Raw genomic sequence first — 42,134 nt, 5'->3', positions numbered from 1 at the left:
TCACAGCCCATGCCTTGTCAGAAATTTCCTGCCTTGCTGCCATGAATCAAGCCTGACGGAAATCAACCTTCAAAGGGTTTAGCAACACACCCTAGCACCTTGCCGTGTGACGGTCTTGGTGACCATCTGGCGGACCTGACAATCAGATTCGCCAGATCACTGACGTCGGAGACGACGACGGAAGCCCCGGCACGAACCGCATCGGAGGCAGCCGTCGGGTTTGGAGCAAGCGCCCACGTCGTGCAGCCTGCCGCGACCGCCGACTGCACCCCGATGGACGTGTCTTCTACCGCGAGGGTGGGCGAGGTGACGTTCTCGAGCGCTGCCCGCGCGCGGGCATAGACTTCCGGATCCGGCTTGCCTTTTCCGCATTCGTCGCTGGTGATCGTCGCGTCAAAGGACGTGAAGAGATCATCCAGCATTTCCACTGCGACGTAGCGCGGGGCGCTCGTCGCCAGGGCTATCGGAACATTCCCCCGGAGTTGTTCGACGGTCCGACGCATTGCGGGAAACACCAGATCCTCTCCCCGGCAGCGCCGTAAGAAATCTCCATGGAGACTCGCCACAATGTCCTCGATCTGCCCGGGCGAAACCCGGTGCGCGATCAGTTCATCTAGAACGTCCCGGGAGCGTCTCCCGGCGGAGGTTGACTCGTAATTTCGAACCTCAGCCCAAGGGGCATTCGGTGCGAACTCGAGCCAGACCTCGCGGTGGATCCTCGGTGTATCAAGGAGGACACCGTCCATGTCGAATATGACTGCGCCGATTGAATTCATGTGGCGCTGTGTACTGGTGTGCAGTTGATGTCGGATGGGGTTTCTTTTCCTCCTCCCTGGGTCTGCACGATGTGGTGGTACACGCGGGTGTAGTCGGCGTTGCCGTCATTCTCTGCGGCTGCGGCAAAGAGCCCTGCCAGCGCCGCAGCGACAGGGGCGGAAACACCGGAACTACCCGCCAGTGCGTCCAGCAGGGAGACGTCCTTGGCGGCCAGACGCAGTGCAAAGCCCGTAGCAGGGGGTTCACTGAGCATGGTCTTGCCGATGTCAGCAAGTCCGACGCCTCGTCCTCCGGTGGCCGAGAGCGCGTCAAGGAACACGTCGTGGTCCACGTCGAGGGCCCGAAGCACCGCTAGAGCTTCCGCCATTGCCGCAACTTGGGAGGTGAACAGCTCATTTGCTGCGAGTTTCGCGGCGTGACCTCCGCCGACGCTGCCCAGATAGAAGACCTTCCGGCTTACGAGGGACAGCAGGGGCATCAGCGGTCCGGCATCTGCCTCCGTCGCTCCCAGAAGCAGAAGTAGCGATCCGGTGCGGGCAAGCGGCGGATTTCCCAGCATGCCGGCGTCCGCGTACAGGACGCCGGCACTGGAGAGCCGTTCCCCCACGTCCCGTGAAACGGTGGGGTCACTCGTAGTGCAGTCGATGATGCCCCTAAGACGCCGGGGGGCGGCTAATATCTCAGATCCGACAGCGGACACTTCCCGCGGTCCGGGGAGGAATAACAGCATCCAGTCGACTTCGTCAGCCATGGAAGCGCAGGATGTTGTGGCCGTCGCGCCCAGCTGGACCAACCCGTTGGTTTTGTGGGGGTCTTCGTCGAAGACTACGACGCTGGTGCCGATTTCGAGGAGATGCTCCACAACAGGGCCGCCCATCGCGCCGAGGCCGACAACGCCCACCCGGAAATTCTGGCTCACTGGAATTCTCCCTTCCGCGTCATGTCGGCGATTTCTTCCTCGATGGCGTCGAGCGCGCGGGCCCAATCCTCGTCAGAGATGACCAGTGGCGGCATGAGCAGCAATGTCGACGTGTATGAGGACGGCTCGGCGAAAATCCCTCGCCTGAGGAGCCGGCTGGTGAGGTTTTCCATGGGGGGCCGGGAGAAGGGTTTGCCGCTCTCATCCGTAAACTCGATGCCCATTTCCAGGCCCTTGCCCCGGATGGCAGCGACGCTCGGGTAGGCGGCCACGAGACTGGAGAGCCGGTCGAGGCCCCGCTGCCCCAATGTTGCGGCCCGCGCGACGAGGTCTTCGTCAGAGATGACATCCAGCGACGCGTGGGCGGCCGCGCAGGCGAGCGGGACCCAGCCGAAGGTGGAGGAGAACCCCGGTCCGGCGACCGCCGAGGACAGGTCCTCCTTCATCAGCGCTCCGGCCATGGGAACCGCGCCGGAGGTGAGGGCCTTGGCGACAACAACGATGTCGGGGTCCATCCCCCAGTGCTGGAAGCCGAAGGCGTGCCCGGTCCTGCCGAATCCTGTTCCGACTTCGTCCATGATGATGAGCGCGCCTACGTCCCGGGCCGCCTGTTGGACCGCTGCGTAGAACTGGGCATCGCCGTGGATGACGCCCGGATTGGTGAAAATGGGTTCGAGCAGGATGGCTGCCGGCGCCGGTCCGCTCGCCAGCACCTCCCGCAGGGCTGCCGCATAGTCCACCCCATTGGAACGCAATGCGTCCGGGATGGGGGCGTAGCGGTGAAATTCGGTGCTGGGGACATCCACGGCATGAAGTTGCGGAACGCCGCCCGCTTGCATCGATCCTAGGGTTCCCCCGTGGTAGGCCTCCGTGAAACCGACGATGGCCTGTCGCCCGGTGGCCCGGCGGGCCACCTTGAGTGCCGCCTCGACGGCCTCGCTGCCGGTCGCGCCGCAGAGCGCCTTGTATCCGCCCCCGAGCAGATCGCTCAGCCTCTCGGCGACGCTGGAGCGCCCGTCGTGAGTGCACCAGGGGGGCGAGAAGGACATCTGGCGAGCCTGCCGCACAACGGCTTCGACGACCCTGGGGTGATTCCAGCCGGTGTTGGCCACGTTCCAGCCGGAGGTGAGATCGAGAAGGCGCCTGCCGTCGGCGTCCACGAGATAGGCGCCGTCACCGCCTGTGACGGCGACGGGAATCCGCGTCGTCGGGCGGGCGACGAATTCGCGGTCCCGATCGGCGAGGGATTTCGCGGAGCCGGTCGTTCCATGGATGTTGTCCAGCACAGTTGACATGGGTACATCACCTTTCGATTGGGATTAATTCGTTGCGGGGAACTTTCGTTGAAGCCATGGGGCCCGAGAACCTGAAGATGGCCAACAAACAGAGGAGGGAAAGCAGGCAGAGTATGAGGATGAACCAGGCGGCGGCCATGGCGTTGTGGGCGCCCACAAGCCAGCCGGCACCCACACCGGCAAAGGTCGCGCTGAGACACTTGGCCATGGCTGACGCTGATGCCTGGGAGAAACCTGCCAGTCCAGCTTTGGAGTAATGCCTGACGACATTGACCTGCAAGGACGCCCACAGGGCGGCCGACACGGCATGGGTCGCGAGCGCAGCTGCCTGGAGCAGGATGTTGCCGTCTGCCGCCATTAGGGCAAGCCAGGAGAGTGCCAAACACGCCATGGCGAGTGCGTACAGGGGAAGGAGACCATGGCCGGGAATGATTTTTTGCACCAGCAGGAAGGCCGGCACTTCGAGCGCTGCCATCAGAAGCAGCGTGATGAACGGTGCGCCAGCGTTTGAGAGACCGAGGGACTGAAAGGCTGCCGCGGAAAAGACGAGGTAGACGTATGCCGAGATCGGGATGGGAAGGCCGATCAGGACGAACAACACCACGGGCCGCGGGAGGCGCCATTGTGTTTTTCCCCGCTCGGGCACCGTCATGTGGCCCGAAGAGCTGGCTATCAGGAGGTATCCGAAGAGAAGGCCGGCAAGAAGATAGACGGCCTCCAGAGTTCCCGTGATGACTGCCAGGGACGCTGCCGCTAGGCCCAGCACCCACCCGCCCGTTCCAAATAAGCGAAGGCTCGGGTACTTTCCTATGAGCTGTAGCCTTTGTATGTGCGCCGATATTAGCGGTTCGATGCCTCCGCTTGAGGCTCCGAATAGGGCGAGGCCGGCTATCACGGCGAATTCACCGGACGGCCCCCATTTTGCGCAGATCCACAGGAGCGCGCATGAAAACGCCGCGACACCAGAGGCAAGGCGCGTGCCTAGCCCGTTGGCCTTGTCGTCAAGGACTCCCCACATAGGGGCGAAGACCACCGCTGCGCCCGTCATGAGGCTGACGGCGGCACCGGTGACGGCGGGGCTCCAGCCCCATTGGGCGCAAAGGTAACTGGTGGTGGGTATGACCAGGGCAGTCGCGGCGAACAGTGTCAGGAGCCGTGAGCGTACCAGGGGTTTACTCATGCGCGCCCGTTCGGTTGCGGCCCGGCACCGCGGGCCATGCCGGCGTAGCCTTCCATCGGGGAGATCGGGGTCAGGGCGATGTCGGCCTCGTCTACGAGGTATTCGTATCCGGTCTCCTGAAATCTGCGGTCCGGATCCAAGCGCAGGTAGCGCCTCATCCGCTGCTCCCGGTCCGCGGCGTGCAGCATCTTGAGGTGGTAGAGGTTCAGGTCTGTCAGCAGGAAACGATCCGTCCCCAGGAACTGGGCGGGGTACCACTCCCCATGCCACTGTGCCGGGTCGAATTGGTGATCACGCCCCAGATTTCGGAAGATCGATACTTTCCGCTTCCGGCCCCAGACCCCGTCGCAGCGATAATGATCAGGCCGATCCCATATCTCCCGGAGTGGTTGGCTGATCCCGATTGCCCCTGATGCGTCCGCCTCATCGGTCAAAAGCTTCCACTGGCCCCAGAGTCTGCTGTCCGGGCGCTCGTCGGCGTCGTAGGCGACGAACCAGCTGGCTCCCAATGCCTGACCAGCAGTCACCAGCAGCTCGCGATTGCGCGGTTCGTTCCATCCCGACTTGTCTTCCGGATGGATCCTGATGACTTTTGTGATGCAGGCAGCGGACGTAAGGAGTTTCAGCGACTCGTCGGTGCTGCCGTCATCGAGTGCGACAACTCCATCGACATGCTGGCCCACGGAGTCAATCCATCCCGACAAATAGCGAGAGTCGTTGAATACGGGGAGCAGTGCGATGACCTTCCGCGAAGCCGCTCCACTCATGCGCCCGGGCCGGTCAGCGGCGTTCGGAGTGCCGACGAACCCTCGATCGCGACCAGGACCGTCTCTTCACCGGTGCTGACCCTGTGTGGCTCGTGGGCGGAAATACGGATCAGCTGGCCCGCGCCGGCCGTCAAGGCTCCCGCTCCCGTTTCGACAGTGCATCGGCCGCTCAGGACCAGCAGTACTTCGTCGCTGTCCTGCGAGTGCCAGGCTCCCTGGAGAACCCCTGCCCCGCTGTGAAGGACGACCTTTTCGTTGACCAGGGCGAGGTGGGCGTTGGTCCAGGACGGGGGAGCGGTCGGTTCTTTGCTGGCGAGACTTTCTTCGATGTCGTGCAGAACTGCCATTCTATTCTCCGGTTCTGTGCTGTGTTGGCTGGTGTGGTCGGGGGGAAGCAATTGGCGGCGTCGACCGACGATGAGTGGCACTATGGCGGCCGTCAGCGCGGCGACCGTCAGGAAAACACCCGCGGCCCCCGGGTGGGATGTGGCCGAGAGGAGCACGGCAGGTATGCAGGCACCGCCTGCCGCGCCGCAGGCCACCAGTAGGCCGACCGCTTTCTTGGCGTCCTCGACTTTCACCCGGGTCAGTCCAATTCCAAGAATGAGGGAGTACATCGGTCCCAGGCACACGATGGCCACTCCCGTTGAGACCAGCGCGGCCACAGGGTGGGCCTGCCTGAGGACACCTGCCACGGCGAAGCACGCCACGGCGATGGAGCAGGTGGAGATGAGGACCGCTGACTGCGTCACTGTGGTCTTGAGGATGAACCATGCTGCGTACCGGCCAGTGGCCATCAGGATCCAAAAAGCCGACGTTCCGGCCGCGGCCGCCGTGGCGTCCAGTGCCAGAGCTTCCGCGGGGATGACCGCGGACCATCCGGCGAAGATTGTTTCGACGCCGACGTACACGAATAGGGCTGCCGAGACCGGCGCCAGCAGAAGGAGCAGGGCTGTCGGGCGGATTCTGGCGGGATCGGCCAAAGCGCGGGCCGCCTGCGGGCCGCGCTTTGGAACGAAGAGGAAGAGGGCAACCGTTGTCAGGTGGACAAATGCGATCGCTGCCAGCAGTGGGACCGCGCTTACGCCAAAAATTCCCGCGACGATGAGCAGGGGCCCGAGCGCCGCGACGAGGGCGACGGTTCCGGTCAGTGCAGACAGCAGGCCGGTGGTCTTCTCGCCGGCTACGACGCGCGCCATGATGCTCCCGCTGGCTTCGCACAGGCCGAAGCCCATGCCCGCGGCCCCGGCCGCGATCGCGAAGGTAGCGCCGTCCGGTGCAACGGCAATTGCGATGAGGGCAGCAAATTGAAGCAGCGAACCGGCCGACAAAACGGCTTCCGGGTTAGCCTGCCGCAGCAGAATTGCCGAGAGCAGCACCCCTGCCATCAGACCGAAGAAGAGCGCGGGTACGGCGCCGAGGTATCCGGAGACGGGACTGTTTGAGTTGTGGGCAAACAGGGGAATAGTGGCCGGAATTATCGAGGCGGTGCCGCCCATTCCGGCAAAGGTGGTAAAAAGCCCAACTTTTTGTATCCGCTGCGTCAGGGCCGCGGTGTCCCGATCCGGTCCCGTCGTCTTCGAGGTCCGAGTCGGAGTTTTGAATTTGTCTCGATTGCCGAGAGCCATGCACGTACCGATCCTTCCCCCAGGGCCGCCGGCCACATGCGGCCGGCAGGTCATCTTTGACTGCTTCGGAACATATTTACCAAGTTTTGAGCTAATTGGTAAAAAAATTACCAGCAAGTTTGAGCATCGTCAATAGCTTCTTTCGGTCCAGAAAAACGCTTCGTTTGGAGGGTCTGAGGGCCGTCATTCCACGGCGGAACTCCCCGCGCGGTGGACTCCGTGGGAGGTGGAGCAGCCGGGCTCACGCCGAGCTCGGCGGCGGGATATTTCTTGGTGCAGGGATTCCGGTCAGGCGCCTGATTTGACGGCGGGGATTGCCGCGAGGAGTTCGCGGGTGTAGGCGGCTTGCGGGTCTTCAAAAATGTCGGTGGGAGTGCCGCTTTCGACGATACGTCCGCGCTGCATGACGTGTACCGCGTGGGAAATCATTCGGACGACAGCGAGGTCGTGGCTAATGAAGAGGTAGCTCAGGCCCAGTTCCTTCTGTAGCTCGGCGAGCAGGTCCAAGGTTTGCGCCTGCACCAGAACGTCGAGCGCTGATACGGCCTCGTCCAGCACGACGAGTTCGGGGGACAGAGCCAGCGCGCGGGCGATGGCCACACGCTGGCGCTGGCCGCCGGAGAGTTCGTGGGGCAGCCGGTCGGCCATGATTGCCGGGAGCGCGACCTGGTCCAGTAACTCGAGGCATTTACTGTGTCGTGAGGTCTTCGTGCCCATCTTGTGGACACGAAGGGGTTCGGTAATCGACTCGGCGATCGTGTATCTGGGGTCGAGCGAGGCGTACGGGTTCTGAAATACCGGCTGAACGCGCCGGCGGAAGGCAAATAGCTCACGTCTTCCCAGGGACGAAACGTCGGTACCATCAAACAGAATCTGGCCCGAGGTGATGTCTTCAAGGCCGAGCATCAGGTTGGCGGTTGTTGATTTTCCGGAGCCAGACTCCCCGACGATTGAAACAGTCTGGCCGCGCGGAATAGTGAAGCTGATGTCATCGACCGCGGTGAACGTTGTGCCGCCTCGGCCTCCGGGCCCGCGGATGGTGAAGATCTTGTTCAGGTTGCGTACTTCGACAATGCTCTCCGGAGTGGCTTCCGAAGGGCGCTGGCCACGTGCGACGCCGGGGGGCGTAGTCGTGACGATCGACCGGGATGTCAGGCTCGGCGCTGCCAGAAGCAGGCGTTGGGTGTAGTCATGCTGGGGATCGTTCAGGATTTGGGTCGCGGCGCCTGATTCGACGATTTCCCCCTGCCGCATCACCACGATGGAGTCCGCGCGCTCGGCGGCCAGCGCCAGGTCGTGCGTGATCAGCAGCACGGCCGTGTCCATCCGTTCGGTAAGCTCTTCGAGCTGGTCGAGAATGCGCCTCTGTACGGTCACATCCAGCGCCGAGGTGGGTTCGTCGGCGATCAGGAGGCCCGGGCGGCAGGCCAGCCCCATGGCAATAAGTGCCCGCTGACGCATTCCACCGGAGAATTCGTGGGGGTACTGGCTGAGCCGCCGCTCGGGCTCGGGGATCCCGACCATATCGAGCAATTCGATGACCTGCCCGCGGCCGCCCTTGCCCAGGGAGCGCCCGTGGACCTCCAAAGCTTCGGCGATCTGGTCGCCGATTCGCATCAGCGGATTCAGGTTGGACATTGGATCCTGCGGCACGAAGCCGATCCGGGCGCCGCGAATTGCCATCATTTCGCGTTCCGTGGCATCAGCGAGGTTGCGGCCATCGAAGAATATGTCACCGGCGGTGATCCGACCGTTCGCAGGAAGAAGCCGGTTGACGGCGGCGGCGGTCGTTGACTTTCCCGAGCCCGATTCACCGACGACGGCAACGGTCTGTCCGGGGAACACATCCAGGGAGACATCTCGAACCACAGTCAGTTGGCGTGCAGCGGTGCCGAATGCGACCGAAAGGTTTTGTATGGAAAGGAGCGGGAAGCGGGGAGTCATGGCGTATGCCTCTCTGTTGCAGGGTGGCGGAATGCGGGATGTCTGAAGCGACTAAGTGGCGCGCTCATTGGCTGCTGCGTCCGATCTCGTCACCGGCTAGTTCGAGAAGCTCCGTCCACAGGTCCTCGGTCGGGACCGGCGCCCCATCCACGAGCAGGCGGTTGCTAGCCAGCGCCAGGGCTATGCCCCGGCCCGGCACGAACCCGACAGCGCACCCGACGTGGCCAGGATGACCCAGGACCGTGAGCGCCTCACCGTCTACCACTAACCGGTAGCGGCGGAACCCGAGCGCCTGACCTGGGTCCGGTCCAGCCGAGAAGAACTCTTCGGCGGATTCTGAACGCCACAGGGAGTCGTGCTCCCGGTAGGCCGCGAGGGCTGCGGCGAACTGCAGGAGATCAGGAACCGTCGAGAAGAGGCCCGCATGCCCCGCGACACCGTCGAAGACATGGTGGGCATTTCCGTCCGCGACTTGGCCCTGTACCGGCTGACGGCGCCAACCCGAGAAGTCACTGCTGCTGAAGGGAACCGCATAGGGTATCTGGGAGTCGATCATCGCGGCTTCGATCCTGTCGTCGCGGGACCCCGTCGCCACGTTCGAGCCGGCTGGCCTCGCATACCGGGTCGAATAGAGACCGAGTGGTTTGGTGACCAGCTCCGATGTCGCTGAGGCAAGGTCCTGGCCGGCCGCGGCGGCGACTATTCTGCCCAGGAGAATAAAGCCGAGATCGGAATAGCGGCGCACAGTCCTGGGCGCCCAGACCAAGGGAAGGGTTTCGATGACGCGGTGTGCCTCGTCGGCACTTTTAGCCGCAGCGTAGAGGGGATACCACTCCTTCAGGCCTCCGCGGTGCAAAAGGAGGTCGCGCACTGTGATGGAGTCCCGGCCGGCACCGCGAAAGCCGGGTAAATATCGGCGGACTTCCGCGTCCAGGTCGACAAGCCCGTCGGATACGAGGCGCAGCAGGCAGGCGGTCGTGCCTAACACTTTGGTGACGGAGGCCATGTCGTGGTGCGTGTCTACCGTCATCGGGTCGATTCCCTGGCGCTGGCCCTCTCGCCAATGGACTGTACGGTGGCCTGCAGAGGCCGCAGCCGAAAAGCCAGGCCCGAGGATGCCAAGAGCGAGGCCGGCAGGAAACTGCCCGTCCTTTGATGCAGGGGAGGTCCGGGACACCAGTTGGCGCGCCGCGGATTCCAGTGATGTCATGGGCAGATGCCCGCCGCAAAGGCTGTTGCAGCCCCTGGCTGGTCCGCCGTGCGACTCCCCGGTTCGGATCCTGATGGCGGCGGGGTCGGGCGGGCGTCCGGGAAGGATTTCGACAGCCGATACACGGGTTCGCCGAATTCCCGGTCTCGGGCCGGAGGTTCACTGCCGGGAAGCCAGCCGTGGGTGGCGTAGAAGGCGATGGAAGCTGCGTTGTCGGCGAAAACCCACAGGCTGGCCGATTCGACGTCTTCCTCGGTCAAAGCCGATTCCGCCCCGCGGAGCAGGCGGGATCCGACGCCGCACCCCTGCGAGGCAGGGTCAACGTAGAGCGACGAGATGATTCCGTGGCCGGGGTCTTCTAGACCGTACCTGACGACGCCGGCTATCGCGCCTGTTCCGGCGTCAGTGGCCACGGTGACATCCTCAGCGCCGTACTGAGTGGACAACGCTCGTTCCCACAGTGCGCGTGCGCGCTCTTCCGTCATGGTCTGTACGACGTGTGATGGAAGAACGCTTGAATAGCTGTCCCGCCAGCAGGACAGGAACACCCCGATAATTCCTTCGCAGTCGGCCGGGGATGCTCTCCGCAGCGTGAGGTGCATGATCACGGCCTTTATCCCCCGGTGAGCGTCAGGGCCTTCGGCGCTGACGTGGCAGGTGCCGGAAGGGTGAGCGGTCCGCTTCCCGGGGTGAGGGTGCCGAGGATACGGCCCTCCCGTGCGCCTGTTCCCGCAGGGACCGTGCCGGGCAGTCCGTGAGCGGTGCACCACCCTATGAGCGCAAAGGCGATGGCCTCCTTGTCATCGGCCGGGGCGCCGTAGTCGTCCGATTGGGTAATGACGACTCCGGGTAGCGTGCGCCGCAGTCCGTCCATGAGGACGCTGTTCCTGCATCCGCCACCGGAAGCCACGACGAGGTCGATTCCATGCGCGCGAACGTCCCGGGCCACGGAACGGACGGTCAGTTCGGTGAGGGTGGCCACCAGGTCCGCGTCGCTGAGACCAGGGCAGGCTGTCTTCAGGGTGTCCTCAACATAGGGGAGGTGAAAGTGTTCCTTTCCAGTGGACTTGGGAGCCGGCAGTCGGAAATAGGCGTCATCGAGGAGGACGTCGAGCAGCCCATCATGGACGGTGCCGGTGGCGGCAATCCTGCCGTCTATGTCGTAGCCCATATTGTTCAGTTTCCGGCCGGCAACGACAGCGTCTATCAGGGCATTGGCCGGTCCAATGTCGTAAGCGAACAGCTCCGACTCTCCGGAGACCACGGTCATGTTGGCGATACCGCCGAGGTTGAGGGCAGCGGCCGTGCCGTCGTGGCCGGCCAACAGAAGGGCGTCCAGGTACGAAACCAAGGGTGCCCCGTGACCGCCGGCAGTGATGTCCCGGATGCGCACGTCGGAGAGCACCGGTGTCCCGGTCGCTTCGGCAATCCACGCCGGTTGTCCTATCTGCAGCGTTCCCCGCGCCTCCCCGCCCTCCACCCAGTGGAAGACCGTCTGCCCGTGGGAAACGACAAGGTCCACAGGGCCGGCGTCGTGGATGAGGTCCAGAGCCGCCTGTGCAAAGCATTGGCCGACAAGCGTGTCCAGTTCGCACATCTCCGCCAGGGTCGTAGCTGCGGGCGGAAGCGCTTGGACGAGCCGGGCCCGGAGGGCTAGGGGATACGGTGTGCTGGCGGACTGCAGAACTTTTCCGGTCAGGTGCCCGTCCTGTTCTTCGAACTCCACCACCGTGGCATCGATACCGTCGTGGGAGGTTCCCGAAATCATCCCAAGAATTCTCATGCTTGCTCCCCGAGGGCCGCGCGAAGCAGGCCGCTGTTCTTAGTGAGTTGTGCCGCCGCTTCGTCCGGATTGAGACCCAGCCGAAGCGCGACGATGGCTTGTTTGACGGAATAGCTGTTGACGGACAGGGCTTCCAGGGCGCTGACCCGGTCTGCGCCCGTGACGGACCGGACCAGCCGGACGGCGCGTTCCCGCAGCTTGGCGTTCGTGGGTTTCACATCGACCATGAGGTTGCCGTAGGTCTTGCCGAGCTGGACCATAACGATGGTTGAAAACATGTTCAGCACAAGCTTCTGGGCGGTCCCCGCTTTGAGCCGGGTGGACCCGCCGACGACTTCGGGGCCGACTATGACTTCGATTTGGTGTTCGGCGGCGGCCGCCGCGGGTGTCGCCGCGTTGCACGTGAGGGCGACGGTGAGAGCGCCCCTGGCTCGTGCGCGCTTCAGGGCAGCGACAACGAACGGTGTCCGGCCGCTGGACGCGATGCCGATCACCGTGTCCAGCTCCCCGATTTCGGCCGCGTCCACGGCTTGCGTGCCGGCGTCGACGTCGTCTTCGGCCCCTTCGCAGGGAGCGACGATGGCGCTGGCACCTCCGGCTATGACGGCAAAGATCTGCTCCGGCGAAGTTCCGAAGGTCGGCGGGCATTCCGAGGCGTCGAGCACGCCGATACGGCCGGGCGTTCCTGCGCCCACGTAGATCATCCGGCCGCCGGCCTTCATGCGCGTCGTTGTGGCCTCGATCGCGGATGTTATCTGTGGAAGGGCGCGTCTGACCGCGCCAGGGACATTGGAGTCGGCTGTGTTCATGGTCTCGGCCAGCTCACCGACCGACATCTTGTCGATAGCGGCAAAACGAGGGTCCGAGATTTCCGTGTCCAGGGTGGTGAGCTGGTCGATTTCAAATGGGTTAAGGGTCATCGCCGGCCCCGGTTCCGGGGGTCAAAGCTGTCGCGGAGGCCGTCGCCGAGGAGATTCAGGCCGACCACGAGAAGGATCATCACCGCGCCGGGCGCGATCATCGTCCACGGAGCGACGTAAACCAATGTGCGGGCTTCAAAGATCATCGATCCGAGCGATGGGGCTGGCGGGGGAGTGCCCAGCCCGAGGAAGCTGAGGGAGGCCTCGGTGAGGACCGCCCACGACAGGGAAAGGGCGACCTGGATGATGATGATGGAGGTGATGTTCGGCAGCACGTGCCGCAGCATGATCATAGCCCGGCCTTGTCCTGTGCTGGTTGCCGCCTTCACATATTCGATTTCGCGGAGTGAGAGAACGGGGCCTCTGGTCACACGGGCGAAAATCGGCACGTAGACGACGGCGATCGCTATGGCAATGGTGAACCAATTGCGATCAAAGACTGATGCCAGCGCGAGTGCGAGTAGCAGGGGCGGGAAGGCGAAGAGCACGTTAGTGATGCCGCCGATGACCCCGTCTGCCAGTCCGCGGTAGAATCCGGCGACAAGTCCGCCGAGCGTGCCGAAGACCGCGGCGAAGCCGACAGCGACCACAGCGATCAGGGCGGAGTTGGAGACACCGGCCGCAACCCGGGAGAACACGTCGCGCCCGAACTGGTCCGTTCCAAACCAGTGGTCAGCGGAGGGGGCGAGCAGGCTGGAGGTCGAGTTCTGCTCGATCGGGTCATAAGGCAGGGCGTGGATGAAGGACAGCGCCGAAAGCAGCGTCAGGAGTCCGATGATAGTGAGCCCGGCCAGGCCGGTGGGACTTTTCACCAGCGCGAGTGAGCGGTGTCGGGTCCTGGTGAGGCTGGTCTGTTTTTCTGTGATGAGCGGGGTATCGATCATGATGCCCGTACCCGTGGGTCGATGACCCTGTAGAGGACGTCGGTCAGGAGATTCACAATGACGAACGTCAGCGCGATGACAAGGACTGTACTCTGCACCAGTGCGTATTCTTTCTGTTGAATGCCCAGCAGCACCTGCCGGCCGATTCCCGGGATCGAGAAGATCTGCTCCACGACGACCGCGCCGCCGAGAAGGTAGCCGAACTGGAGGCCGGTCATTGTGACAATGGGTACGAGGGCGTTGCGCAGGACATGCCTGGATTGAAGCCGGCTTTCCGGAACGCCCTTGGCGCGTGCGGTGCGGATGAAATCATTCGAGCGGATCTCCAGCACGGCCGTGCGCGTGGTCCTGATGATGGGAGCCGCGATACCGAATCCGAGAACCAGCGACGGAAGCAGCATTTGTTGGAGGTTCAGCAGCGGGTTCTCCGTGAGGGCAGTGAATCCGCGCCCGTTCGGATTGAACCCAAGTGACGCGGCGAAGACTGATAGCAGGGTTGTAGCCAGTAGAAACGCCGGAACCGAGAGCCCGGCGAGGCTGACAGCCTGGGCCAGGCCGTCGCGTGGGGAGTCCGGCCGCGACGCTCCCAGCATCCCGAGCGGAACACCGATAATCAGGGCCAGGGCGATGGCGAATACTGCCAGTTCAAACGTCACCGGAAGGGACCGCAGGGTAAGTTCCAGAACGCTTTGCTGGGATCGGGCCGAAAATCCGAGGTTTCCGGTGAAGAGGTTGCCCAGCCAGGAGAAGAATTGGACGAAGAGGGGTTGATCCAGACCGTAGTAGCGCTCCAGTGCGTCCTGTTGGGCGGGCGTCAGGGCAGCGGCTTCGGTGCCGAGGCCGGCGGTGATCTGGTCGCCGGGGATTGCACGGAGCATGATGAAGACGAAGATCGCGACGCCCAGTAGGGTGCCCGCTGCGCCGGCAACGCGCCGCAGGATGGGATTGTGGGTAATGGTCTGAAGCATGTGCCTGGATTTCTCGCCTCGGCGTGGGGCCCGGCGAACCGGGCCCCACCGATGGGCGGTTAGTTGATGGTTGTGGTGCGCAGGTACTGGAGCGAGCCGTTGGCCATGGGGATGAACCCCTGGACGGAGGAGCCTGTTGTTGTGTAGGTGTAGCTGGTGAACAGCCAGACCCATGCAGCGTTGTTCTCGAGCTCTTTAGAGACCTTGGAATAAATGTCCTTGCGCTTCTTGGGATCCGAGATCGCCTTCCCTTCGGCGAAGAGTGAGTCGAGGGTGGGGGAGCTGTAACCCGCTACTTTGTTCAGATTGCCGGTGCTGGTGAAGTAGCGTCCATACATGCCGTCGGCATCCGGCCGCCCGCCGTTGAGGGCGACCGCGGCATCGAAGTCTCCGGCCTTCCACCGGGTGACGAAAGCGCCGGACTCCAAGGCTTCGATGTTGAGCGTGATTTTAGCTTCGGCCAGCTGGGCCTTGAGGTTCTGCGCCTCATCGACTGATGTGGCGTATTCGCCCTGGGAGACGATAGTCGAGAGCGTCACACCTTCGGGTTTGCCTGCCTTGTTGAGGTACTCGGCGGCCTTCGCGAGGTCGCGCTTCGGGCACGGCCGGTCATTCGGGTCCGACTTGAAGGCAGGGGATGTGATCGGGCCGGTGACCTCACCTTCGCCAAGGGCTGCCGTGTCGAGCACCTGCTGCCGGTCCACCGCGCACTGGACGGCCAGGCGCACGTTGAGGTCAGCCAGATCACCGCGCCCGGCGTTGAGCTGCAGGGCGTGATAGCTGAGTTGGGGGGTCTTCGCGACAGAAATGTTCGGTCCCGCGGCGGTTTTAGCGACGAGGGGACTATTGAACACGGCGAAATTCACGTTCCCGGCCTGCATGGCCGAGACGATGGAGGATTCATCGGGGATCACACGGAGTTCGACTGTGTCGAGTTTTGCTTTGTCGCCCCAGTACGCGTCGTTGCGTGCCAGTTTCAGGGATTGGCTGGCAACCCGCTCCTTCAGGGTGAACGGTCCGGTTCCGTTGGGGGTCTTCAGGAGCGACTGCTCCGCGTCGTCGGAGGAGAGGATCGCCATGTTAATGACAGCCAGGTTGGACGGCAGCGCGGCATCTGGCGCGGACAACCGCAGGACGATTGTGCCGGGGTCGGGAGCCTCTACCGCGGTCACGGCAGCGAGTGAGGTCCGGGACACGGCGCCCGTGGCTTCCTCCTTAATCTTGTCCAGGGAGAACTTGACGTCCTTGGAATCCATGGTGCTGCCGTCGCCGAAGGTGACACCCTCACGGAGTTTGAAGGTGAGCGTTTTGCCGTCCGGGGAGGTCTCCCATGACGTGGCTAGGCCGGGGACGACAGTGAGGTCCTTATCGAATTCCGTCAGGGTTCCATAAATGTTTTGGAGGACGGAAACGGCCTGGAACTGTGTGGCCTTCCAGGGAAAGAGGGTATCGGGGTCGGTAGTGACACCTACGACGAGGTTGCCGCCGGACTTTCCCGCGGATGCAGCCGGCTGGGGGGCCTGGGCCCCGCAGGCTGTGGATGTGACGGACACGGCTGCGGCTATTGCGATTGCCGAAAGCGTGCCACGGATGAAACGGGAACCGCTGTGCATGGGTTGGTCTCCTCAGTGACATGTGATGCCTCCTGCATGCCGCACCGGCTGTCGCAGGTCCCCCGGAGAGCATCGATGATCCGGATTGGTCATTAACGTACCTTCATGAAGCAATCCGTGTAAAGATATTCCCCAGATAGTTTTGGACGTGTCCTTCCGATCCCATCCGTTATCTTCGGCCAATGCCGGATAAACACCCTTGATGAGAGAGCTGAATGTGAACAACGCGGTAGAAGCACCGGACTCTGAGACGGTGCTGATTCGGATCCGGGCGGCCTTGCCCTCCTTGCGGCCGTCCGAGAAACGGATCGCCCAGGTCTTTATCGAAAGCCCGTCCGAGGGGGCAACCCTGTCCGTGGCCGAACTGGCCGATCGCTGTGACACGTCGACCACATCGGTAGTGCGTTTTTACAAGCGGATGGGCTACTCCCACTACAAGGACCTGTTGATGGACCTCACCCGGGAGGCCATGCGTCAGGAAATGACAACTTCCAGTCTTCCTCCGGTCTCGGGGGACATTGGACGCAACGACTCCCTCGACGACATCGTGGCGAAAGTGGCAATCAACGAGACACTGTCGATTGCAGACACAGCCCGGGCGCTGGACACACAAGCGCTGGGCAGGGCCGTGGGCCTGGTGTCCGGGGCCCGTCGGATAGACACTTTCGGTATGGGTGCCAGCTCTTTCGTTGGCCTAGACCTGCAGCAGAAGCTTTCCCGGATCAGCCGGACGGTGATCAATTGGTCTGACTCGCACTCGGCATGGACGGCTGCTGCGACCCTCAACGGCTCCTGTGTCGCCATCGCCATCTCCCACTCCGGGAAGACCAAGGATACGGTGGAGTTCCTTTCCGTCGCCAGGGAATCGGGCGCGGCCACGATCGCCATCACGAACTTCCAGGATTCCCCGGTCGCCGCGGCCGCCGACGTCGTTCTCACGACCGCTGCCAGGGAAACCAGGTTCAGGTCCGGAGCCCTTGGCAGCCGCATCGCCCAACTCATGGTCGTCGACTGTCTATTCACCGGCGTCGCACAGGCATCCTACGACGCCTCCATGGAGGCGCTGCGCAATACTTACCGGGTCGTAAAGGACCGCAGCCAGCACGGCGGTGCCTGATGAAGGCCGATCTCCTGGCACCGGTGCCTGCCAGTTCACGCTCCCTCGACCGCCTTGCCCTGGCCCACGACGCTTCGCACTACCTGCTGGTGCCGGAACTGACCGCGACTCCTCGGCATGCCGAAGATGTGGCCCAGCTGTTCCGGGTCAGCCGCGAACGGGGCATCCCGCTGACTCTCCGCTCCGGTGGAACCAGCCTCAGCGGGCAGGCACTCTCCAACGGAATCCTTGCAGACGTGCGCAGCAACTTCAGACGCATTGAGATCCTGGACGACGGCGAAAGAGTTAAAGCCCAGCCCGGGGCAACACTGCGCAGCGTCAACAACCGCCTGGCCCCCTACGGCCGAAAACTCGGTCCCGATCCCGCCAGCGAAATCGCCTGCACCATCGGCGGGGTCGTGGCCAACAACTCCAGCGGCATGTCTTGCGGCACCGAATACAACACCTACAACACCCTCGAATCGCTGGTAATCGTCCTGCCCAGCGGGACAATAATCGACACCGGCGCCCCCGACGCAGATGAGCATCTACGACACACCGAAGCAGACCTATGGGCCGGCCTGGCCCGCCTGCGCGACAGGGTCCGCGCGGACCCTCGTTCAATCGAAACCATCCGCCGGCAATTCGCCATGAAAAACACCATGGGCTACGGAGTGAACTCCTTCCTGGACTTCGACCGGCCCGTGGACATCCTTGCCCATCTGGTCATCGGCAGCGAAGGCACCCTGGCCTTCATCGCCGAGGCCACCTACCGGACAGTGACTCTGCACCCGCGCGCGGCCACAGGACTCGCGGTCTTCCCGTCACTGAGCAGCGCGACCGCGGCACTCCCAGCGCTGGTGCGCACAGGCCTGGCCACCGTCGAACTGATGGACGCCACATCGCTGCGGGTTGCCCAGACCCTCCCACAGGCCAGCCAGGAACTGACCGCGCTCAAGATAGACCACCACGCCGCCTACCTCATCGAATACACCGGCCCAACACCGCAGGACGTGGAGAGACAGCAAGCCCTCAGCGAAGGACTGTTCTCCTCCCTGGAGCTGGCCGCCCCGCTGACTTTGACACAGGACGCAGGCGCGCGGGTAGCCCTCTGGAGCATCCGCAAAGGTCTCTACACCGCCGTGGCCGGCGCCCGGCCCTCCGGAACCACCGCGCTCCTGGAGGACATTGCGGTCCCCGTGCCCGAGCTTCTCGGAACCTGCGAGGGCCTCCTGGGGCTCTTTGAGCGGTACTCGTACGAGGAGAGCGTGATTTTCGGACACGCGAAAGACGGCAACATCCACTTCATGATCAATGAACGCTTCGAGGAGTCCGCGAACCTCGAGCGGTACCGGGCGTTCACCGAAGACATGGTTGACCTTGTCCTCGACAGGGGCGGCTCCCTGAAGGCCGAACACGGCACCGGCCGCATCATGGCTCCCTTCATCCGCCGGCAGTACGGTGAAGAACTCCACGAAGTCATGCGCCAGGTCAAGCTCCTCTGCGACCCCGCCGGGATGCTCAATCCCGGCGCGGTGCTGTCCGATGACCCGGAGTCCTACCTGCGGAACCTGAAACTCGCCCCTGTTGTAGAAGAAGAAGTCGACAGGTGCGTCGAGTGCGGATATTGCGAACCGTCGTGCCCCTCGAAGGATCTGACGCTGACACCACGCCAGCGCATCGTGCTCAGACGAGAAATGCAGAAGGCCGAAGCTGAAGGCGACGCCAAGCTGTTCGACGAGCTCCAATCCGATTTCGGTTATGAGGGAATCGACACGTGCGCTGTCGACGGGATGTGCCAGGTCGCCTGCCCCGTAAACATCAACACCGGAGATCTCGTGCGGCGGCTGCGCGCGGAAAACGCCGGCGCGGTCGAATCGTCCTTCTGGGCAACGGCCGCCAACCACTGGGACGGCATTACCAGGCTGGGCGGAACTGTTCTTACTCTTGCAGATCGGCTGCCCGCTCCTGCCGTTACCGCCGCTACAAGCGTGGGACGTGCCGTGATGGGACCCGATACCGTGCCGCTCTACGACCGGTCACTGCCGACCGGAGGGTCCCGGCGCCTTCCGAAGCCTGCTGAGAACCCGGCGGCCGTGTATTTCCCCGCCTGCATCGGGACAATTTTCGGGCCGCCCGGGAACACTCCGGGGGTTTCACCAGCCTTCCTCGAGCTTTGCCGCCGGGCAGGGGTTGCGGTCAAGGTACCGGAGGAGATCGCATCGCTCTGCTGCGGGACGCCGTGGAAGTCCAAAGGATTCACGACCGGCCACTCGCGTATGGCCGAGACGGTCCTGCCGGTGCTGTGGGAGACATCCCGGCAGGGCGAGCTGCCCATCGTCTGCGACGCCTCCTCCTGTACGGAAGGCCTGGAAAGCCTACGCCGGTCCGCGGTCCAGCACTCAAAATATGCCCGGCTACGTTTCGTGGACGCCATCGAATTCGTTCATAACAGCCTGCTGGAGCACCTCACGGTGTCGGCGCCACTGTCGTCACTAGCGCTTCACCCTACCTGCTCGTCGACGCAACTGGGGGTCAACGCCATGATGACGGCCATCGCAGACCACATCGCCACGGAAGTCTTTATCCCGGCGGACTGGTCCTGCTGTGCCTTTGCCGGGGACCGCGGGTTGCTGCATCCCGAACTCACGTCCTCAGCAACTCAAAATGAGGCAGCCGAACTGAATGAGCGGGATTTCGAAGCCTACGCCTCTTCCAACAGGACCTGCGAACTAGGCATGTCCAGGGCCACGGGGAAGGAGTATCTGCACCTCCTGGAGCTCCTGGAACGGGCAACACGAGGCACCGAAATCCCCGCCCCCTAGTTAGTTCAGCCCTCTGTTGTTCGCCGGAGCCTCAAGGCATCGTGAGATTCATCGTGTGGCCAGCACTACCGAAATTGCACTCCGCCTGCCGCGACCGGTACCCAGCCCGGCCTCCCATAATTCTGGACCACGTTCCCCTCTCGTATAGGAGAATAAATGGAAGTCATCATTGCCGAAACGCCGACTGACGTCGGACGGATCGCAGCCCAAATTATCGCCTCGATAGTCTCAGCAAAACCAGCGGCGGTGCTCGGTTTTGCTACCGGGTCCTCCCCTTCCGGGATTTACTCGGATCTCGCGGACATACGCCAAAGCGGCGACCTCGATCTGTCCAACGCAAGGGGCTTTGCACTGGATGAATACGTCGGCATCCCAACCAGCCACCCCGCCAGTTACGCTGCGGTTGTGCAGCGGGACATTGCCGCCCCGTTGGGGATGCGGCAGGGGAACATCACCGTGCCCGACGGCCGCCGCGCCGATCACGATAAGGGATGCCGGGATTTTGAAGAGGCCATGTCCCTGGCCGGCGGCATCGACATTCAGATCCTGGGCATCGGCACCAACGGCCACATCGGCTTCAACGAACCGACGTCCTCACTGGCGTCGCGGACAAGAATCAAGACACTCACCGTGCAAACGCGAACTGACAACGCCCGTTTTTTCGCCGGTGCCGATGAAGTACCCACGCACTGCATTACACAAGGTCTCGGGACCATTCTTGAGGCAAAACGCCTCCTGCTCGTTGCACAGGGCGGGCAAAAGGCACGGGCCATAGCCGCGGCCGGCGAAGGCCCAGTCTCCAGCATGTGGCCGGCCTCGGTCCTGCAGCTCCACCCTTGCGCCACCGTCATCGTGGACGAAGACGCCGCCCGCCATCTAGAACTCGCTGACTACTACCGCCATGCATTCCAGAACAAGCCGACACAGGCCGTGTCCACCTAGAGTCTCAGGTGCGTGGGGGAGACCATTTTGGGCCCCACTTTGAGGCCAAGGAGGACCGTCATAACGGCAAATATCGTCGCGCCTATTTTCCCGGGATCTCCTGCCGGCAGAACCCACCGCCCCGACCCCGGCGAGGGCACAGTGACGTTCCGCGGAGCTGCTTGCCAGCGGGGGGAGTGATTAGCTCCTCAAACCGTGGACTTCAAGCTTGGGGCATGAAGCGCGAGAGCGCAGCATAGGCTGACGACCATGAACGCAATTCAAGCAACCTCGAAAAAGGCGGACCATCGTACATACACGTCGATGACGACGGAGGGGGAAGCGGCCGTAGGCCGCATATCCATCCGTATGGGCCGCGTGGCTCGAACAGCACCTTGTGCACTTGTGGTGTGGAGCTGATCAACGGAGATGCCTCGGGAATCGGAGCTATCCTGACAGCCAACATGAGCGCTTCATCCTTGATTAAGCTTTCCAAAAAACTTCTGGCCGAATCCGAAACGGTCGTTCCCGAAGTCAAGGTAACCACCCTGGCCGCACTCACTGAGTCGAAAGCCGCCCTAGAGGGACGCAACAAAGGCATCCCCTTGCCACCGTAGGGGGTCGCTGGTTGAGGGTAAGACAGCTTTCTGGAGCCGCCGGGAGATCGAGGCCGCAAATCATAGTCCAGCGGACCTAGATGAGGTCGGGGCACGTTTATACAAGGCGATGGATGTTTGGGAGTGCTATCTGTCCATCAGTCCTGAGCGGCACTAATAGCCCGCCAGCCCAGCTTTACGTAATCACGGTTATCGGTGATTCCGGGTGTGATTTGAGATGTGTTTTATCCCTTGATTCGCTAAGCCTTTTCGTGGGACCATGAGCTATGACTGCAGCGACAGGCGCCCGTGGAGGGCTGAAGGCGCATCAGGATTCCATCCGGCTGGCCGATGACGTGCTGGTCCGGGATTTGCGGGACCTGCTGGGAGCGAAACTGGTCGCCTACATCGGCTCCGTGAAGGAAACGCGGGCCGTCCGGCAATGGGCTGACGGGGAACGGAAACCCTCCGCCGACGTGATGCTCCGGCTAAGGACCGCTTACCATGTGGCCGCCCTGCTCGCGGAGCGTGATTCCCGGGCCGTGGTGCAGGCCTGGTTCCAGGGCATGAACCCGCAGCTCGATGACGTTCCGCCTACGCGCCTGCTCCGCGAAGGCCAGCTGGACGACGCCGGCCCGCAGGTGCTAGCCGCGGCCCGCGCGTTCGCGGCCGCAGGCTGATCGGTGGTGGTGTTCCCGCCAGCATTTCGGGGGGAGCGCGGCCGCCAGTGCCTCCGGAGCCATGAGCGTCCCGGCAAGAAACAGTTCGGGAATGCTTCGAGCTTGGGCTCGGATGCTTTCCGAGACCGTCCTGTGCCATCCCCAAGCAAGGAACGGGAAACCCCGCCCGCCAACGCATAGGGTTCCCGGTCCCAAGATGCCCGGCCTGCCATTACGGACGTCTGTGATTCTGTTGGATGTCTGTTTCTGGGGACTGTTCGGATAGGCGGACACAGTGCCTCCGACGGTCATCTTGTCTAAGGTTTTCCCAGCCCCAACCCTGTGCCGGCACCTCATGCAGTAGCCCGCCTGGCACCGCGGATCTCAGGCCTCCTTGGTGCCCGTTCCGGCATCCGCGTCGGGTTCAGCCCATTCCAAGGCAGCGACAAGGTGTCCTTCATCGGGAAGGGCCTCTTTTTCGGCCGTGGGCAGGTTGTCATAGGTGTAGGCGGCGACGGCCATGGGTGAGGTCGCGCGTCCGAGGCTGTACCGGACGCTCCGGTCGTTCTTGCTGCCGCAGATCAGGATACCGATGGTCTCGTTATGGTGGTCCCGGCGGAGTACATCGTCGACCAAAGCGACGTAGAAGTTGAGCTTGCCGGCGTATTCGGGCTGGAACTTGCCGGTCTTGAGTTCGATGACGACATAGCGGGATTGTTCGATGTGGAAGAAGAGCAGGTCGACGTAGAAGTCGTCGCCGTCGACGTCGAAGTGGACCTGCCGCCCGACGAAGGCGAAACCGGGGCCCAGCTCGCGCAGCGTTTCGGTGATCCTGCCGGTCAAGGCGTTCTCGAGGTCGCGTTCGGCGACTTCCCCGGACAGGCCGAGGAACTCGAAGTTGTAGGGATCTTTGGCGACCTGTTGGGCGAGCTCCGAGTCGGGTGCAACGAGCTGATGCTTAAAATTTGAGGGGGCCGCAGCGGTGCGTTCCAGGGTTTTGCTCATGATCATGTTCATGAGGACGTTCCGTGACCACCCGTGCTCAACGGCGGCCGCGGCGTACCAGTCGCGTGCTTCCGGTTCCAGTCGTTTGTCCAGGATGGTGCGGATGTGGCCCCAGGGCAAATGTCCCACAGGCTGTGGGACATTTGCGAACGCAGGCCACGCTTCCGCGAAGCTGCGCATGTACTGCAGATTGGACCGCGACAGCCCGGTCATGTCCGGGAACTCTGCGCCCAGGTCCTCGGCTAGTCTGCTGATGACTCCGCTCCCCCAGCCGTCGATGGCCTGCCGTTCCAGGATCGTTTGCCCAATGGACCAGTACAGTTCGATCAACTGGGTGTTGACCGTCCGCAGCGCCCTGGGGCTGGCATCGTTCCAGCGACGCCCACCATCGCGGCGGATGCCGAATTTGGTCGCCACGAACGCCTGTTCGCGGCGTTTGTGGAGGGCGCGGCCGACAAGTTCCTCGTTGTGGCCGTTGCCGCACATGTCTGCGGTATCGAGCACGTTCACACCGCCATCAAGGGCGCTGTGGATGACCCGTATGGATTGGGTGTCGTCGGCGCGGCCGTAGAACTCGCTCATTCCCATGCATCCCAACCCCAGTGCACCGACTCGGTCGCCGACTAACCGGTGTCCCTGACTATGCTGATCTTGCGTATCGAAGGAAATTATCGATGTCATGACGCTCCTTTCGTCGACGGGACAAAATCAAGTTTGGTTCCAGATCTGCGGGGTAACCAGGACGCACGGTACCGGGAAGCGGCGTCCCTAGGTGTCCCACACCTAGGCAAAACGGTTGCTGATGCAGGAAGCGTGCTGAGACGATGGAGTCATGGCTAAGACTGAGATCAGCACTTTTCTGCGTTCACGTCGCGCCCGAGTACAGCCATCGGATCTAGGGTTGGCACCGGGGACCGGGGCTCGCCGACCACGGGATTGCGCCGTGAAGAGGTCGCCGTGATCGCCAGCATCAGTGTGGACAACTACACCCGTCTCGAGCAGGGGCGCGAATGCAACCCGAGCGAGGCGGTCCTTGAGGCATTGGCCAGGACGCTCGCTCTCGATGGGGAGGAACGCGAGCACCTTTTCCGGCTGGCCGCTCACTCTGGAAACCCCAGACGCACGGGGACGACTCCAACCCCCTCGCGCCAGGTCCGACCCGCCGTGCTCCAATTGCTCGACACCTTTGGCCGGTCCCCTGCCTACGTGCTCTCTAGAACTAACGACCTACTGGCGTCGAACCCCGCTGGCACGGCCCTACTTGCTGGTATCGATCAGTGGCCCGAACCACGACGTAACACCATCCGCTACATCTTCTTGCACCCGGCAGCCAGAACACTTTTCTCGGACTGGAACTCGATCGCGTACGGTGCGGTTGCCCATCTGCGGGCAATGGCGGGGATCGCACCGAACGACAGCGAGCTGACCAACCTCATCGAGGAATTGGACACCAAGAGCGAGGAATTCCCCCGAATGTGGAGACTGCACGATGTCCGAAGTCTCTCAACCGGAGACAAAGTCTTCGATCATCCCAAGGTTGGACGAATGGAACTGCAATACGAGGTCCTCGACATCTCCGGTACGCAGCATCGGTTGGTTGTGTACCAGGCCGCACCGGGCACGTCCGACTACGACTCGATGTCCCTACTGAACATGACCAACAGCCCTGCAGCGGCACCACCCGACGCGACTTCCCCAGCGATCTCGCGCCTGGAACACAAGAGACGGTCATAACCGCAGGCCTACCCTCACCGAATCTTGTCGAGCGAATATCACCCGAATCAAGCCGTTTGGCTTCCTCCCGATGAGTTCTCGTGGGCTATGACCATGGCTGTTGATGACATGGTTTCCCCAATTTAGGTGCTGAATTATTCGCCCAGTCTAGGCAGCGTTTGCTGCGCCAACTCAATTCCAGTACCGCGGGGCGTTATGCCAAGAACCCTTCAGCGACTGGCCGTCAACACGCCAGCGCGAACAGACTTCGGCATAACATCCAGCTGCGCATAACCCAGATTATGCGCAGCTGCTCATAACGCCGGCAAACTCAACTTCTATGTCGCCCTCGTCGACGACGTGCTGTGCCGGGACTATCACAACGAAACGGATGGCATTCTGATCTGCGGCACCAAGAACGACCGTAGCGTCCGTTATAGCCTGGGCCGCTCGACCTCGCCTATGGCCGTCGCGGCGTACACGTACGACAAGCTCCCTCCGGCTGAGCAAAAGGCACTCCCCGACGAAGGCCATCTTGTAGCCGCCCTGGAGTAGGCTGAACCGGGTGCCTGAACGCGACGGGCTCACACTGCTGCTTGCTGCCCAGGCCGACGACCTGGCGCTAGTTTCCGGCCCATGTTGGCGGGCGAAACTAGGAGGGCACGGACAGTTGCAGGGAGGATCTTACGAGTATCCACTTCTCTGAGGAGCCATCGCAAATCCACGGCCAATGAAGCGATCCGCTCAACTGGCTAACACCAACAACGAAATTAAGGAGATCGTCATGGCCGGAGGCCCCGTAGCCATCCGCAGAGCTCAACCTCGGGACGCAGAAGCTACTCTGACGCTGCTGAAGGGGTTGGCTGAACACGAGGACTCATCTCAACATGTACACCTAACACTGAAACAGTTGGAAGAATACCTACACCGCGATGACGTGATCATTTTCCTTGCCGAGGTTGATGGATCGCAGATTGGCTACTCCTCGGCTCTGCGCCGTACCTACTTTTGGGGAGGAAGCGAGATCATCGCACTCGACGACCTGTACGTCCGAGCGAGTCACCGAAATAAACGAGTCGGAGAACACCTTATGAAGGCAATGGCCGGTCAAGCCGCTCATGATGGTTTGACCGTTATGTGGGAAGTGACGCCAACGAACGTCGCTGGGCAGCGCTTCTATTCCAAATTGGGCGCCAAACTCTCCACGAAAGTCATCGCCACCTGGACTCCCGAACATTACGGATTCATAGTCTGAAGCCCGAAAAATCGCAGTCTGGATTTAGTGCTGTTTTATCAATACCTACTTTGCAGTCCATCCGTCGCTGTTTCTACCACCATGCGTCGGCCTGGAGGATCCGAGGTAGCCGGTGACGTAGTGGGCAAACAGGGTCCCGACGGATTGGAGGGTCGACGATCGGTTTGTCCATAGGGGTGTCCGGGTGGGCCGGAAGCTGATGCTCAGGCTTCTGCATCGACTGCAGGCCCGGCAGGCAAACGAAGACAACCCCTTTCCGGCTGACCGTTATGGATGAAACTGTCCCGTCAGATCTTAGACCGGCGGGGCAAAACAAGTCCTCTCCGGGCCGGCAGTGTTATTCCTGGCGTTGCTTATTGGCCTTCGCACGGACGTGCATTCTCTCGCCTTGGCCACCAAATACGCTGAGCACCTCTGCCTGCTGGTCTCCGGTGCTGCCAAACCAGTGGGGTACATGGGTATCAAATTCAGCTACTTCCCCGGGGCCGAGGACCAGGTCATGTTCTCCGAGAACAAGACGCATGCGGCCCGAAAGTACATAAAGCCATTCGTAGCCTTCGTGAGTCTTTAAAGTGGGCTGGGTTTTGGAAATAGGGATGACAATTTTCCACGCCAGCATGCCCCCTGGCTGACGGGTCAACGGTATAACCGTGCGCCCGTTGGCGTTCGCAGGTTTAAGGCGGATGCGAGGGTCACCAACGTCGGGTGCCCCTACCAGCTCATCCAACGGTACGCGATAGGCCTGCGCCAGAGGCAGGAGCAGTTCCAGGCTTGGGCGGCGCTGCCCCGTCTCCAATCTGGATAGCGTGCTTTTGGAAATTCCTGTCGCTGCCGCGAGAGATGTCAAAGTAATGCTTCGTTGTAGGCGGAGGCGCTTAAGGCGTACTCCTACTTCGTCGAGCGCCGCGGCGATAACTGAGGGTTGATCCTTCACAGGCTCATCAAACCGCTGTTTCCCGGAATCGGCAACATTTGTTGTCGTTGGAGTTATCCGCGGAGACCATGAAGCCATGGATTATGACGTATTAGTAGTAGGCGGCGGGGCCGCAGGATTGTCGGCTGCCTTGGTGTTGACCAGGGCCCGCCGCAAAGTCCTGGTAGCTGATGCGGGGTCACCGCGAAACGCACCAGCTTCACACATGCATGGGTTCCTGTCGCGTGACGGCTTACCGCCCGCGGAACTTCTGTCTCTGGGCCGGAAAGAGGTGGAGGGTTACGGAGGTGAAATCACTGCGGGCACCGTAACTGAGCTGGTCCCCGCCGGTAGTTCAGGATTCTGGGCGCTGTTGTCGGATGGTCGACGCGTTTCCACCCGCCATGTTCTCGTGGCAACAGGACTCAAAGATGAACTGCCTGACGTACCCGGCCTTGCCGACCGGTGGGCACGGGACGTTCTCCATTGCCCATACTGCCATGGCTATGAAGTTCGCGATCAGCAGCTGGGCGTCTTGGGAGGTTCACCCGAGACAGTCCGTTACGCACAGATAGTCCGTCAGTGGGCCAAGGATGTCGTGCTATTCGTGCCGGCCGGGTTCCTCACGACCCTGCAGCGTTCAGAACTGGTCGCCCGCTCCATCGGACTCGTCGAAGGTAATGTCAGCCGGATCCTGGTTGAAGATGATCATCTGCACGGTATCGAAATGGAAGACAACCGTGTCATCCTGCGGGACGCGCTGTTCGTGCCACCGCGCTTTGTACCGAACAACGATCTCCTTGTCGGCCTCGGCTGCGACATCGACGAAACCGGCTGGGCCGTGAAAGACGGCACAGGCCGGACCGCTGTGCAGGGTGTGTGGATAGCGGGAAACGTAGCGAATCCTCGCGCCCAGGTGATCACCGCAGCCGGTGAAGGATCCGCTGCCGCAATAGCCATTAACGCCGAGCTCGTCGGCCTGGACATCCGGAGCGCCGTGAAGGCCTTCAACATGGGCTTTTGACCCAACTCCTTCTCCACCTAATACACACCCAAACATTAACCAAAGAATTGAGCGAACATGTCCAATGCCCCAGTGACCACCCGCCCTACACCGCCGACAAAACACCAGCTTGCGCTGATGATTTGGCTCGCCGTATTCCCGACACTGACAGTTATCAACCTCGCGTTCGGAGATTTGTTGGCCCTTCTGCACCCGGTCCTCCGCACCTTCGTGCTCGCCACGGCAGCTGTCCCAATCGTCATCTACGGGATCATGCCGCATCTGCACCGGATACGCGCCCGACTACTGAACCGGACCACAAGCTAAAACACTTCCGCTCCGGACGACCTACGCCTCGAGCCAAGGTGCCCGCACCACGGTCTGCATCCATCCTAAAAAGGACGACAGGCGACTTTTTCTCCGTCGAATAGAAAAGATTAGGAACCCAATGGATTTGCCTGCTGGCCAACCAGTCAGGCCAGTCCCCGCCGCAGGAGGATCCCTTGGCGACGCCGCAGGCCCGCTGGCACCGGCGGGGCCGGGGGGCAACGGCCACCCGGCCCCGAACCACCCTTCTAAAAAGAAACGTGACAAAGCAGTAGGAGGAGTGAGAAGTCGAAATTCAGGAAGCACAACTAAATGGCAGCATTTTTGCTGCATGCCTCGTGGGAGTTGCAGGTATCGCGCTACTCCTGGTCGCCGGTTTTCGCGCCATCGCGCACTAACCCAACTATCCGCCCGGTCACGGTTCGGCTATCGGACACCGTCCCGACGGCTTCTTGCATCTGGGACAAGCCAAGATGCCCGGTGAAGGATCGGTTTGATGGAGTCGCGGCGGCGTCCCGGGCCGGCGAACCTGCGACACCATGACGCGGTCATCGGCAAGCTACGCGCGGCCGGCTTCGACATCGCAATGGTGGCACACGCTTATTCCCTCCTGGACGGCTACATTTACGGCTTTGCCCTGACCAAGATGAACGTGCCCTTCGAGAACCCAGCAGAAATAGGTGCGATGGCCCAGGACATGTTCGAACCGTTCCAGCGAACGACTACCCGAACCTGGCAGAGTTCGTCAGGACCACGTTTTGATACCCGGCTACGCCTACGCAGAGGAATTCGAGTACGGCCTCGAGCTGATCCTGAACGCACTGGAAGTGGCGCTCCAGGCAGATTAACCAAGCCATGCCCTCTTGAGAGAGCTTTCAACAAGTGGTCTTTTGACGTGGTGAGCGAAAGATGGGCTGCTGGGTATACGGACCAGGGCCCTGCAGGTGCGGTGCTGCGGCTATTGGTGGTGCGGGGCCCTTGGCTGGTGGAGCCGTCCGCTTTGTCTCCGCGCGTACCCACACCTGCAGCTACCTGTTGCTTCGCTGCCCGGGCCTTGATGTCCAGCCCTGCCGGTGCAGCCGCTCGAACCCGTCGAGGAGCAGGTCAAGGGCGAACTCAAACTCGAATTGGTCGTCGCAGCCATGCCCGACGACTGAACCGTCGTCGTGGGCAGCCGATGCGGCGATGGTGGCAATGTTCGGGTAGAGCTCGGCCATCCGCCGCAGCATCACAGTCTGGGCTTCCGGTGGGACCGCGGCTTGCTTGGCCGCAGTCGGCATGGCGGGGTCGTCGAAGAGCTCCTGTGTGAATCCCCACATGCGTCCGCCAAGGGCGTGCATGACGTGATGGGTGAGATCGGTTGAGAAGCCGCCGGCAAGGAACATGGCGATGAAGGAATCCATGTACGCGAGGACGGCAGGGGTTTTGGTGGTGCGCGTCTCGATGGCCCGGCGCGCCCACGGGTGCTGCTGCAGCGCATGCCGCGCCGATAGTACCCTCAGCCGGACAGCGTCTTTCCAGTCCGCGCCGATTTCGGGAGGGTCTATCCCGGCGATGATGATTTCCACCATTCCGTCGAGGAGTTCCTCTTTGTTGGAAACGTGTTTGTAGAGCGCCATCGGCACTACCTCAAGCTCTTGGGCGAGCCTGCGCATGCTGAACGAATCAATGCCGCCCTCGTCGGCCAAGGAGACGCCAGCCCGCAGGACACGGTCCCGGTTGAGGCGGACACGGCGGCCCATGTCGAGCTTTTCCGTCACTTCCCGCACCCTTTCTGTCATTCGCCAACGGCCTATTGGCGGGAGTACAGCGTACACGTTACCGTCCTTTGCCCGAGGTAACCCCGTACACCGCCATCATCGAGGAGGAACGGCGACCCTTCAAGGATCATCACCAGAGAACAGCACCCTGTTCGAGCCGGTTGGGGAGTTTATCCATCGGGGATATCGGGGTGCAAAGCGAACGCCGGGGTCGAGGCGCGGGGTTAGCGCGCCGCCAATTCAGCGGGCCGATTGGCGGCGATCCGCACCATGTTGCCGCGCTTTCGCCCGGCGGCCACATAGCGGTGTGCCTCCGCGGCGTCGGCCAGGTCATATGTGCCACCGATGACGGGCCGGTACTGGCCGGACTCCGCGACGCCGACGACGAAGGCTAGGTTCTCTGTCGCCGTGATCGTGCCCACGCTTGTGGTGATGAGCTTTCCGCTCCTGCGGCTTCGGATGGAGGCGAGTGCGATGACCTTGAGATCGGAGGTGACCGGCAGCAGTGCCCAGCCAGGCTTCAATGAACGCTCGACCCGCTCGAAGCCCGCGGTGCCTGCGCAGTCGACGATCACGTCGTACTCGACTCCTTCGGCGGTGAAACTGCGGCGTGTGTAGTCGATGACCCGGTCCGCCCCGAGCGATCTGACGAGCGCCGCGTTGCCACCGCTGCACACAGCTACGCCCAAGTGTTTCGCCAGTTGCACCGCCGCCGCGCCGACCGCACCGGATGATCCGCTAACGAGCACCGAGTCGCGCGGGTTGATAGACACCCTATTTAGGAAGCAGCGCGCGGTGGCGCCGCCGAAAACGAGCGTGACGGCCTCTTCGCGCACACATACGTACTCGGCGTGACCACTGAACTGCGACCCGAGCATCGCGGCCACCTCATGGCCCGGAGCGCATTGGGTAACGCCAGCACCCACCGACTCGACTACGTTGGCGACATCCATTCCTAGGATCGGTTGGCGCGGCCGGAAGAATCCGAAGGCGAGGGATGTGAGCATTCCGAGGCCAGCCGTTACGTCGCGGCTGCGTGCACGGTAATCGGCCGTGCTGACGGTGCTCGCGTGCACTTTCCCCAGTACCTCGTTACGGGCGGGCGCGGGCATCGGTACCTCGGTCACCTCAACCACTTCCGGCGGTCCGAAGCGCCGGACTGTCGGCCCTCATCGCGCGGCTGCGGCGACGTCGGTACGGGCAGCAGGAGCGGTGAGGATACTCACCGGGCGGAATCCCTTGACGATGAGCCATACGGCGAGGGTTAGCTCCCACGCGAATACGGGGAGGGCGACGACGAGGCCGAGGTTGGACATCTGCTCATAGACGCCGAACATCACGGCGATCGCGGAGATGAGGACCAGTACGCCGCCTACCAGCCCGAGAACGGCGATCGCGCGGGGCACCAGACGGGATGAGTACATCAGGGAGGCCAGGAGCAGGGAGGCGGCGCCGAGGGCGAAGTTGGGTCCGAACAGGAACGTCCAGTCGTGCAGGGCCACAAGCGAGGAGCCGATGGTGGAGAGCGTGGCCGAGTCGGCGTCTGGTGTTCCGGCGAATTGCCGGCGAAGCGTGACGATGGACAGCAGGCTGAGGATTCCAACGAGGATGACCGCTGCCTCCAGCACACGGGCCGCGACAAAGGCAAGCGCGACCCCCTCGTTCTGCCGCTTCAGGATCGGATACAGCGCAACGGCGGTGCCGACGGCGGCGATCACCAAAAGCAGTTCGAAGAGTGCGCCGAGGAGGATCGTGTCGTCCGCGCCGGCGCTGGTGATGTAATCGGCGCCGCTCAAAATCGGAGTGTAGAGAGCGGCTCCCGCGATTGCGCCCACCTCAGTGAGCAGGAACAGCACTCCGGTAACGACGGCGGTTGGTCTGAACAGGTCCATTATGACTCCCAAGAGATGGGGTGTACAACGTACACCTTCTATGGAGAAGGTAAGGTGTACGCCGTACTCCTGTCAAGCCGTCCCGCAGATGACAGGCACAGTGAGGTGTCGAAACGGAACCCGGCGGTGGCTGAACTGCGGGCGGACATGTCGATTCGCCCTCGCCCGGCCGACGGGATCGGCATCAATGCGCTCAGGATGCGCAGGCTCGTTCACAGGCTAGCCCGGGGTTTTCATCAGTGTTTGGGCTGACGGGTGTGTTTAAGAGACGAAAAGGTGCTCTGACAAGGGAAAATAGGGGTGTCTACGCCGTTATTTCCGTGTCTTGAAGGAGCACCTTTTCGATGCACCAGCCTACCAAGGTCTTCCCGTCCGTCCCGGTCACTTTCACCGGCCAGTCGCTGGTCTCCCATGCCGGTGCCAGGATCCTGACGTCATTCATCGACGCTCCCTAGAATCCAAGCATCTGTGCCGGCCCTTCCTGGTTTTTCCCTCTGCAAAGGAAATCTGTGGTTCAGCTTAGCTGAACGGTTTGTGGTGCTGCCGCGGCCTGGTACCTCGTTGTTCCTGGTCCCGCGGGTGGTGGTGTGCCGGTCGCGTTGTCGCGGTTAATGGCGGTCCGGCGCTGGTGAGTGGCTGCTGCGGTTCGCCCCGGGCGGCGGACCGCCCGACGTGCGGCAGGTTCCGTGCCCTACGAATGGGTGGGCCGGGCGGCTGTATTGGGGGATCAGCCGCCCGGCCCACTTCAAATTATTTTGGCGGTGTGGTCCCGCAACGGGTTCCAGCCCCACCGGTCTGTGTCCGCCCCGGTCCTGGCTCCGATCATTTCAGTGGCGACTTTGCCGTCGTAGCCGCTGGCGGTTTCGGGGTCGTGGGTGATGGCGTGGACAGTGAAGTACTGCCAGCCCTTCGGCGCGGTCTTGCGGGAAAGCAGCGCCTTCACAAACTCACGCCTGACCTTGGTAGCGGATTCCATCTCGCGATTATTGGCTATCAGGGCCTTCCGCTCGGCTTTCTGTTCCTCGGTCATCGGGCCTTTCCGGGCCTGGGTGCCCCCGTCGTAGCGTTCGTACTTCGGGGTGAAGCCCAGGTCCTTCCACCCGGTGATGACGGGCTTCGCGTTGTGCTGGCCCCGGTAGTCGGTGCTGATCATGTAGGCGTTGGCATCCTCGTCGGTGGCCGGTTCCCCGTCGGCCCGTTTGGCGGCTGAGACATACAGGTTCTCTTCGTTGGCGTAGTGTCCGGCGTCCTCCACGATGGTCGCCCCTTGGGCTTCCAGTTCCTCGATCAGTGCGGCGAGGGCGGCGGCGCTGTCGCGGCGGTCGCGCAGCAGCTGCGCGACGTGCAGGAGCTGATCGGGTTCGTCCGCGATGACGGACTCTAATTCCTCGGTCGCGTCCTGGTTCCCTTCAAACTCGGCCATGATCAGGGCTTCATCGATGGTGTATCCCTTGCCCAGGGCGACGGCTCCGGCGTTCGAGGATTTGGCTTTCAAGGCCCCTTCCACCGTGGTCTTCGTGCGCCCGGTCTTCTTGGCGATCGCGGCGGCGGAGACGCCGATCAGCGACAGCTGGTGGTAGGCGTCCGCTTCTGTCAGTTCGGCGCGTGGTAGGCGTCCGCTTCGGTCAGTTCGGCGCGCTGGATGTTCTCCACGACCTGCGTGACGATGCGCTCGGCTTCCTCGGGGGACTCGATGATCATCACCGGGATGCTGGTGCGCCCGGCTTCGACGGCGGCGCGGGTGCGGCGCTGTCCCATCAGGACATGCACGCCTCCGTCGTCCTTGCGGTGGGCAATCACGGGTTCCATCACGCAATGTTCCTTGATGCTGGCGATGAAGTCAGCTGTCAGGGCGGCGTCTTTGCGGACGTTGATGTCCACGGTCAGGGTGGCCGGGTCGAGCAGTTCGAGGGTGGGTGTGGTGTTCATGGTGTTGCTCCTTTTGCAGAGGATTCCCGTGGGTGGGGCGGCTCAGGTGACCGGCCAGCTTCCCCTCTTCCCCCGTTGATGCTCCTATAGTCGTCAAATCGGACTTCGAGCGAGGGTGGGGGCTTCAAGGTTCCCCGCGGACCGCTCGGGTTTGGAGGTCATAGGGCAGCTCGGCACACACCTTATGAGCGGGCCAGCGGCGTCACCACCCAGATGTACCCCGGAACTCCTTTTTCCTCGGCGACACCGCCGAGAGCGAAACTACCGATGCCCCCCGCCGCGCTCATCGAGTTGGCCATCGAACTCTTCCCCCTGCAGCAACTCACCCCGTAGAGAGCCGGCGCTTGTGACCTGCCCTTATGCTAAGGAAGAGCCGTGTAAGACAGGACCTTGAGGAGGGCGCCATGGACGACCTGCCATCCGCCCTTGCCACAATGTTTACTTGGCTCGGTGACGGGGCAGTGGCCTTTGCGGCCAGGTGGTTTCGCCGTCTACGCCGCAAATGAGCGCGCCTCGATCTCAAAGAGGCCATCGGCAGGCGAGAGAACCTGGTGACGACTGAACTCTTGTTCAGGGCAGGATGAGTACTTGATGCTCAGTTTCGCTAGCCAAGCTCAGAGCGGTGGTGCGCAAACAGGCGAGGGTGAGGTCTACGGCTTCCGCCGTTCGGCCCGTGCTGTGAGGTGCAAACCGACGTCGATAACATCGAAGGCGGCGACTTCGATGTGGCCCTGGAGATAGCCGGAGAAGTCCACAAGCAAGTCTTGGCACTCTCGGCGGCACGCCCATGAGCGGGCATCTCTCTGTCCTAACTTTTAGCCCTGTCGAATCGGGATTTGGGCTGTTTGCTCCGTCAGCCATTGGCGGTAGCTTGTGGCGAGGGCGTCGTTACGGGCAAGGCCTCGTTCCAGACTGGAAATTTTGGAAGGCCAATGTCCGAGCGCGCGGGCTGCGGTCGTGATGGTGAACCCGAGCGTGGTGCGCATCTGACGCAGGTCGGCGTTGCTTGGTGCCGGCTGGGGGTTGGTGATCTGGGGGTGGAGTTCCCGGGCTGCGTAGCGTTTGAGGCACCTCATGATTTCCCGTTTGCTCTTGCCCTCCGCGGTGCGCTTGGCCACGTAGTCCTTGGTCCGCTGGCACGAGCCCATACGCACCAGTACCACCTGATGCAGGGCACGGTTGGCATTGCGGTCACCGCCTCTGCTGAGCCGGTGACGGGTCGTTTTTCCCGAGGACGCGGGTATGGGCGCGACCCCGACGAGGGCGGCGAACTGGGCCTCATTCCCGAGACGGTCCGGATTGTCCCCAACGGTGACCATGAGCTGGCTGGCGACTTCCGTTCCCACACCTGGAAGGTCACAGAGCATCGGCGCGTAGGTATCAAGGATTTCCCGGAGCGCGGCGTCCGCGGCAGCTATTTCTGCCGCGAGGGACTGGCAACGGGTGGCCAGGGCCTTCAACGCCAGCAGACACACGTACTCAGGGTCAGCAAGATGGCCCGAAGGTCTGGAGCGCTGCAGGGCCGTGATCATCGCCGAGGTTCCCAGCCCCCGGTATTTCGCCCGGAGGTTGTCCGAAGCCGACACGAGAAGACCCTTGATCTGATTGATTGCCGCGGTGCGGGCCTTCACTGCCGAGGTGCGCCCGGCACGCAGGATACGCAGGCATTCCACGGGACCATCCTTGGCCTTCGGGATCGATTTGGCCCGGCCGTCGAGTACCGATTGAGCGGCCTGGTAGGCGTCCAACGGATCGGATTTGCCCTTCAGCCGGCGCGCGGCCCGGTTCGGGCGGTTCACCTCCAGCACACACAGACCTTCACCACGCAGGGTCCTGGCGATTTCGGCCCCGTAAGAACCTGTCCCTTCGACCCCTACTGCGGCGACAGGGCCGTAGCTGGTAATGAACTCCACGATCTTCCGATACCCGGAACCCACGGCCAGGAATTCCTTATCCGCAAGGGGCTTGCCGTATTCGTTGATGACAGCCACATGGTGCGTGTCGGCATGGGTGTCGATACCTGCGATGACTTTAGTTGTTTCGTTTGCCAAGATGGAAAGGTGCCCCTCAGTCGCGTGATCAATGGCTGATTGATTGGGGGCACGGGCCAGGTGGGCAGACAAAACGGTAATGGGACTGGTCGAATCAGGCTCCTGACTTGTTCAATGGGTAGTGGGATGCCGCAGGATCTGCAGTCTTGTAGTGTCCAGGGTGTCTGCCGGCACAGGTCCGCAAGCTCCTTGCCGCCGGGTCCGTCCCTGCTGGCTCACTGATAGCGTGCCGCGCCGCTGACACCCGCCCGGGGCGTGGCTCGACAGAGGCATGCAAAGACTTCAAGTCAGGGTGCCCGCCACGGGTGAACCATCACAGACGTCGGCGTAAGGACCCGGACATGATCGTCATCGGCATCGACCCCCACAAATCCTCCATCACCGCAGCAGCCATCGATCCCTCGGGCAACCAGCTTGCGGTGCGGCGCTTCGTCGTCAACTCCGGCACCACCCGGCAGCTGCTCGGCTGGGCCGCGCAATGGCCCGAGCGCAGATTCGCCATTGAGGGCGCCAACGGGCTGGGCCGGGGAACCGCCCAGATCCTCGTCGCGCACGAAGAGCACGTAGTGGATGTTCCCTCCACACTGGCCATGAAAGTCAGGGTCCTCTCCACCGGCGGCGGCCGGAAGAGCGACCCGGCAGACGCCTTCGCGGTCGCCGTAACAGCCCTGCGGCAGGTGAACCTGCGCCCCGTCGCAGCCGAAGACCAGACCACGATTCTGCGCCTGCTGGCCGAACGACGCGACGATCTGGGCCACGAACGCGCCCGGCTGCTAAACCGCCTGCACCGGCTCCTGCGCGAGCTCATCCCAGGCGGCGTCGAACCCGGCCTGAGCGCCACCAAGGCCGGCGCCGCGCTGCGCAGGGTCCGGCCTAGGCCGTAGCTTTGCGAGATGACTACAAGACATTGCGGAGCCTGCAACAGTGACATCGATCTGACGCTGGGTCCGCATATTCACGACCCGAAGTACTGTCCGGAGTGCGAGCTGTCTCTTCCTGCGGCGCAGTTTCCCGTGTGGCACTCCAGCGTCGACGGCAGGCGCAGCAAATGCGAGAAGTGTCTGGATGGGAAACCATCGAAGAAGCCCCAGCGCTCCGTCTCTCGCGAGATGCAGTTCGAGGAAGAATCGGCTCTACTCAGACAGCACAACTATCGGTGGGTCCGGCGTCGGTCAAGACCTGGCACGGTCGGCAGCGAGTGGGACCTATTCACTCCTGACGGAACGGAGATATCCAAAGATGAAGCCCTGGCTCAGATCCGGAGGATTGACCCGTTCGATCCTCCGTGGTGAAGGCAGCGGAGCCCGAAGGTCTGCCCATGAGCACGTCCGTCGGGAATTCACCGCGGCGGAACCGGATCGGCTGTCATGGGGTCGCTTCAGAAAACGGAAAAAATCGTACGGCAGGTTTTGCGGATCGTCGTAGTGGCCTGTATTTGCCGGGTTTGATGTGGTTGGTGCGGGGCGTCGCCGGCCCGTCTGGGGTGCGGAAAGACTTCCAGACGGGGGACTCCTTTGGGGTAGAAACCGATCAGTCATTGACAGTCAACGTCCGCCTTGGGCTGCCGCTACGGGCAGCCCGGGCTTGTTTATTGTCGGGACCGGATACCTGTCTGCGCAGATGGGGTCTGTCGTCCTTCATCGTTATGACCCAACTGTTGACTGCCGGGTGCTCTGGTCGGAAACTGGGCACAGGCACCAGGAGGCGCGATGTGGGGACATTGACTTGGATAATCGTCCTGCTCGTTCCGTCGCTGGCCTTTTTCTTGTACCTGATCTTCGAAAATATTCGTATCACTCTCCCGACGTAAGGCGTTGGGGCTCCCTCCGCTAGGAATCACCCCCCGTCGCTTTAAGATCCCCCGGCGCAGGACAGTAGCCACAGATGGTGGGCATGAATCCTGGAACGCCGGCCTTCACCGGCTGACGGATCAGGAACGCTCTTCGTTCAAATGACGGTGGCTTAGCGTGCTGATCAGGCAGCCAAAACTACGCTGGGAGTGTCCGGACTTCCGGGCAGCGGGCGTGGTCCGGTTGCTGCCGGGGGTGTGCAGGGCCGCTGTGCGGACTGCCTTCGGCTACAGTACCGGCATGAGCGTGGAAAAACCTGCCTTGCCTGACGTGCACGTCATCCTGGAGCACATGGTCCAGACCCTGGCCACAGGCACGGAACGGATCCAGCAGCGTCTGGCGGATGCGTACGCTTTCAGCCGTTTCGGCGCTGAGATGACGCAGGGGGATCTTCCGCCGGGGATCCATTCCCTGCAGCTTGATCTGCGGGCAGCACTTTCGACGGTGCACGACGCGGAGCGGGGCAGCGCAACCGCCAGCGGCGCCTTGCTCACCGATGACCAGTGCGTCATTTTCGCCCTGAGGATCCTCACCGCGGAACGCGAGATGCGGAAGCTTCCCAACGAAAATCCGAAACGGCACTAGCCCGCACGACCGTCCATCAGCTACAGGCACCGCCTGATGGCGACGCAGGCAAAGAGGGCAGCGGGCGGGCGTGCCGTTCCCGGGATCCAACGGCAGCGACGCCGGCGCCTGAATCCGTCGCCGATAGGTCTTCCGCGGCGCCAACGGCAGACGCTGCCCGGGATCCGCGAGGAAGCAAAGGCAGGTATCCCGCGAATTCATGATCGGTCGTGGGGACCGCGGGGAGTACGGCGCTTCTGCCGGTCTGAACGCTGCACCCTCTTGGGATGGCAGTCAGACGAATTACGGTGTTGGTGGACGATGTTGACGGCTCGCCCGCGGTTGAAACAGTGACGTTCGCCATGGACGGCAGCACCTATGAAATCGACCTCAATGAGGCTCACACCACGCAATTGCGCGATGCTTTGCGCCGTTACGTGGAAGCCGCCCGCAGGACAATAAAGTCCCGGGGCAAGGTCCGTCCGGCGGATCAGGGAAGGGGAGGAAAATCCACCCAGGTCCGTGCCTGGGCCAAAGAACAGGGACTGCCCGTCAGCGACCGTGGCAGCATCCCGGCAAACGTGCTGGAAAAACACGTAGCGGCCCACTGACAGACCACCCGGAATCTATGTGGTGCCTGCCTGCATGTTGCGGGCGGCAATGGGGTCCAGGAACTGCGGTGTTCCCGACCCGGTGGGGTTTTGGCCGGCCGGCCCGGTGTTGTTGTTGTGGTTGATGAGGCCGTCGATCTGGTGCAGGATCCATTCCCGTACGGCCTGCTCTTCCTCCCAGGATTCGACGTACGTCCAGCGGGCGGAGATTTCATCTCGGAGTTCGGGCAGTGTCTGGCGTTGGACGCCGCGGCGGAACTGATCGGTGATGGATTCGCGCGCCTGGCGGCGCTGTTCGTCGTTCCATTGTTCCGGAGGAACGATGGAGCCGGATTCGTCGCGGATGACCGCGCGGGGACGTTGGTTCATCGGGAGCACCTGGATCAGCATCCTTCCCTTGCCGGGTTTGTGTGGTCGTGCCGGTTCCAGTATGGCTGCTCACTCCTGGAACCGAATCGGCGGCCATCCCGGTGAAGCCGTCACCCCTTGGACGCTTCGCCCCGGCGTTCAGGACCCGCCGTTGCCCCGGCGCCGGTAAGCGAAATACGCCAGCGAGCCCGCCGCGGCGAGAAACAGAAAGCCGGCCAGAATCGCCGAGACGACATCCGGCCCGGACAGCAGCACGGCGACGCCTCCGGCCAGACACGCCGGGGGAAGGAGCACAGCCGCGATCCAGAACCAGGGGCCCTGCCGGCGCGGCCCGGACCGGCCGCCCCCGGGCCCGGTCACCGGTCCCCCGGCCGGCCCGGGAACCGGCCCGGTGCCGTGGGGCGTTTACGCATCCGACCCGCCCGCCCCCCAGAGCCGGCGCCACAGGTCGCGTTTGCTCCGCGCCAGGGCATTGATGACATCCTGCCCGGACCCGGCAGCCTCCGCCACGCCCAGAACCCGGCCGATCTCACGCCACGGTGTTCCGGCGGCAACAGCCCCCTGGATCGCCTCACCCAAGGCCTTGTCCGCGGCCGTTGAGGCACGGCAGCATTCACGCAGATCCTCCACCGGATCCTGCCCCCGGCGTCCCCGCCGCCGCAGGTGCATCCGGGCCCCAAGTCGTGACGGACGGACCAGCTGACGGTGTGTGAACATCCCTGCCCCCTCTCCCCGGGGTCCCTCCACCTTCAGGCTAAGCCGAGCGGATGAACCGCACCAGTGGCCCAAAGGCTTCCGTGGGTGAGAATGTCAATCTGAATTGAGCCCACTCTGGTGGGAAATCGCAGCTTGACTTGAGCCCACATGGGCGCGCTGCTTAGTTGTCCACTCTCGAAATCCTTCGGGGGTTATGGCAGTGATGGGCGTGGCACCTGCCGGGCGGGAGGATGTGTGGGCGATGCCGCCGAGCTCGGGTGCGTGGGGATGGGGCCTCCTCGGTAGTTCGGGTGGACGATCGTGTCTCTGCAGGTGAGGCAAGCAGCATTGGACAGAATAGTCTCTGTGTAGATAATCTCTGTATAGATTATCCAGAAGGAGGCCACTCATGTGGGAATACGAGAACAGCATCGAGACCAGCGCCACGCCCGAGGCGATCTGGCGACTCTGGGCCGATGTTGAGAATTGGGGCGCCTGGAACGCCGAGATCGAGAAGATCGAGATCAGCGGCCCGTTCGCGGCAGGCACACAGATCGCGATGACGCCCCCGGGGGACGATCCAATACTCCTGCTCATCGCCGAGGCGGTCGAAGACAAACTGTTCGTCGACGAGGCCCGCTTCAACGGCCTCCAGCTGCGCACCACCCACCGGATCGACAGGATCGATCAGGACCGGATCCGGGTGGTGTACCGGCTGGAGATCACCGGTACCGGCGCCGACGAAGCCGGCCCGAAGATTGGTCCGGGAATCACCGCCGACTGGCCCGACACGATGACTGCGCTGGTAAGGCTGGCTCGGGGCTGATGCCCCTCAGCCCCGGCGGCAGCCCCGGATTCCTGCTCTGGCACGCCACGCTGCGCTGGCAGCGCGACATCGCCACGGCTCTGGCCCCGCTCGGTCTCACCCATGTGCAGTTCGTGTTGCTCGCCTGCGCCTGGTGGCTCAACACCCAGGGTGAGCATCCAAACCAGCTGGCCCTGGCCCGCCAAGCCGGCACCGACGTCAAGATGACCTCCCAGGTCTTACGAACGCTGGAAGGCAAAGGACTCATCGAGCGTGAAGTCGACCCGGTCGACACCCGCGCCAAACGGCTGCACGTCACCGAGGCCGGAGCCGACTTGGCGCCACGCGCAATTGCCGCCGTTGAGCTCGCCGATGCGCAGTTCTTCCGGCCGGTGCCCCTCAACGACGCGGCAACAATGCTGAGTCGCCTGGCCTATCCCGAAACCTGAAACGCAGTCACCGACAACCGCGCGGGCGACCACCTGGACGATTTACTGGCCAGACTCTACCGATACACACCCGCCGACCGATCAGAAGAATCCTTCAAATGACTTCTGTATCCAACTTCTAAGCGTCGGTGAGTTGTTGGTTTTTGGTGAGGGCGAGGCGGTAGGAGTCGGTGCCTGTTTCGATGATGGTGGCTTTGAACGTGAGGCGGTCAACGATCGCTGCGCAAAGGCGTGGGTCGGTGCAGGTCTTGGTCCAGCCACTGAAGGATTCGTTGGTCGCGATGGCCACGGATGCCTTTTCCTCGCGTTCGGTGAGGACTAGGAAAAGTATTTCGCCGCCGCCTAGACCACCGCCCTGACACCCGGCCAAGTCACCACGCACTACAACGCCGGCCGCTGACGCCGTGGTAACGGCCTCCGTCATAGCCGCACCCTGACCATGATGCGGAGGCCCCGGGTCTTCCCCTGCCTGCCGCCTCTGATCAATAATCACACCGTAGACCCGACGAACGAGGAGCCTGACTCATGACCACCCGCCTCAACCCCTACCTTGGATTCCGCGACACGGCCCGGCAAGCGATGGACTTTTACCAGACAGTGTTCGGAGGCGAGCTGACCCGGAGCACCTTCGGTGAGTACAACGCCAGTGACGCACCCTCCGAACAGGACAAAATCATGCACTCCACGCTGACCAGCGACAGCGGACTCGTGCTCATGGCATCCGACACCCCGAACAACATGGACTACAGGCCCGGCAACAACTACTCGGTCTCCCTCAGCGGCGATGACGACGCCGAACTCCGCCGCTACTGGGACAAACTCACCGAGGAAGGTACGGTCACCATGCCGCTCGAACCCGCGCCATGGGGCGACACCTTCGGCATGTGCACCGACCAATTCGGCGTCAACTGGCTCGTGAACATCGGCCCCTCCCAGCCTTAAGCCGGCCAGCAACGG

Annotated in this window: 39 protein-coding genes and 3 pseudogenes; 17 read left to right on the top strand and 25 right to left on the bottom strand. The window is 62.7% G+C overall.

Going from position 1 to position 42,134, the window contains the following annotated elements; genetic code table 11:
• Window positions 1-62: 62 nt before the first annotated feature.
• The 14 genes from ABIB51_RS21165 to ABIB51_RS21100 form a co-directional block, all read right to left on the bottom strand.
• Complete coding sequence (locus ABIB51_RS21165; RefSeq protein ID WP_354191319.1) at window positions 63-776, bottom strand: HAD family hydrolase; 714 nt, start codon at window positions 774-776, stop codon at window positions 63-65.
• Window positions 773-1,696 (bottom strand): NAD(P)-dependent oxidoreductase, encoded by a 924-nt coding sequence (locus ABIB51_RS21160; protein ID WP_354191318.1) that lies wholly within the window; start codon window positions 1,694-1,696, stop codon window positions 773-775. Before ABIB51_RS21160 ends, ABIB51_RS21165 begins: the two co-directional genes overlap by 4 nt.
• Window positions 1,693-2,991 (bottom strand): aspartate aminotransferase family protein, encoded by a 1,299-nt coding sequence (locus ABIB51_RS21155; RefSeq protein WP_354191317.1) that lies wholly within the window; start codon window positions 2,989-2,991, stop codon window positions 1,693-1,695. Before ABIB51_RS21155 ends, ABIB51_RS21160 begins: the two co-directional genes overlap by 4 nt.
• Window positions 2,992-2,998: 7 nt before the next feature.
• Window positions 2,999-4,039: an MFS transporter gene (locus ABIB51_RS21150; protein WP_354191316.1), complete on the bottom strand. Its 1,041-nt coding sequence runs from the start codon at window positions 4,037-4,039 to the stop codon at window positions 2,999-3,001.
• A 128-nt stretch (window positions 4,040-4,167) separates the two neighbouring features.
• Window positions 4,168-4,854 (bottom strand): glycosyltransferase family A protein, encoded by a 687-nt coding sequence (locus tag ABIB51_RS21145; RefSeq protein ID WP_354191315.1) that lies wholly within the window; start codon window positions 4,852-4,854, stop codon window positions 4,168-4,170.
• A gap of 80 nt (window positions 4,855-4,934) precedes the next feature.
• The gene (locus ABIB51_RS21140; RefSeq protein ID WP_354191314.1) at window positions 4,935-6,437 is read right to left on the bottom strand and encodes a cupin domain-containing protein; all 1,503 of its coding nucleotides are present in this window, start codon (window positions 6,435-6,437) and stop codon (window positions 4,935-4,937) included.
• Window positions 6,438-6,854: 417 nt separating this feature from the next.
• Window positions 6,855-8,510 (bottom strand): ABC transporter ATP-binding protein, encoded by a 1,656-nt coding sequence (locus ABIB51_RS21135; RefSeq protein WP_354191313.1) that lies wholly within the window; start codon window positions 8,508-8,510, stop codon window positions 6,855-6,857.
• 64 nt (window positions 8,511-8,574) lie between these two features.
• Window positions 8,575-9,720, bottom strand: coding sequence for a serine hydrolase domain-containing protein (locus tag ABIB51_RS21130; protein ID WP_354191312.1), 1,146 nt, complete (start codon window positions 9,718-9,720; stop codon window positions 8,575-8,577).
• Entirely contained in the window at window positions 9,717-10,205 is a 489-nt protein-coding gene (locus ABIB51_RS21125; protein ID WP_354191320.1) for a GNAT family N-acetyltransferase, read from the bottom strand. The genes ABIB51_RS21130 and ABIB51_RS21125 overlap by 4 nt, the downstream gene beginning before the upstream one ends.
• 128 nt (window positions 10,206-10,333) lie before the next feature.
• Window positions 10,334-11,488, bottom strand: coding sequence for an anhydro-N-acetylmuramic acid kinase (locus tag ABIB51_RS21120; protein ID WP_354191311.1), 1,155 nt, complete (start codon window positions 11,486-11,488; stop codon window positions 10,334-10,336).
• A gap of 11 nt (window positions 11,489-11,499) precedes the next feature.
• A complete protein-coding gene (gene murQ, locus ABIB51_RS21115) occupies window positions 11,500-12,423 on the bottom strand; it encodes an N-acetylmuramic acid 6-phosphate etherase (protein WP_354191310.1) in 924 nt (307 codons plus the stop codon).
• Window positions 12,420-13,307 carry an ABC transporter permease gene (locus ABIB51_RS21110; RefSeq protein WP_354191309.1) on the bottom strand — a complete coding sequence of 296 codons (888 nt, stop codon included), beginning with the start codon at window positions 13,305-13,307 and terminating at the stop codon, window positions 12,420-12,422. Before ABIB51_RS21110 ends, murQ begins: the two co-directional genes overlap by 4 nt.
• Window positions 13,304-14,275, bottom strand: a complete 972-nt coding sequence (locus ABIB51_RS21105; RefSeq protein WP_354191308.1) for an ABC transporter permease — start codon at window positions 14,273-14,275, stop codon at window positions 13,304-13,306. The genes ABIB51_RS21110 and ABIB51_RS21105 overlap by 4 nt, the downstream gene beginning before the upstream one ends.
• Window positions 14,276-14,334: 59 nt before the next feature.
• The gene (locus tag ABIB51_RS21100; protein ID WP_354191307.1) at window positions 14,335-15,888 is read right to left on the bottom strand and encodes an ABC transporter substrate-binding protein; all 1,554 of its coding nucleotides are present in this window, start codon (window positions 15,886-15,888) and stop codon (window positions 14,335-14,337) included.
• A gap of 202 nt (window positions 15,889-16,090) precedes the next feature.
• On the opposite strand from ABIB51_RS21100, the gene ABIB51_RS21095 reads away from it, so the two are divergent.
• The 5 genes from ABIB51_RS21095 to ABIB51_RS21075 all read left to right on the top strand — a co-directional run bounded on the left by ABIB51_RS21095 (window position 16,091) and on the right by ABIB51_RS21075 (window position 22,006).
• Window positions 16,091-17,005 carry a MurR/RpiR family transcriptional regulator gene (locus ABIB51_RS21095; RefSeq protein WP_354191306.1) on the top strand — a complete coding sequence of 305 codons (915 nt, stop codon included), beginning with the start codon at window positions 16,091-16,093 and terminating at the stop codon, window positions 17,003-17,005.
• Entirely contained in the window at window positions 17,005-19,809 is a 2,805-nt protein-coding gene (locus ABIB51_RS21090) for an FAD-binding and (Fe-S)-binding domain-containing protein (RefSeq protein WP_354191305.1), read from the top strand. The genes ABIB51_RS21095 and ABIB51_RS21090 overlap by 1 nt, the downstream gene beginning before the upstream one ends.
• Before the next feature lie 156 nt (window positions 19,810-19,965).
• Window positions 19,966-20,751: a glucosamine-6-phosphate deaminase gene (gene nagB / locus ABIB51_RS21085; RefSeq protein ID WP_354191304.1), complete on the top strand. Its 786-nt coding sequence runs from the start codon at window positions 19,966-19,968 to the stop codon at window positions 20,749-20,751.
• Window positions 20,752-21,140: 389 nt separating this feature from the next.
• A complete protein-coding gene (locus ABIB51_RS21080; protein ID WP_354191303.1) occupies window positions 21,141-21,347 on the top strand; it encodes a hypothetical protein in 207 nt (68 codons plus the stop codon).
• Between the two features lie 266 nt (window positions 21,348-21,613).
• Entirely contained in the window at window positions 21,614-22,006 is a 393-nt protein-coding gene (locus ABIB51_RS21075) for a hypothetical protein (protein ID WP_354191302.1), read from the top strand.
• 363 nt (window positions 22,007-22,369) lie between these two features.
• On the opposite strand, the gene ABIB51_RS21070 is transcribed toward ABIB51_RS21075, so the two are convergent.
• A complete protein-coding gene (locus ABIB51_RS21070) occupies window positions 22,370-23,671 on the bottom strand; it encodes a PDDEXK nuclease domain-containing protein (RefSeq protein WP_354191301.1) in 1,302 nt (433 codons plus the stop codon).
• A gap of 255 nt (window positions 23,672-23,926) precedes the next feature.
• Between ABIB51_RS21070 and ABIB51_RS21065 the strand changes: the two genes are divergently transcribed.
• The 3 genes and pseudogenes from ABIB51_RS21065 to ABIB51_RS21055 all read left to right on the top strand — a co-directional run bounded on the left by ABIB51_RS21065 (window position 23,927) and on the right by ABIB51_RS21055 (window position 25,958).
• Window positions 23,927-24,724, top strand: a complete 798-nt coding sequence (locus tag ABIB51_RS21065; RefSeq protein ID WP_354191300.1) for a helix-turn-helix transcriptional regulator — start codon at window positions 23,927-23,929, stop codon at window positions 24,722-24,724.
• A gap of 306 nt (window positions 24,725-25,030) precedes the next feature.
• Window positions 25,031-25,258 (top strand): annotated as a pseudogene (locus ABIB51_RS21060) (PDDEXK nuclease domain-containing protein); the annotation flags it as partial.
• A 175-nt stretch (window positions 25,259-25,433) separates the two neighbouring features.
• A complete protein-coding gene (locus ABIB51_RS21055) occupies window positions 25,434-25,958 on the top strand; it encodes a GNAT family N-acetyltransferase (RefSeq protein WP_354191299.1) in 525 nt (174 codons plus the stop codon).
• 337 nt (window positions 25,959-26,295) lie between these two features.
• Here ABIB51_RS21055 and ABIB51_RS21050 read toward each other — a convergent pair whose 3' ends face one another.
• Window positions 26,296-26,892, bottom strand: coding sequence for a helix-turn-helix domain-containing protein (locus ABIB51_RS21050; RefSeq protein ID WP_354191298.1), 597 nt, complete (start codon window positions 26,890-26,892; stop codon window positions 26,296-26,298).
• 76 nt (window positions 26,893-26,968) lie between these two features.
• Here ABIB51_RS21050 and ABIB51_RS21045 point away from each other — a divergent pair, with 76 nt between their 5' ends.
• From ABIB51_RS21045 to ABIB51_RS21035, 3 genes and pseudogenes are all read left to right on the top strand, one after another.
• On the top strand, window positions 26,969-27,895 hold the full coding sequence (locus tag ABIB51_RS21045; RefSeq protein WP_354191297.1) for an NAD(P)/FAD-dependent oxidoreductase: 927 nt from the start codon (window positions 26,969-26,971) through the stop codon (window positions 27,893-27,895).
• A 72-nt stretch (window positions 27,896-27,967) separates the two neighbouring features.
• The gene (locus ABIB51_RS21040; protein WP_354191296.1) at window positions 27,968-28,201 is read left to right on the top strand and encodes a putative antibiotic biosynthesis monooxygenase; all 234 of its coding nucleotides are present in this window, start codon (window positions 27,968-27,970) and stop codon (window positions 28,199-28,201) included.
• A 496-nt stretch (window positions 28,202-28,697) separates the two neighbouring features.
• A pseudogene (locus ABIB51_RS21035) lies at window positions 28,698-28,838 on the top strand (TetR/AcrR family transcriptional regulator C-terminal domain-containing protein); the annotation flags it as partial.
• A gap of 391 nt (window positions 28,839-29,229) precedes the next feature.
• Here ABIB51_RS21035 and ABIB51_RS21030 read toward each other — a convergent pair.
• The 5 genes and pseudogenes from ABIB51_RS21030 to ABIB51_RS21010 form a co-directional block, all read right to left on the bottom strand.
• On the bottom strand, window positions 29,230-29,961 hold the full coding sequence (locus ABIB51_RS21030) for a TetR/AcrR family transcriptional regulator (protein WP_354191295.1): 732 nt from the start codon (window positions 29,959-29,961) through the stop codon (window positions 29,230-29,232).
• Between the two features lie 224 nt (window positions 29,962-30,185).
• Window positions 30,186-31,097 (bottom strand): NAD(P)-dependent alcohol dehydrogenase, encoded by a 912-nt coding sequence (locus ABIB51_RS21025; RefSeq protein WP_354191294.1) that lies wholly within the window; start codon window positions 31,095-31,097, stop codon window positions 30,186-30,188.
• Between the two features lie 33 nt (window positions 31,098-31,130).
• Window positions 31,131-31,853, bottom strand: a complete 723-nt coding sequence (locus ABIB51_RS21020) for a DUF4386 domain-containing protein (RefSeq protein ID WP_354191293.1) — start codon at window positions 31,851-31,853, stop codon at window positions 31,131-31,133.
• Between the two features lie 754 nt (window positions 31,854-32,607).
• Window positions 32,608-33,782, bottom strand: a pseudogene (locus ABIB51_RS21015) (ParB/RepB/Spo0J family partition protein); the annotation flags it as partial.
• 815 nt (window positions 33,783-34,597) lie between these two features.
• Window positions 34,598-35,833 carry an IS110 family RNA-guided transposase gene (locus ABIB51_RS21010; protein ID WP_354191292.1) on the bottom strand — a complete coding sequence of 412 codons (1,236 nt, stop codon included), beginning with the start codon at window positions 35,831-35,833 and terminating at the stop codon, window positions 34,598-34,600.
• A 341-nt stretch (window positions 35,834-36,174) separates the two neighbouring features.
• Here ABIB51_RS21010 and ABIB51_RS21005 point away from each other — a divergent pair, with 341 nt between their 5' ends.
• From ABIB51_RS21005 to ABIB51_RS20995, 3 genes are all read left to right on the top strand, one after another.
• Window positions 36,175-36,717 carry an IS110 family transposase gene (locus ABIB51_RS21005; RefSeq protein ID WP_354191291.1) on the top strand — a complete coding sequence of 181 codons (543 nt, stop codon included), beginning with the start codon at window positions 36,175-36,177 and terminating at the stop codon, window positions 36,715-36,717.
• Between the two features lie 1,206 nt (window positions 36,718-37,923).
• Window positions 37,924-38,268: a hypothetical protein gene (locus tag ABIB51_RS21000; protein WP_354191290.1), complete on the top strand. Its 345-nt coding sequence runs from the start codon at window positions 37,924-37,926 to the stop codon at window positions 38,266-38,268.
• Between the two features lie 266 nt (window positions 38,269-38,534).
• Window positions 38,535-38,858, top strand: a complete 324-nt coding sequence (locus tag ABIB51_RS20995) for a histone-like nucleoid-structuring protein Lsr2 (protein WP_354191289.1) — start codon at window positions 38,535-38,537, stop codon at window positions 38,856-38,858.
• A gap of 15 nt (window positions 38,859-38,873) precedes the next feature.
• Here the strand turns inward: ABIB51_RS20995 and ABIB51_RS20990 are convergent, their stop codons facing one another.
• From ABIB51_RS20990 to ABIB51_RS20980, 3 genes are all read right to left on the bottom strand, one after another.
• Entirely contained in the window at window positions 38,874-39,227 is a 354-nt protein-coding gene (locus tag ABIB51_RS20990; protein WP_354191288.1) for a hypothetical protein, read from the bottom strand.
• 138 nt (window positions 39,228-39,365) lie between these two features.
• Complete coding sequence (locus ABIB51_RS20985; RefSeq protein ID WP_354191287.1) at window positions 39,366-39,521, bottom strand: hypothetical protein; 156 nt, start codon at window positions 39,519-39,521, stop codon at window positions 39,366-39,368.
• Between the two features lie 111 nt (window positions 39,522-39,632).
• Window positions 39,633-39,944: a hypothetical protein gene (locus ABIB51_RS20980; protein WP_354191286.1), complete on the bottom strand. Its 312-nt coding sequence runs from the start codon at window positions 39,942-39,944 to the stop codon at window positions 39,633-39,635.
• 388 nt (window positions 39,945-40,332) lie between these two features.
• On the opposite strand from ABIB51_RS20980, the gene ABIB51_RS20975 reads away from it, so the two are divergent.
• Both ABIB51_RS20975 and ABIB51_RS20970 read left to right on the top strand, forming a co-directional pair.
• The gene (locus tag ABIB51_RS20975; RefSeq protein WP_354191285.1) at window positions 40,333-40,749 is read left to right on the top strand and encodes an SRPBCC family protein; all 417 of its coding nucleotides are present in this window, start codon (window positions 40,333-40,335) and stop codon (window positions 40,747-40,749) included.
• Window positions 40,749-41,177: a MarR family winged helix-turn-helix transcriptional regulator gene (locus ABIB51_RS20970; protein WP_354191284.1), complete on the top strand. Its 429-nt coding sequence runs from the start codon at window positions 40,749-40,751 to the stop codon at window positions 41,175-41,177. The genes ABIB51_RS20975 and ABIB51_RS20970 overlap by 1 nt, the downstream gene beginning before the upstream one ends.
• A 118-nt stretch (window positions 41,178-41,295) precedes the next feature.
• Here the strand turns inward: ABIB51_RS20970 and ABIB51_RS23280 are convergent, their stop codons facing one another.
• Window positions 41,296-41,670 (bottom strand): ATP-binding protein, encoded by a 375-nt coding sequence (locus ABIB51_RS23280; protein ID WP_502916189.1) that lies wholly within the window; start codon window positions 41,668-41,670, stop codon window positions 41,296-41,298.
• 32 nt (window positions 41,671-41,702) lie between these two features.
• Between ABIB51_RS23280 and ABIB51_RS20960 the strand changes: the two genes are divergently transcribed.
• On the top strand, window positions 41,703-42,119 hold the full coding sequence (locus tag ABIB51_RS20960; protein ID WP_354191283.1) for a VOC family protein: 417 nt from the start codon (window positions 41,703-41,705) through the stop codon (window positions 42,117-42,119).
• The last annotated feature ends 15 nt before the right edge of the window (window positions 42,120-42,134 follow it).

It is taken from the genome of Arthrobacter sp. UYCu712 (genome assembly GCF_040547005.1).
Lineage (GTDB): Bacteria > Actinomycetota > Actinomycetes > Actinomycetales > Micrococcaceae > Arthrobacter.
Note: the sequence above shows the minus strand (reverse complement) of the source record. Positions and strands in the feature narration are given on the sequence as shown.

Excerpts from the sequence above, each read along its gene's own strand:
- ABIB51_RS21165 (WP_354191319.1), bottom strand. The coding sequence starts at position 776 with ATGAATTCAATCGGCGCAGTCATATTCGACATGGACGGTGTCCTCCTT.
- ABIB51_RS21155 (WP_354191317.1), bottom strand. The coding sequence starts at position 2,991 with ATGTCAACTGTGCTGGACAACATCCATGGAACGACCGGCTCCGCGAAA.
- ABIB51_RS21150 (WP_354191316.1), bottom strand. The coding sequence starts at position 4,039 with ATGACGGGCGCAGCGGTGGTCTTCGCCCCTATGTGGGGAGTCCTTGAC.
- ABIB51_RS21140 (WP_354191314.1), bottom strand. The coding sequence starts at position 6,437 with ATGGGCGGCACCGCCTCGATAATTCCGGCCACTATTCCCCTGTTTGCC.
- ABIB51_RS21135 (WP_354191313.1), bottom strand. The coding sequence starts at position 8,510 with ATGACTCCCCGCTTCCCGCTCCTTTCCATACAAAACCTTTCGGTCGCA.
- ABIB51_RS21130 (WP_354191312.1), bottom strand. The coding sequence starts at position 9,720 with ATGACATCACTGGAATCCGCGGCGCGCCAACTGGTGTCCCGGACCTCC.
- ABIB51_RS21125 (WP_354191320.1), bottom strand. The coding sequence starts at position 10,205 with ATGACGGAAGAGCGCGCACGCGCACTGTGGGAACGAGCGTTGTCCACT.
- ABIB51_RS21120 (WP_354191311.1), bottom strand. The coding sequence starts at position 11,488 with ATGATTTCGGGAACCTCCCACGACGGTATCGATGCCACGGTGGTGGAG.
- murQ (WP_354191310.1), bottom strand. The coding sequence starts at position 12,423 with ATGACCCTTAACCCATTTGAAATCGACCAGCTCACCACCCTGGACACG.
- ABIB51_RS21110 (WP_354191309.1), bottom strand. The coding sequence starts at position 13,307 with ATGATCGATACCCCGCTCATCACAGAAAAACAGACCAGCCTCACCAGG.
- ABIB51_RS21105 (WP_354191308.1), bottom strand. The coding sequence starts at position 14,275 with ATGCTTCAGACCATTACCCACAATCCCATCCTGCGGCGCGTTGCCGGC.
- ABIB51_RS21100 (WP_354191307.1), bottom strand. The coding sequence starts at position 15,888 with ATGCACAGCGGTTCCCGTTTCATCCGTGGCACGCTTTCGGCAATCGCA.
- ABIB51_RS21095 (WP_354191306.1), top strand. The coding sequence starts at position 16,091 with ATGAGAGAGCTGAATGTGAACAACGCGGTAGAAGCACCGGACTCTGAG.
- ABIB51_RS21090 (WP_354191305.1), top strand. The coding sequence starts at position 17,005 with ATGAAGGCCGATCTCCTGGCACCGGTGCCTGCCAGTTCACGCTCCCTC.
- nagB (WP_354191304.1), top strand. The coding sequence starts at position 19,966 with ATGGAAGTCATCATTGCCGAAACGCCGACTGACGTCGGACGGATCGCA.
- ABIB51_RS21075 (WP_354191302.1), top strand. The coding sequence starts at position 21,614 with ATGACTGCAGCGACAGGCGCCCGTGGAGGGCTGAAGGCGCATCAGGAT.
- ABIB51_RS21070 (WP_354191301.1), bottom strand. The coding sequence starts at position 23,671 with ATGACATCGATAATTTCCTTCGATACGCAAGATCAGCATAGTCAGGGA.
- ABIB51_RS21055 (WP_354191299.1), top strand. The coding sequence starts at position 25,434 with ATGAAGCGATCCGCTCAACTGGCTAACACCAACAACGAAATTAAGGAG.
- ABIB51_RS21045 (WP_354191297.1), top strand. The coding sequence starts at position 26,969 with ATGGATTATGACGTATTAGTAGTAGGCGGCGGGGCCGCAGGATTGTCG.
- ABIB51_RS21020 (WP_354191293.1), bottom strand. The coding sequence starts at position 31,853 with ATGGACCTGTTCAGACCAACCGCCGTCGTTACCGGAGTGCTGTTCCTG.
- ABIB51_RS21005 (WP_354191291.1), top strand. The coding sequence starts at position 36,175 with ATGATCGTCATCGGCATCGACCCCCACAAATCCTCCATCACCGCAGCA.
- ABIB51_RS21000 (WP_354191290.1), top strand. The coding sequence starts at position 37,924 with ATGAGCGTGGAAAAACCTGCCTTGCCTGACGTGCACGTCATCCTGGAG.
- ABIB51_RS20995 (WP_354191289.1), top strand. The coding sequence starts at position 38,535 with ATGGCAGTCAGACGAATTACGGTGTTGGTGGACGATGTTGACGGCTCG.
- ABIB51_RS20990 (WP_354191288.1), bottom strand. The coding sequence starts at position 39,227 with ATGAACCAACGTCCCCGCGCGGTCATCCGCGACGAATCCGGCTCCATC.
- ABIB51_RS20980 (WP_354191286.1), bottom strand. The coding sequence starts at position 39,944 with ATGTTCACACACCGTCAGCTGGTCCGTCCGTCACGACTTGGGGCCCGG.
- ABIB51_RS20975 (WP_354191285.1), top strand. The coding sequence starts at position 40,333 with ATGTGGGAATACGAGAACAGCATCGAGACCAGCGCCACGCCCGAGGCG.
- ABIB51_RS20970 (WP_354191284.1), top strand. The coding sequence starts at position 40,749 with ATGCCCCTCAGCCCCGGCGGCAGCCCCGGATTCCTGCTCTGGCACGCC.
- ABIB51_RS20960 (WP_354191283.1), top strand. The coding sequence starts at position 41,703 with ATGACCACCCGCCTCAACCCCTACCTTGGATTCCGCGACACGGCCCGG.